The organism is Yokenella regensburgei, assembly GCF_051486985.1.
Taxonomy (GTDB): domain Bacteria; phylum Pseudomonadota; class Gammaproteobacteria; order Enterobacterales; family Enterobacteriaceae; genus CBFFRJ01.
Genome location: NZ_JAHVDV010000037.1, coordinates 1 through 47,625 on the forward strand (window position 1 = coordinate 1; position 47,625 = coordinate 47,625).

A 47,625-nucleotide genomic window follows, 5' to 3' on the forward strand; every position below is an offset into this window, starting at 1 on the left:
CGCGGGGATTGCAAAGGGGGCCGCGGTGGCCCCCTTTGCACGTTCACGGGTGACTGTTTCGGCATGTTCAGCAGGTCTGGAAGTGAACGTAACACACCTCAGAGCCGCCTGTTCCCCTCACCCCGACCCTCTCCCCAATGGGGCGAGGGGGAAAACCGTGCTCCCTGGCATGTTCAGCAGGTCTGGAGGTGAACGTAACACACCTCAGAGCCGCCCGTTGCCCCTCACCCCGACCCTCTCCCAAAGAGCGAGGGAGAAAAGCGTGCTCCCTGGCAGGTTCAGCAGGACTGGAGGTGAACGTAACACACCGCAGCGCCACCCTTTTCCCCTCACCCCGCCCCTCTCCCAAAAAGCGAGGGGGAAAACCGTGCCCCTTTACATGATCAAAGGGCGAGGGCGAAAAGCAAACCGCCATCCGGCGAACCATTAAACTGCTCACATCAATCGCGCAGATACACCTTGCCAATCAAATAGGTAGTAGCCTGACCGCCAATAAGCACCCTCTCCCCCCGCCACTCACAACGTAAATCCCCCCCACGCGCAGAGACCTGACGCGCCTGCATCAATGTCTTGCCCAGTCGGTTGCCCCAGTAAGGGATCAACATGCTGTGTGTGGAGCCGGTGACAGGGTCTTCCGGCACGGACTCGCCAGGGCAGAAGAAACGGCTGACGAAATCATCGGTATCGCCGGGGGCGGTGACACAAACCATTTTCCCCAGCGGGAGCATCCCGGTGATATCCGGCGTAATAGCCTCGACCTGCTGCTGATTCTCCAGCACAACAAGGTAATCACGTGCCACACGGACTTCGCTGGCGCTGTCGATACCCAGCGTCCTGAAAAGCTGTTCTGGCGGCGCGTCAACCACTTCGGTTTGCCACGCCGGGAAATCGAGTGTCAGCCAGTCGCCTTTACGGGTTACGGTCAGCGGCCCGACAAAGCGTGTCTCGAACTGGATTTGGGTATCAGGAAAGTCGAGATATTCAAAAATGACATGCGCGGCGGCCAGTGTCGCATGGCCGCACAGATTAATTTCATACTGCGTGGTGAACCACCGCAGTTCGTAACCGGAGTCATTACGCACAAAGAACGCGGTCTCTGACTGGTTATGCTGCTGCGCCATCTTCAGCAACAGTTCGTCCGGTAGCCACTCTGTCAGCGGGCAGACGGCGGCCGCGTTACCACCGAAGGTGCGGTCACTAAAGGCATCTACCATATAAAAGTCGATTGTGTGCATAGCGTTTCCTTTTGTTTTGCTTTTGTTTTCTCTTCCTTTCTAACACACTTCACCGGTATTTTTTAACCCCGAATAAAAGTGAGAGATTCATCACAAAAAGTTTGTGTTTTGCGCAGAAAAAGATCTAAGATCACCGCCTTACCTTCTCCTGCTACGAATGCCAACATGATGACAACACATACGGTTTCACGAAGAGTAGCGTGGCTACGCGTGGTGACGCTGGCCGTCGCTGCGTTCATTTTTAATACCACTGAGTTTGTGCCTGTAGGTCTGCTCTCGGATATTGCACAAAGCTTTAATATGGAAACGCCGCAGGTCGGCATCATGCTTACCATCTACGCCTGGGTCGTGGCCATGATGTCACTGCCCTTTATGCTGCTGACCAGCAAAGTAGAGCGCCGTAAACTGCTCATTGCCCTCTTCGTGCTCTTTATTGGGAGTCATGTGCTCTCTTTCCTCGCATGGAATTTCCAGGTTCTGGTGGTCAGCCGCATTGGGATTGCTTTCGCTCATGCCATTTTCTGGTCGATTACCGCGTCGCTGGCGATTCGTCTGGCACCGGCAGGTAAACGTGCGCAGGCGCTGAGTCTGATTGCGACCGGTACGGCACTGGCCATGGTTCTTGGCATTCCGATTGGTCGCATCGTCGGGCAATATTTTGGCTGGCGTACTACTTTCTTTGCCATCGGTTTTGGCGCGCTGGTGACGCTGCTCTGTCTCATCAAGCTGCTGCCGAAACTGCCCAGCGAACATTCCGGTTCGCTGCGCAGTCTGCCCGAACTGTTCCGTCGCCCGGCGCTTTTAAGCATCTATCTGCTGACGGTGGTTGTTGTGACCGCGCATTACACCGCGTATAGCTATATTGAGCCTTTCGTGCGTGATGTCGCGGGGTTCAGTGGTAATTTCGCGACGGTGCTGCTGCTGGTGTTAGGCGGGGCGGGAATTGCCGGTAGCATAATGTTTGGCAGGCTTGGCAACAAACACGCGTCTGCGCTTATCAGTGGCGCAATTGGCCTGCTGGTGCTCTCCCTGCTCTTCCTGCGTACCGCGGCTGGCAGCGAACAACATCTAGTGATCCTGAGTCTGTTCTGGGGCGTGGCCATTATGATTATTGGCCTTGGCATGCAGGTGAAAGTGCTGACGCTGGCCCCGGACGCGACCGACGTGGCGATGGCGCTGTTCTCCGGTATCTTTAATATCGGTATTGGCGCTGGTGCGCTGGTGGGTAATCAGATCAGTCTGCAGTGGTCGATGTCAGCGATTGGGTATGCCGGTGCTATCCCGGCTCTGGCCGCACTGGTCTGGTCGGTTATCATTTTCCGACGCTGGCCGGTTTCACTGGACGACAGTCAGCAGCCCCATCATATGTAAGAGGTTACAGGCCGAAGTCATAAGCTTCGGCCTTTTTATTCCCCCCGGTGGCCTGACACTACCGCTTTCATGACCTGTGTCTGCCAGTCGAACCAGGGATTCCACGTCAGTCGCGCGTGCACTTTATCTTTTTCCACCCGCCCCCAGTCGGAGTACCAGACCGCTTCCCCCTTCAGACAACGCTGCGTCGCTTCATCCGACTGACCGTTAGCGCACAACCGAACCTTGCCTTTGCGCCCGTAAAGCGGGTTACGCGGCGAAAAAAGCACGGACATGTGCGAGAACTGACTGATGCGCTCATCGGGCAGAAAATCAGGTTTAATCCGCACGCGGGAGACGTTCGCCGCTTCTTTTGGCGGTGAACCGTACCAGATAGCACGGCTGGCAGGATGGGTAAAAGTATTGTCGAAATGGTCAAGGATCCAGGCCGTATCCAGCACCGAGTCATGTTCGGTCAAAACCATCAGCACGGGTTTATCATATGGCCGTTGCGCTATCAGTTGGCGGGCCCGGGCGCTGGTACGGTAAAACTGCGCGAACCCGTTGGTCGGCACTCGCAGATAGCGGGTGGCAATTTGCTGCGGTACGAGCGTAGCAGGAGGCCGAAGCCAGTCGCGAAATATCGCCACTACCGGTGCCAGAAAGTCATATCTGGTGCTGGATTTAATCGCCGGGGAAAAGAGTAACAATCCCTGCACCTGCGGGTGCTGCATGGCATACTCCAGCGCCAGGTTACCGCCGGTTGAAAAGCCGCCAAGCCAGGCCTCATCCACCTCGCTCCCCAGAATGGCAGCCTGTTCACTCACCACCTGCCGCCACTGCTCAACGCTGACGTGAAGCATATCGGCGGGGCGCGTACCGTGGCCTGGTAACAAGACCGTGCGTACCAGAAAGCCCTGCCTGACCAGTTCCGGGGCGATATCAGAAAAGGATCCTGGGGCATCCCCCAGCCCGTGAATCAGCAGAATACCGCGAGACGCCTTGCCAGCAGGCTTCCACTCCTGCGGCGTATTCCATTGCAGTTCCGCAGGTTTATCCAGCGTCTGAAAAAAACGGTGGCTGGCCACCCAGTCGCGGGTTTGTTGCTGATAGCGGGCAAAGCTGTCCTGACCGAGCGGCGGCTCGCGGTTTTGCTGCTGGCACCCTGCCACTAACGCCATCAGGATGAGAATGATACCTCTCATTAATGCGTCGCCGGGAACTGCGTGATTATCTCCAGCACGCCATTAATGATGAACTGCACCCCCATGCAAACCAGTAAAAAGCCCATCAGACGAGAAATCGCTTCAATCCCACCCTTACCCACCAGCCGCATAATCGCCCCCGAACAGCGCAAACTCCCCCACAGGATCAGCGCAACGGCAGCAAAAATCAGCGGCGGTGCGACCCACACCACCCACTCGGGGAAGGTGGAGCCGTCGCGAACCGTGGCAGCGGAGCTGATGATCATCGCAATGGTTCCCGGCCCGGCGGTACTGGGCATTGCCAGGGGGACAAAAGCAATACTGGCACCAGGTTCATCTTCAAGCTCTTCCGATTTGGTTTTTACCTCCGGTACGTCATGGGTTTTTGGCGCCGGAAACAGCATCCGAAAACCGATGAACGCGACAATCAGCCCCCCTGCTATACGCAGACCCGGTATGGAGATGCCGAAGGTATTCATCACAACCTGACCGGCATACCAGGCCACCATCATGATGGCGAAAACATAAACAGAAGCCATTTTCGACTGCTGATTGCGCTGGGCGCTGTTCATGTTCCCGGCCAGACCCAGAAAGAGCGCAACCGTCGTTAATGGGTTTGCCAGTGGCAGTAACACCACCAGCCCCAGCCCTATTGCTTTTAGTAAATCCATCATATCCTTGATCACTCCTGCCGATTTCGTCGTACCGGGAAGTATATCTGCAACGGGATGGCGCGGGCATATCGCTTTACGATTCGTTACTTTTTGCAAGCAATTTCATGCACCTATCCTCTCCTTATCCTCCCTCTGATTCGGCTTTAGCATTTCGTGGCATCCGATTATTCATTCAGTTGACTTATACTTGCCTGAGCAATAATATCTGCCGTGATTAATCTACTTGCCGGGGCAACCATTGTGAAAAGCACAAGTGATCTGTTTAACGAAATCATCCCACTTGGTCGCTTGATCCATATGGTTAACCAGAAAAAAGACCGCCTGCTGAATGACTACCTGTCTCCGTTTGATATTACGGCAACGCAATTTAAGGTGCTTTGCTCTATCCGCTGTCAGGTCTGCATCACGCCGGTCGAATTAAAAAAAGTGCTGTCGGTCGATCTGGGCGCATTAACGCGCATGCTGGACAGGCTCGTGTGTAAAGGCTGGATCGAACGTCACCCGAACCCGCATGACAAGCGCGGCGTTCTGGTGCAACTCACCACCGAGGGCAAGGCGCTGATTGAGCAATGTCACCAATTAGTAGGGCAAGACCTGCATCAGGAATTAACAAAAAACTTAACGGCAGACGAAGTGGCAACGCTTGAATATTTACTCAAGAAAGTCCTGCCGTAAAACAAAGAGGTATGACGATGTCCAGACGCAATACTGACGCCATCACTATTCATAGCATTTTAGGCTGGATTGAAGAGAACCTGGAATCTCCTATGTCGCTTGAGCGTGTCTCTGAGCGTTCAGGTTATTCGAAATGGCACCTGCAACGGATGTTTAAAAAAGAAACCGGCCATTCGCTCGGTCAATACATCCGCAGCCGTAAGCTGACTGAAATCGCGCAAAAATTGAAAGAAAGTAATGAACCGATCCTCTATCTTGCGGAGCGCTATGGGTTTGAATCGCAGCAGACCCTGACCCGTACGTTTAAAAACTACTTTGACGTGCCGCCGCATAAGTATCGTGTGACTAACATTCCCGGAGAGAACCGGTATTTGTTCCCCATTAATAACTGTAGTTACTAATTCGCCTGTTTTAAGACGTATCGAGGAAATCATGAAACGTATTACCTGTGCCGCCATCACCCTTATGGTGCTGTTTTCTGGCCAGAGTTATGCGGAGCAATTCGCGCACCCCACGCAGGGTAAAAATCCCGGTGTGATGGTGATGCCCACTGCCCACGACCAGTCGCCATTCGACTTTAATCACATGGGTGCAGGCAGTGACAAATCCGACGAGTTAGGTGTGCCCTATTACAATTCGCGCACCTGATAATAGTTGCCCCGCCAGTGCGGGGCTTTTTTTCAGGGTTTGACGGCAACCTGACGACGTAAGCGAAAACCAAACACATTGATGTACAACCCCGCCATAACCAGCAGCGCACCGGCCAGTTGCAACAGCGTCATCGATTCATTCAGCAGCAGCGCCGCGCTCGCCAGCCCTACGACAGGCACCAGCAACGATAACGGCGCCACGCGCCAGGTTTCATAGCGCCCCATCAGCGCTCCCCAGATGCCGTACCCCACAAGGGTGGCTCCCAGCGACAGGTAGAGCAGCGACAGAATCGTCGTAAGATCAATGGCTATAAGGCTCTGTAGTATCAGCGCCGGTCCATCAAACAGCAGTGAGCCCACCATAAAGGGCACAATCGGGATTAACGCACTCCATACCACCAGAGACATCACTGCCGGGCGGGATGAGTGCTGCATGATCTTTTTATTGAAGATATTGCCGCAGGCCCAGCAAAAGGCTCCCGACAGCGTCAGGATAAAGCCCAGCAGCGGAACGTGCTGACCGTTAAGGCTGGATTCAATCAGTACCAACACGCCAATAACCGCAAGCGTAATGCCGGCGACCTGCTTAGCCTGTAACCGTTCGTGGAATACCCCGACACCAAGAATGATGGTAAAAAAGGCCTGTGCCTGTAAAACCAGCGATGCCAGGCCTGCCGGCATACCAAACTTAATAGCGGTAAAGAGAAAAGCGAACTGCCCGAAACTGATGGTCAGGCCGTAGCCCAGCAGTAAACTTAAGGGGACTTTAGGACGCGAAACAAACAGCAGCGCCGGAAACGCCACCAGCACGAAGCGTAGCCCTGCCAGCAACAGTGGCGGCATATTGTGCAACCCGACTTTAATGACCACAAAATTCAGGCCCCATACCACCACCACCAGCAGTGCCAGCAATCCATCTTTACGCGTCATTCGCCGCCTCTAAATTTGTTCAATTTTTGTAAAGAATTTACGTTAACGCAAAAAACAGTCCAGAGACAGATCATTAATATTGGCAGGTCAGATTGGGCACTTCTCAACAAAACAATCGTTGTGCATCACACTTTATGCATGTTATTGCTGTAAGACATCACAAAAAAATATAACAACGGGCCAGTCTCGGGCAGGAAAAATGATCTCATCACAACAGCGGTCCATCGCCACATTACTGGCGTCGTCTCTTCTTTTAACCATTGGTCGTGGTGCCACACTGCCTTTTATGACCATCTATCTTAATCGCCAGTACGATATGAGCGTAGAGCAGGTTGGCTATGCGCTGACGGTGGCGCTTACCATCGGCGTGGTGTTCAGTCTGGGATTTGGCATCCTGGCCGACAAGTTCGATAAAAAACGCTATATGCTGCTGGCGGTTTCCGCTTTTTTAATGGGGTTCGGCGCGATACCGGTGGTGGATCATGCGGGACTGGTGGTGCTCTTTTTTGCCATCATTAACTGCGCCTATTCCGTCTTTTCAACCGTTCTGAAGGCCTATTTTTCCGATACCCTGGGGGCGACGGCGAAAACGAAAATTTTCTCCCTCAACTACAGCGTCATTAACATTGGCTGGACCGTAGGTCCGCCGCTGGGCACATTACTGGTGATGTATAACCTGAACCTTCCTTTTCTGCTGGCCGCCACCTGCTCGGCGGTACCGGTGGTTATCATACAACTCTTTGTACAGCGTATTAGCCACGCTGTCAGTGAGGAGAACCGCGTTGCCTGGTCGCCCTCGGTGTTATTGAAGGACAGAGCGCTGCGCTGGTTTACCTTTTCCGGCTTTCTGGCCTCCTTTGTTGCAGGCTCTTTTGCCTCCTGTATTTCGCAGTACCTGATGTCGGTGGCGGATAATGCTTTCGCGGAGAAGGTCGTTGCCGTGGTCTTACCGGTAAATGCCGCCGTGGTGGTCACCTTACAATATGCGGTGGGCCGTCGGTTAACGGCCTCTAACCTGCGTCCACTGATGAGCGCCGGTACGGTCTGCTTTATTCTGGGGTTGGTAGGTTTTATGCTGTCAGGCGGCAATCTGTGGTACTGGGGATTATCGGCGGCGGTCTTCACCTTCGGGGAGATAATCTATGCGCCGGGCGAATACATGCTGATTGATAACATCGCGCCACCGGGCATGAAGGCGAGCTATTTTTCCGCGCAGGCGCTGGGGTGGTTAGGGGCGGCAATGAACCCGATGATGACCGGTATCATTCTCTCATCGATGCCCGGCTGGTCACTGTTTTCGATCCTCATTCTGGTGGTGTTCTTTGCCTGGCTCGCCATGATTCGCGGCATCCAGGCAAAGCCACTGGGACAGTTGACGATGAGCAAAAGCGAGCCGGTTTAACCCTGATCCCGCAGCTGAGGCTGGTTATCCATCAGGCGGATCGAGGGGGTCAGAGAGGTCAGCAGGGTCGCCAGCACGACAGCAAGTGCGCAGGCCAGAAGCACCACTGGACTACCAAACTGCAGTGCTAACGGCCCGGCGGCAATCTCACCTACCGGGATCGCCACAAACGACCCCATCGCATCCCAGGCATAGACCCGTGCCAGCGTGTGCGCGGGAATATGGGTTTGCAGCGACTGAGCCCAGACCACGCCAAACTGACCAAAGCCGAGACCGGCCATGAAGAACGCCGCCATCAGCAGGGGTGTGGAGGGGAACAACCCCAGAATCACCATCGGGACCGCACAGAGCGCCACCAGAATAACACCGACAAAAAGGTCACGCCGGGGGCGCCAGCGTAGTGCGGCCAGCGAACCAACGATAAGCCCAACGCTTTGAGCGGCGACGATAAAGCCCCATCCCGTCCGCCCGAACGAGCTATCCGCCACAATCGGCCCGAGCACCATCACCACGCCGCTGAATGCCGCATTGATGATAGTGAACTGCACGACTATCGCCCAGACCCAACTGCGGGCAATAAACTCCCTCCACCCCTCGCGCAGATCCTGCAGGATGTTGGACGTCGGGGCCGCGCTTTGTGTCGCCGTCACCCGTATACGATGATAAAGCGGGGCGGCAGCGGCGAAGCCTAAGGCATCAATTGCCAGTCCCCACCCCGGCCCGATGGCGCTGGTCAGTAAGCCCCCCATTGATGCGCCGATAACCGTTCCACCATAAACACCCAGTTGAATCAGCGCATTGGCTTCCCGCAGGTTTCGCACCGGCACCGTTTGCGGCACCAGGGCGGAAGAGGCAGGCAACGCGATCCCGGCGGCGGCTCCGTTCAGCGCACCCAGCACCGCCAGCAAAGGAATGGTGGCGAGGCCATCCAGCACCACCCATGCCACCACGCCCTGTGACAGCGCAGCGGCCAGTGAGGAGGAGACCATCACGCGGCTTCGTGAATACCTGTCCGCCAGCACGCCGCCAAGCAGTAAAAATGCGACGTTAAACAGTGAGCGCGCGGCGACCACCATGCCCAGGTCTGCGGCAGACCCACCGATATCCAGCACGGCAAATGCGAGTGCAATGGGGGCGATGCCGTTGCCGAGAACGGTCAGCAGACGAGCCGAAAACAGGTTGCGAAAAGAGGCTGAGTGAAGTGCACGCCGGGAACTCACTGCGCCCTCCCGGTCGTCGGTTGAGACATTTTCAATCAATAGGTCCTTATTCTGCTGAGGTGTCCGCCGTGACCAGGGAACGCAAAACGGACACGCGGGGTTTCCCCCGCCTGTCCGTTCATCATGGAATTCGCGCAGTGTGCCTGGTTTACCAGACCTGCTCTGCAATTTGGGTCACGAGGCGTACTTTATCCCATTGCTGCGCAGGTGTCAGGGAATTGCCCTCTTCTGTGGAGGCGAAGCCACACTGCGGGCTCAGGGAAATCTGGCTGAGATCGACATACTGCGCGGCCTCCTGCAGACGGGCTTTGATACCTTCCGGATTTTCAAGCTCCCCATGTTTGGTGGTGATCAACCCCAGCACAACCCGCTGTTTACCCGGACGCACAAAACGCAAGGGGGCAAAATCGCCGGAGCGATCGTTGTCATACTCGAGGAAAAACGCATCGACGTTAACCGTGCCAAACAGCACTTCTGCCACCGGCTCATAGCCGCCTTCGGCGATCCAGGTCGAACGGAAGTTACCCCGACAGACGTGCAGGCCGATGGTGAGATCTTCAGGTTTACCCTCCAGCGCCTTATTCAGGACGCGGGCATAAATGCGTGCCAGCTCATCGGCATCCTCGCCGCGTTCAGCAATCTGGCGGCGCTGTTCGTCTGAACAGAGATAAGCCCAGACGGTATCGTCGAGCTGCAGGTAACGGCACCCGGCATCGTAAAAGGCGTGGATAGCATCGCGCCAGGTCGTGGCCAGATCGTCAAAATAGCGATCCAGATCCGGGTAAACGGTCTCGTCAATCCCTTTGCGGCCACCGCGAAAATGGAGCACCGCCGGACTGGGAATGGTCATCTTCGGCTGCGCATTCCCGCTGATGCTTTTCAGATAACGGAAGTCTTCAAGCATCGGATGGTCGCCAAATCCCAGTTTGCCCGTCACGCGAACGCTATGAGCTTTGGTCTGGACGCCATTGAACTGTATCCCCTGCTCTGATTCATAACGTTCGACCCCCTGTAAGCCCTCGAAGAAATCGAAATGCCACCACGCGCGGCGAAATTCACCGTCGGTGACCACGTGCAAGCCGCATTCACACTGCGCCTGTACCACCTCCCTGATGGCTTCGTCTTCTACAGCACGCAGTTGCGCGGCGCTGATAGCGCCCTGCGCACACTGCTGGCGTGCCAGTTTGATGCTGTCCGGGCGTAAAAAACTGCCGACGATCTCTGCGCGATAGGGGGACGGGTGGCGTTGCATGCTCTTCTCCTTAGGCGCCGGGCGGAGTAGTTTCCCGGCGTGATTGTTCACTATTTGAATTTATAGCCATCTGGATGGCTAAATGTCCAAATACAATGGCATGTCCCTGTCCGTTGAACAAACGAGAAATTTTCACGCCACATGAATTTTTTTCACGATTGGGCAAAGGCAAAGCCTTCATCTTCCCATCCGGTCATCCCCCCGAGCATGATTTTCACCGCCAGCCCCATGCGGGCGAGCTTAAGCGCAGCGCGATCGGCCCCATTGCAGTGCGGGCCAGCGCAATAGACGACAAAAAGCGTCTCCCTCGGCCACTGCGCCATGCGTTCCGGCGTCATATACCGATGCGGCAGATGCAGAGCGTGGGGCAGATGGCGACGGGCAAAGGTCTCCGGGCTGCCCACCACATGCAATAACACAAAATCCTGCTCTTCATTACTCAGCGCCTCATGGACATCGGCACAATCCGTCTCGACGCTCAGTCGGCGCAAAAAGTGGGCGACGGCTTCTTCGGGGGACGCGGCTGGAAAATCAGTTACTGTACTCATCATGGTTTCTCCGTGTTAGTGTTAACACTACTGTAACGAATACCCCACTTTCTGACTGCGTGGCGTCATGACAGAAAACCGCAAAATAATGACAATTTCAGGATCCCTTCGCGCTCCCCATCATGTGGTTGTGCTTGCCTATGACGGTCTGTGTACCTTCGAGTTTGGCGTGGCAGTGGAAATTTTCGGCTTACCCAGACCGGAACTGGGGGAGAACTGGTATCGCTTTTCGGTGGCAGCGGTAGATGAAGGGCCCCTTCAGGCCACGGGCGGGATCCGCATCATGACGGAGGGCGGACTTGAACTACTGGATCAGGCCAACACCATTGTGGTGCCTGGTTGGCGCGGGGCGCAGGTGCCCGTACCAGAGGCCCTGTGTGAGGCGCTCCGGCAGGCGCACCAGCGCGGCTGTCGCCTTATCTCCATCTGTTCAGGTGTGTTTGTCCTTGCCGCCACCGGGCTACTCAACGGACGGAAAGCCACCACCCACTGGCGTTATACCGGCCAGTTGCGACAGCATTATCCGCTGATTGAGGTGCTGGAAGATGCGCTCTATTACGATGAGGGACGCGTGATGACCTCCGCGGGTAGCGCGGCTGGTATCGATTTATGTCTGCATGTGGTGCGCGAAGATTTTGGGCGTGAGATTGCCAATAATGTGGCGAGACGGTTAGTGGTACAGCCCCATCGTGACGGAACACAGACCCAGCAGTTGGTAGAGCCGGTAGCCCGCACACGGGAGAGCCAGTCTCTTGGGCAGTTATTTGATTATCTCCATCAGAATCTGGCCGGCGACCATACCGTTGCGTCTCTGGCCGCACGCGCCGGTATGAGCCCACGGACTTTTTTACGCCGCTTTCAGGAGTCCACTGGCACCACACCGGCGCGGTGGATATTACAGGAGCGTTTGAAACGCGCAAAAACGTTATTAACCCAGTCAACAATGCGCATCGATGCAATTGCGGGCCATGCCGGGTTTAATAATACGGCCTCGATGCGGCACCATTTTCAGCAATGCTTTGCCCTGACGCCAGGGCAATATCGACAAAAATTTACGCTCCCCGATAAGTAATTCACCTAATTCAGCGTTTGTTTAGATTCACCTGAGTAATATCTCTTCCATCGCAATAACCACCTGGAAAATGAGGCGAGTAGTCAATAACGGGAGAGAAATATGTCAGGAAATATGCACGTATTTTTAGCAGTACTGGGAATTATCTTATTTTCTGGTTTTCTGGCGGCTTATTTTAGCCATAAATGGGACGACTGATGAACGGCGATATTCCCCTGCCGGGAAGGCCCCTTACGTAATTGCATAAGGGGCCTTTTTCTTTGGTACTACTTTTTTCAGCCGAAAAAAAACCGCCAGTAGACTGGCGGTCAAATGCTTGCATGGATAGATTTATGTTTTGGTCTTATCGCCATCCCACTCTGGTGAGGAGATTCGCGGATCGGGACCACTCTACCCATCGCATGTTCAATGAATCCTCAACAACGAAAGGTTAACTGCTGCTGCACAGGGGCAGCACACTGAGATGTGACTGGCATCACTTCATGACGCGCCCGCTTCAGTGTGGCAGGCCCACACTGCTATCTCCCTTTCATTACCAGCAGCGCGGCTTCCATAAAAATTTCATCTTCAATACCGTCGCCCCGGTTTCTACCCTGACGCTCAATTTCTTTAATGATGTTGTCCCGGTTGATGATTTGGCCGGAAGAGACCAGCCCGATTACCGCCGCGCCAATGGCTAATCCAATGAGTCCCGTGCGCTCGTCATTGAATTTCATACGCACTCTTCTCCTCGTCTGTCACCCGACAAAAATTTAGCACAGCGTCCTGCAACGTCCAGCCTGCAGGATAAAAACCCGCATTTTTTAAAAGGAAAAGTGTAACCCTTTACGACGTGACCGTCCTGGAGCCATCATCACTGCAGCCTCACGACGCCGGAAATCTGAGTGCCTGACGGTGCGTCATATAATTCGCCTTGTCTTTATCAGCATCTCATATAAATAAACACGCGCTTATGACCCGTTATTACGCCATGCGCTGTCGGTTTAAACCATAATGCGCACGGACGACGCGCCGCAGTTCGTATCTGTCGACTGTAACGGCAGCACGCTCCTCCGGAATTGCCAGCCGGTATTCGCGACCGGGAATAAGCGTTGTCAGACGATACCATTTATTTTTATAAAGGATCCTTCTCATCACTTTATCCACCCTCTTCTCTTTTCATTTATTTTTTCGTCAGGAAGAGTGTAGTAGCGGTAAATTTTTGGAGAAGGACAAACATGCATAAAAGCCTTAATTAACGACCTCAGGCATTAAAACCCACCAATATTAAGGAGGACCTGAAAATATATTCCCCGCCATCTCTGTTAATAAAAAGTGGCAAAATGTTTAAAACGTTGTCGCTTTAAAGCGTTTTATTATGTCGCACTCTTGCAGGCCGAAACGACGTGAGTTCCGGGCAGAATCCATAATGCGCGCCCGACTACAGTCGATGGGTGTCCAGTCCTGCAGCCTTAAGCCTGTCAACAATTTTGAACATTTTCGCGACAACAGTACGGAATGACTGGTTAACGCCAATGCCATCGCAGATTTTTTCCCGGGGAAGGTGCTTAAGCTGATCGGCATATTTAATAAGCTGCAAATGCATTTCAGCCAGTTTGGTGCGCGGTGGGGCTTCGCTGAGCGCTTTTTTGATTGCGTCGTAAATCTGTTGCTCGCTGTTCATCAAAAATACCTTTATCTGGGGCGCGAGAGAGTTTGTAGCATATCGCCGTTTAAAATTTGTGATGAAAGTATCCACATTGTAAAAATATATCCTATTTTCAGATCCTGCCAGCAAAAAACCGGGCCTTAGCCCGGTCTGGTGCTGCAGAAAATCGATTATGCGCTCAAGCCGCGATTGACCAGCATCGGCTCTGGCAGGGGATCGTGCCCGCGCCACTGGCGATAAAGTTCAGCCAGATCGGCACTGTTACCACGGGACAAAATAGCATCCCGGAATCGCTGTCCATTTTCCCGGTTAAGCCCGCCCTGCTCCACAAACCACTGGTAGCCATCATCGGCCAGCATCTGCGTCCACAGGTAGGCGTAATAGCCCGCCGCGTAACCACCGCCGAAAATATGGGCAAAGTAACTGCTGCGGTAGCGCGGAGGAACCGCGTCAAGGTCGAGGGATTCACGGCGAATGGCTTCTGACTCAAACGCATCAACGTCCGCGACGCCTGCATCCGGGCGCAGGCTGTGCCAGTTCATATCCAGCAGCGCGGCGCTGAGCAGTTCGGTCATGTCATAACCTTTATTGAACTGCGTACTGCGAAGCATCTTCTCGCGTAGGGCCTCCGGCATCGGCTCACCACTTTGATAATGCCGCGCGTAGCGGGTGAATACCGCCGGATGGCTGGCCCAGTGCTCATTGATTTGCGACGGAAACTCGACAAAATCCCGCGGAGTATTGGTGCCAGAAAGCGTGGCATAACGCTGACGGGCGAACAGTCCGTGTAGCGTATGGCCGAACTCATGAAACAGTGTGACCACGTCATCCCAGGAGAGCAGTGCGGGCTGGCCTGCAGCGGGTTTCTGGTAGTTACAGACGTTGTAAATTACCGGCAGCGTTTGTGCCAATTGAGACTGCTCAACGAAGTTACCCATCCAGGCTCCGCCGCTTTTGGAATCACGGGCAAAGAAATCGCCATAGAAGAGTCCCATCCCTTCGCCGCTGTGGTCGAAAATTTCCCATACCCGCACATCCGGGTGATAGACCGGGATGTCGAAACGCTCTTCAAAGCGAATGCCGAACAAGCAGGTTGCGGTATAAAAGACCCCGTCAATCAGCGTGTTTTCCAGCGCAAAATAGGGGGCGATTTGCGCGTCGTCTACCTCATATTTTGCCAGACGCACCTGCTCGGCGTACCATCCCCAGTCCCAGGCTTCGGCGGTAAAACCGCCCTGCTGATCGTCAATAACGTTCTGAATATCAGCCAGTTCGCGCTCCGCTCTCGAGCGTGCAGCCGGAGCGATCCCGCGCATAAAATCAAATGCCGCCTGCGGCGTCCCGGCCATCTGATCGGCAATCTTCCAGCTGGCATAATCCGGGAAGCCAAGCAAGTGCGCCTGTTTTGCGCGCAGATCTGCAAGCCGCAATACAATATCCCGGGTATCACAGGCATCGCCTTTCGAGGCACGCTGCGTGCTGGCGCGGAATAAATTTTCACGCGTCTGGCGATCGCGCAGCGCGGCAAGAAGGGGCTGCTGGGTGGTGTTAAGCAGCGTCAGAAGCCACCTGTCATTGAGCCCTTTGTCCTTCGCCGCCAATGCCGCGGCGGTAATGGCCTCTTCGCTTAGCCCCTGGAGTTGATGGCGATATTCCACCACCACGCCTCCGGCTTTGTCGGCAGCCAGCAGCCGCTGGTTAAACTGACTGGTTAAAGCTGCGGCTTCGGTGTTGAGCGCTTTAAGGGCCTGTTTTTCATCGGTACTAAGCGTGGCGCCTGCCAGCGTAAATTTCTGCCAGACGATATCAACCAGGCGCAGGGATTCTGCGTCCAGTCTGGCAGAGTCGCGTGCCTGCCATACGGCATCTATTCGCCGGAAAAGCCTGTCGTTCAGATAGATATCGTTTGCAAGCTCTGCAAGCTCGGTGGAGAACGCCTCATCGAGCTGCTGTAAAAAATCATTGGTGTGGGCAGAGGTCATGGCGAAGAAAACCTGAGTGACACGCGTCAGGATTTCACCGCTACGTTCAAGCGCCACAATGGTGTTCTCAAAATTCGCAGGCGCCGGGTTACTCACGATAGCATCAATGTCGGCACGTTTTTGTGCTACCCCCTGGTCAAAAGCCGGGCGGTAATGCTCCTGACGAATCAGATCAAACGGCGGAGCCTGATACGGCAGCGTGCTGATGCCTGAAAAGGGCGTTGTTACTGACATATTTCACTCCTGAAGAGGTTTAATTCATTCAGCCTGGCCAGCCGAAAACTGTATCGCAACGATTTCACCAGGTTGTCGGAAAAGTGGGCCAGTTCTGTCGGCAGGCCATCTCACATCATAAGGAAAATCTTCAACTGCAACATATCAGGGCTAACCCTGTGTTGTCGCGCATGCTATGGTAATACTACACAAAAAGCGTTGAGGAACAGTGAGATGATTATGTTAGTTACCGGAGCCACAGCGGGTTTTGGCGAGAGCATAGCGCGTCGTTTCCTGAAAAACGGGCACCGAGTCATTGCTACGGGTCGCCGCCAGGAGCGTCTGCAGGAGCTGAAAGACGAACTGGGCGACAACCTTTATACCGCGCAGGTGGATGTGCGTAACCGCGCGGCCATTGAGGAGATGATGGCGAACCTTCCTGCTGAATGGCAGAACATTGACGTGCTGGTTAACAATGCAGGCCTGGCGCTCGGTCTGGAACCGGCGCACAAAGCCAGCATTGAAGACTGGGAAACGATGATCGATACCAATAATAAAGGCCTGGTGTACATGACCCGCGCGGTACTGCCGGGCATGGTTGAGCGCAACCGTGGTCACATCATTAATATTGGTTCTACGGCAGGCAGTTGGCCATATGCGGGCGGTAACGTCTATGGTGCTACAAAAGCGTTTGTGCGCCAGTTCAGCCTCAATCTGCGTACCGACCTGAACGGAACGGCGGTTCGCGTAACCAATCTTGAGCCTGGCCTTGTGGGTGGCACCGAGTTTTCTAACGTGCGTTTCAAAGGCGATGATGATAAAGCCGGAAAAACCTATGAGAACACTAACGCCCTCTCCCCGGAAGATATCACTGACGCTGTGTGGTGGGTGGCGACGCTGCCGAAACATGTCAACATCAATACGCTTGAGATGATGCCGGTGAGCCAGACCTATGCCGGTCTGAGCGTACATCGCGACGCCTGATTATCTCGTCCCGGCCTGCGGGCCGGGTATGGGAACGGCGATAAATAAGTGGTATGGTACACAGGTTAACCTTATAAAAAGTAAGCACGAATGACCGTTGAAACCCAACTCAATCCGACACAACCCGTAAACCAGCAAATCTACCGCATTCTGCGTCAGGATATTGTTCATTGCCTGATCCCACCGGGAACGCCATTATCGGAAAAAGAGGTGTCGGTGCGTTTTGACGTGTCACGTCAGCCGGTCCGCGAAGCCTTTATCAAACTCGCTGAAAACGGCCTGATTCAGATTCGCCCCCAGCGTGGCAGCTACGTCAATAAAATTTCACTGACTCAGGTCAGAAACGGATGCTTTGTTCGTCAGGCAATTGAGTGTGCTGTCGCCCGACGCGCCGCCGGCATGATAACCGACAGCCACTGCTACCAACTTGAGCAGAATCTCAACCAACAGCGTATTGCTATTGAGCGCAAACAGCTTGATGACTTCTTCCTGCTCGATGATGAGTTTCATCAGAAACTGGCGCTCATCGCCGATTGCCAGCTTGCCTGGGACACCATCGAAAATATTAAAGCCACCATTGACCGTGTGCGTTACATGAGCCTTGATCATGTTTCCCCGCCCGAAATGCTGCTGCGTCAGCATAATGATATTTTCGTGGCGCTGGAAAACCGCGATGCCGATGCCGTAGAAAGCGCAATGACCCACCATTTACAGGAAATCAGCGCCTCGGTGAAACTGATCAGTCAGGAAAATCGCGACTGGTTCAGCGAAGAGTAATTCGCCCCCCTGCGCTCTCCTTCTTCAACGTCATGCGGTTTGCATTCGTAAAAAAGTGTGACGTTGATCAAAAGCAAAAAATTCTTCTCTCAAAAGCGTATTTTTAGAGCGTCCGTTCCGGGGACGACGTCTGCCCCGGTATGTCTGGCGGATGTTAACAGGAGAAACTACCATGATGACTTATGATCGTAACCGTAATGCTATAACCACCGGCAGCCGCGTGATGATTAATGGCACGGGCCGCACCGGGAAAATTATTGCTATCCATGCAGAGGGTCTGGATGCGAGCCAGGTACGCCGCAGCAAAACGGTAGAAGTCGAAGGATGTGAAGGCCAGTTCGAACCCGTAGAGCTGATTCGCCTCGGCCTGCACTAAAAGTGAAAATGCCGCCGGATGGCGGCATTTATGCCTCAGTAGCTGGCAATATACTCCGCAACCGTGGCTTTCGCCCCTTTAGCCAGTAGCCCCTGATAGGCCGTCAGTATCGCGTCGACAAAGGTTGCCTCCCGCGGTAACTCATTACCAAAAATCGCCTCAATGCCTAATAACGCCTTCACTCGCGCTTCACCGTCAGCACTGCCCTTAACCGCTTGCTGAATAACCGCGAGCAGCGGGTCGCTTACGTCAATGGCTTGCCCCTGCTCATCCACACCGCCTACGTAGCGCATCCAGCCTGCAATACCCAGCGCCAGCAGACGGAACTCATGCTGATGGACCAGATGCCAGCGCACGGAGTCAAGCATACGCTGCGGCAATTTCTGGCTACCGTCCATAGCAATCTGCCAGGTGCGGTGACGCAGCGCGGTGTTACTGTAACGGGCGATCAGCAGGTCGGCATAGTGTGCCAGATCCACGCCCTTCACTTTCAACGTGGGCGCCTGCTCCGCCAGCATCAGCGTATGCGCTGCACGGCGATAGTTATCATCTTCCATGCACTCGTTGATATGTTGATAGCCAGCAAGATAGCCCAGATAGGCGAGGAAAGAGTGGCTGCCGTTAAGCATCCGCAGTTTCATCTCTTCGAATGGCACCACGTCCGCGACCAGCTCCGCACCGGCTTTTTCCCACGCCGGGCGACCAGCAACAAAGTTGTCCTCAATCACCCACTGGCGGAATGGCTCGCAGGCAACCCCTGCCGGGTCACGCACGCCGGTTAGCTGTTCAATTTTATCGAGCGTATCGGCCGTCACGGCAGGCACGATACGATCCACCATGGTTGACGGGAAGGTCACGTTCGCCTCGATCCAGTCAGCCAGCTCACCATTCACGGCACGGGCAAACGCGCAGATGACGTTGCGGGTGACATGGCCGTTTTCCGGCATATTGTCGCATGACATGACGGTGAAAGGTGCAAGCCCGGCGGCTTTGCGCCGTGCCAGCGCTTCGACGATGACCCCTGGCGCGGATTCAGGCTGATGAGGGTTTTGCAAATCAGCCGCGATAAAAGGCGTTTCAGGCACCAGCTTACCGGTTGCCGGTGAGTGACCGTAGCCTTTTTCAGTGATGGTCAGAGAAACAATAGCAACCTGAGGTTCGCACATCGCCGCCAGCACGCTTTCCAGACCATCAACCTTCGCATGAAGCGCACGCGTTGCCACGCCAACGACACGTGCCGTCCATGCGTCAGCGGACATCTCCGCTACGGTATAGAGGTTATCCTGCATTTTCAGGTCAGCGATTTGCTGCTCACCCCCTATCAGGTTGACTTCGCAATAGCCCCAGTCGCTGCCATGTTCTGAGGCCAGAATATCGGCATAAACGGACTGATGCGCGCGGTGAAACGCGCCGAAGCCCAGATGCACGATGCGGGGAACGAGTTTGCTACGATCGTATGAGGGTAACGTGGCATTTGCTGTTAACAGTCTGTTTTCCATGGAGTCACTCTGTTCGTGTTTTATGAGTTTTGTTACGTCTGAGGCAGTTATCGTGTCTACCATCCCACCAAATTGGTATGACATCTTTGATTCAGGTCAACTACCATACAAGAAGAGCGGTGTCAGTTTCCCACAGGGCATGTCAAAAGGAAGAATCACTCCGCAGGCGTGATGGTGACGCGTATATCAACAATAACCTGTTGTTTACGCGTCATATCAGTGGTTGCATGACGGCTCCTGTTGCGGTGACTTTACGCATCAGGATAACTACCATACAAGTATAACATCTAAAAAGAGCGCCTCAGCTCACATATTTTGTCGACTCAGTCAGCGCGTCCCCAGCCCGCGACAATAATTAACATGCCGCACAACGCGACAGCGGCACCCAGCCAGTCATACAGACTGAGTTTTACTCCGTCCACCACCCGCAACCAGAGCAGCGCGGTGCAGACATAGACGCCGCCGTAGGCCGCATACACCCGCCCGCTGGCGGCAGGATGAAGGGTTAACAGCCAGACAAAAAGCACCAGCGCGACGGCGGCAGGTAGTAGCAGGAGCGGTGTGGCTCCGCGTTTAAGCCACAGCCAGGGAAGGAAACAGCCCAGGATTTCGCACAATGCGGTCAGGAAAAAAAGCAGCGTCGTTTTTAGCATTTCCAGTATTTTTCAATAAGCCTTGACTGAACTATCTTAACGGAAAAGCCACTAATAATGGGACTTCCCGGCGGCTACCCTCGATCGGGCGAATCAAGTACACTTGATGTAGGGATGTTGCGTCACTCTTAATGAAGGAAACCATCATGAACATCACACTGAGCAAACGCCTTTGCCTGACGGCGATGCTGACGCTGGGTGCAATTTTGTACACGGCCAGTGCCACCGCGAAGACGGACAAACTGATCATTGAATCCGGCGACAGCGCGCAGTCCCGCCAGCAAGCGGCAATGGAAAAAGAGCAATGGGATGATACCCGTTCGTTGCGCCATAAGGTGAACAAACGCGTTGAAAAAGAGTGGGACAAAACCGATGTCGCCTTCGATGCGCAGGATAACTGCCATAAAAGCGCCAACGTTAACGCCTACTGGGAACCCAATACCCTGCGCTGCCTTGATCGTCGCACCGGTCGCCAGATAACCCCGTAATTTCTGCATTTCAGGGCGCTTTGCGGCGCCCTTCCTCCCGTTTCAGCAAAAGGATTTCCTCATGACCGACACCAGACAGGTCAAACTTCGTCCGCTTGAGCGCGAAGATCTCCGCTTTGTCCACCAGCTTGATAATAATGCGAGCGTCATGCGTTACTGGTTTGAAGAGCCTTACGAAGCCTTTGTGGAGCTTTCTGACCTCTATGACAAACATATTCATGACCAGAGTGAACGCCGCTTTGTTATTGAGTGTGATGATGAAAAAGCCGGCCTGGTTGAACTGGTTGAAATAAACCATGTCCATCGCCGTGCGGAATTTCAGATTATCATTTCGCCGGACTTTCAGGGTAAAGGGCTGGCGTCCAGAGCAGCGAAACTTGCGATGGACTACGGCTTTATGGTGCTTAACCTCTACAAGCTCTATCTGATTGTCGACAAGGAAAATGAAAAGGCTGTCCATATCTACCGCAAACTGGGTTTTATGGTGGAGGGAGAGTTAATTCATGAGTTCTTTATTAATGGTGAATACCGTAACACCATTCGGATGTGTATTTTCCAGCATCAGTATCTGGCCGACCACAAGCCGACGGGCACCACCTTACTCAAGCCCACCGCCCAGTAAGGCGGTGGGATGTCAGGTTAATAGTATTTGATAGTATTTTTAATGCTGTACTTGTGTTCTACGGCAGGGGTAACGCTTTCATCAATAATAACCAGCTGGCAGGCGACCGGGTTATCGTGGCTGTCATAGTCACAGGTTTGCTTCACATTGCTTAGCGGTTTGTCGTTGAGCACGCTGACTGCCGTGTAATCCAGTTTTTTACGCGCATCCCGTGAAGGTGTGGATGCCACGGAGAGGTGTGCCTCTTTCGAGAGCGTGGATTTGCCAAGCGGGTAGCCCTCGCTGTCATAACGATAGGTCACCTCAACGTCCTTGCCTCGTGCGACCGAAATGAAACCGCGATCGTCCGTGTCCCAGGTCAGCCCGGCGCTGGGATACTCAGCCAGCTGGCATTTTCCCTGCAAACGCAGACGCTTTTCCTGCGTTTCAGCATCAATGTAATAGTTGGCGTTCAGCACCAGTTCAACGCCCGTGTTGTTTTCCACATCATGCAGTTCGAGGGTATCGAAACATCCCTCTTTAGAGAGCGTGCCGCTGACGCGTTTGGACACTTCTCCCTTTTCATTAAGCAGCGTCTGACTGAAGTCTTTCACTGGCCCGCGCAGCGGATCGAAATCGAATTCGTTCGAAAAACTCGCCATCTCCGGCGTATAGGATACAGGTCCCTTCTTGTCATCACACCCCGCCGTCAGAGCGATAAGCGCGATGAGTATCATTTTGTTCTTCAATAGGTTCACCAGAATTTGCGATACGTTGCGCTTATATTAGCAAAACCTCTAACGTCTCTGGCAATGACAATTTCCTTCACATGAAAAGAATGTCGCGTAGCCCGCCCAGATTCCAGACTACCCCTCCTGCGGCAATCAGCAGTAAAACCAGGGCGGAGCCTGCGGAATAGCGTCTGCCCTGCCCGCTGGTGAGAAAGCGTTTTACGGCGAGGATATAACCGGTTAACACCACGAAATCAAACAGGATCCAGACCAGCGAGAGGGTAATAATGCTGGTGGTAAAATCGCGACTGATCCCCATAAACTGGGGAAAAAACGACACAAAAAACAGAATGTCTTTTGGGTTCGCGACACCGGTGACAAACCCCCTTAGAAATCCGCCCGATACGGCATCGGCAGAAGGCGCTTCCCCACCGCCGGTGTCTGGATGCCTGAGCGTGCGGATGGCGCTCCAGCCGATAAACAGCGAGCCTGCCATCCCTAACACACTAAGAAAACCAGCATGTAGCGTGACAACACCGCTTAACATCAGCATGGCGGCGGCAATCAGCACCAGCGAGGCGAGGTTTGTTCCAAGCGATGTCAGAAAAGCCCGTCCATACCCTGACACGGCTGCCGTGCCCGTCACCAGCAATACCACCGGGCCAGGAGTGAGTAAAAGGGTCAGTATCGACAAAACATAGGCGCCGAGGAGCGCAACATTCAGGGTGTGCATAAGGGGTTCCAGTGAAGTTCTCGTACGGTAAGTATGAAAAAACCCCGGCGGCCAGAAAAACGAGTTAAACTGATTTCAATTGTGATTAAAACTCAATATTGGATTTTTATAATGATAAAAAACCTTCCTCACCTTTACGCACTGCGGGCCTTTTCCGTTGCCGCGCAATACGGCTCGTTCAGCCAGGCTGCAGAATTACTCAATGTAACAGCGGGGGCGGTTAGCCGTCATGTTCGTACGCTTGAAGCCTGGTTTGACTGTCAGTTGTTTACGCGAAACGGCCCGAAAGTCAGTCTTACCGACGCCGGTAATATGCTGGCAAGTGATTTACAGCAGGGCTTTTCGCTACTCGAAGCGGCTTGCCATCACATGCGAAGCCACCATCAGCAGCTTCGCTTAAAAGCGCCCTCAACCCTGACCATGCGCTGGCTTCTTGACGTAATGGCGCGGTTTAATGAGCAATACACCACCCCTGAAATTAATATCTCCAGCGTATGGATGGACGTCGACAACGTTGACTTCACCAAAGAGGCCTTTGATTGCGCCATTCTGTTAGGCAGTGGTCAGTTTGGGCCAGGCACCCGCAGTCTGCATTTGTTTGATGAATGGCTGGTGCCTATCTGCGCGCCCGCCTTGCTGGAAAAGGCCCGGGAAAACCTTGCCGGTTGCGAATTGATTCACCCTTCACGCGATCGACGCGACTGGCGACGCTGGCTGGCCGGAACGGGGTTATTCCCCGGCCTGAACCTGACCGGCGGCAAGGTATTTGACACGCTTGAGCAGGGCATGATGGCGGCAATGGGGGGCCACGGTGTGGCGATTGGCGATCTGTTGTTAAGCCAGACCGTGCGGGAGCAGCACTTGCTGGTCATTCCTTTTCCCGAAAAGATCAAAACGGGTGATGGCTATTATCTGGTCTGGCCGGCGGATTCGAAGCGGCAAAATAATATCGACAAACTCGCCCGGTTTTTATGTCAGAACGCCCCTCGTTATATAGAATGATCTATAGCGAATTAAAGCAGCAACGCCTGCGATCGCTATTCGTCTGAGTTTTACCTTAACCTTACTTAACACCTGCTACGCTTGTGGCTGGCAGACAAAATAAGGAGTTTGATATGAAACATTCTCTCTGGTTAGGTGCCGTTATGTTCACGCTGTCCGCTTCGGCCTTCGCAGCGCCGGACTCCTGCGAGCGGGTAAAAAATGATATACAACAAAAGATTATCAACAATGGCGTTCCTGAATCCGGGTTCACGCTGACCGTAGAACCTAACGATCAGAGCAGCGCTTCCGATGCGCAGGTAGTCGGGCACTGTGCGAATGATGGCTGGAAGATCCTCTATACGCGTAGCGGAAATAATCAAACCCAAAGCGGCGAAATATCACAATCTGACACCGCCCAACCAGCGTCACAATAATTGAATTAATTTCAAAAAATAATGGGGAATCTGCTTCTTATTGATCCCCATTAATATTTGACTACTCCCGAATAAGTAGCATAAAGCCATAATTAGCCAAATAGTAGTTCCGGTGAGTTATTACTTTTTGATATTACTTATAGTGGAGTGAGCTATGTCCCACGATGAACACCACGCTGGCATCAGTCGGCGAACGCTCGTCAAGAGTACCGCGCTGGGTTCGCTTGCGCTGGCCGCGAGCAGTTTTTCCCTCCCCTTTGGCATGCGTTCAGCGGCAGCGGCAGTACAACAAGCGATGCATACAGCCGACGATACTGTGGTCTGGGGAGCCTGTTAGGTTAACTGCGGTAGCCGCTGTGCACTCCGCTTTCACGTGAGTGATGACAGCGTCACCTGGGTGGAAACGGACAATACCGGAGAGGATATCTACGGAGATCACCAGGTCCGTGCCTGCCTGCGCGGTCGATCTATTCGCCGCCGTATCAATCACCCGGATCGCCTCAATTACCCAATGAAACGGGTAGGCAAACGCGGCGAGGGGAAATTCGAGCGCATCACGTGGGATGAAGCCCTTGACACTATAGCCACCAGCCTCAAAAACACGGTGGCGAAATACGGCAATGAGGCGGTCTACATTAATTACTCCTCCGGTATCGTCGGGGGCAATATTACCCGTTCTTCCCCTTCCGCCTCGATCATTGCGCGCCTGATGAGCCTTTACGGTGGTTTCCTCGGCCAGTACGGCACTTACAGTACCGCCCAGATTGCCTACGCCATGCCCTACACCTATGGTTCAAACGAAGGCAACAGCACCTCTGATATCGAAAACAGTAAACTGGTCGTGATGTTTGGCAACAACCCCGCAGAAACCCGTATGAGCGGCGGCGGTATTACCTATTTCCTCGAACAGGCACGTGAACGTTCCAACGCGCGCATGATCGTTATTGACCCGCGTTATACCGACACCGCCGCCGGACGTGAAGATGAGTGGATCCCCATTCGCCCCGGCACCGATGCAGCCCTGGTGGCCGGGCTCGCCTGGGTGTTGATTAGTGAAAATCTGGTCGATCAGCCCTTCCTCGACAACTACTGCGTAGGTTATGACGAGAAAACCCTGCCCGCTGATGCACCGGCTAACGGCCACTATAAAGCCTATATTCTGGGCCAGGGCGCTGATGGCATCGCCAAAACGCCGCAGTGGGCCTCGGCGATAACCGGCATTCCGGCCGATCGCATTGTTAAACTGGCGCGTGAAATTGGCACCGCCAGACCGGCCTACATCTGCCAGGGCTGGGGACCGCAACGCCAGGCGAACGGTGAACAGACCGCCCGAGCTATTGCTATGCTGCCAATCCTGACGGGCAACGTAGGCATTAACGGCGGCAACAGCGGCGCGCGCGAGTCAACTTACACCATTACCATCGAACGCATGCCGATGCCGGAAAATCCGGTCAAAACCAAAATTTCCTGCTTCACCTGGACCGATGCCATTGCCCGCGGCCCGGAAATGACCGCCCTGCGCGATGGCGTACAGGGGAAAGATAAACTCGACGTGCCGGTGAAGTTCATCTGGAACTACGCGGGCAACACCATTACCAATCAGCACGGGGATATCAACCGCACCCATGACATTTTGCAGGACGACACCCAATGCGAAATGATTGTGGTCATTGAGAACTTTATGACCTCCTCGGCAAAATACGCCGATATCCTGCTGCCGGACCTGATGACCGTTGAGCAGGAAGATATCATTCCTAACGATTATGCCGGCAACATGGGCTACCTGATTTTCCTGCAACCCGTCACCACGCCAAAATTTGAGCGCAAACCGATTTACTGGATAACCAGCGAAATTGCCCGCCGCCTCGGGCCGGATATTTACCAGAAATTCACCGAAGGCCGCACCCAGGAGCAGTGGTTACAGTATCTGTACGCCAGGATGAAGGAAAAAGATCCGCAGTTGCCCTCTTACGACGAACTTAAAAAAATGGGCATCTACAAGCGCAAAGACCCCAACGGGCACTTTGTGGCCTATAAAAAATTTCGCGATGATCCTGTGGCCAACCCGCTGAAAACGCCCTCCGGTAAAATCGAAATTTACTCCAGCCGTCTGGCGAAAATAGCCAGTACGTGGGAGCTGCAAAAGGATGAAGTGATAAGCGCCCTCCCGGTTTATGCCTCCACCTTCGAAGGCTGGGATGACCCGGCGCGCAGCACTTACCCCCTGCAGATGTATGGTTTTCACTATAAATCACGTACCCACTCCAGTTACGGCAACATCGACGTGCTCGAAGCGGCTTGTCGCCAGGAAGTGTGGCTCAATCCGATTGATGCGCAAAAGCGTGGGATCGCCGATGGCGACAAGGTGCGAGTGTTTAACGGACGCGGTGAAGTACGTCTGGCCGCGAAGGTCACGCCACGCATCATGCCCGGCGTGAGCGCCATGGGCCAGGGCGCCTGGCACGATGCCAATATGACCGGAGATCGCATTGACCACGGTGGCTGTATGAACACCCTGACCACGCAACGCCCGTCACCGCTGGCAAAAGGCAACCCGCAGCACACCAATCTGGTTGAAATTGAGAAGGTTTAAGGAGTAGCCGATGACAACCCAATACGGATTTTTTATTGATTCCGCCCGCTGCACCGGCTGCAAAACCTGCGAGCTGGCGTGTAAGGATTACAAAGACCTGCCCCCGGAGGTCAGCTTCCGCCGTATTTATGAATACGCAGGTGGCGAATGGCAGGAAGATAACGGTGCCTGGCATCAGAACGTTTTTGCCTACTATCTCTCAATTGCCTGCAACCACTGCGAAGATCCGGCCTGCACCAAAGTCTGCCCCAGTGGCGCAATGCACAAGCGTGAGGATGGCTTTGTGGTGGTGGACGAAACCATCTGCATTGGCTGTCGTTACTGCCACATGGCATGCCCCTACGGAGCCCCCCAGTACAACGCTGCACGCGGTCACATGACCAAATGCGATGGTTGCTACAGCCGCGTGGCTGACGGGCACAAGCCGATCTGCGTCGAATCCTGCCCGCTGCGTGCCCTGGATTTTGGCCCCATCGACGAGCTGCGTAAAAAACATGGGGAGCTGTCGGCCGTTGCGCCACTGCCTGCTGCACGTTTCACAAAACCGTGCATAGTGATTAAACCTAACGCCAGCAGCCGCCCGACCGGGGACACTACCGGCTATCTGGCAAACCCGCGGGAGGTGTGAGATGGGAAATGGATGGCATGAATGGCCGTTGGTGTTATTTACCGTGCTGGGGCAGTGCGTGGCGGGTGGGTTAATTGTGATGGGCCTCGCCTGGATGGCCGCCAGAGATGACGCCGTCAGTCAGCAGCGCATTACCCGCAGTATGTTTTTTCTCTGGCTGCTGATGGGCATCGGGTTTATCGCCTCGATGATGCACCTGGGTTCACCGCTGCGCGCCTTCAACTCCCTTAACCGCATTGGCGCGTCGGCGCTGAGCAATGAGATTGCGGCGGGGTCGCTCTTTTTTGCGATCGGCGGTTTCTGGTGGCTGGTGGCAATGACGGGCAAAATGCCTGCCACCCTCGGTAAGATCTGGCTGAGTGTCAGCATGATCCTGGGAGTCGTGTTCGTCTGGGCGATGACTCGCGTTTACCAGATTGAGACCGTGCCCACCTGGCACACTGCCTATACCACCGCCGGTTTTTTCCTGACGATGTTGCTCGGTGGTCCGCTGCTGGCGGCGTTGCTGCTGCGCCTGGCAGGCACACCCTTTAACGGTGGAACCTTCGCCTCCCTGAGCGTCGCAGCCCTGCTGGCAAGCCTGGCGCTGGTGATGCTGCAGGGCATGAGCCTTGCCGCCGTGCACAGTTCGGTAGTGCAGGCGAATGCACTGGTACCATCGTATGGCAGCCTGCAGGTATGGCGGATGGTGCTGCTGGTCGCGGGTCTGGGATGCTGGCTGTGCCCGCTGGTGATGCGCAGGCAGCCACGCGCGCCGGCTCTGGTCGCCGGGGTTGCGCTGGTGGTGGCGGGTGAACTGATAGGCCGCGGGCTGTTTTATGGCCTGCATATGACAGTCGGCATGGCCGTTGCCGGTTAATGATTTTCAGGAGTGTGCATGTCAGAGACGTTGTATGGCGATGATTTCGCATTCAGCGCCAGAATTCTTGGCGCACTGTTTACGCTACCGCCCGATAATCCGCAGATTAAGCCGGTGGTTGATGCCTTTCTTAGTGGTGACTGGCAGTCGCAGTGGCCGCTGGCAGAGGAAAGCCTGACGCCGCTTGCCCAGGCCTTTATGCGACAGACCGATGAGCCAGTTGAAGCGGCCTGGCAGCGGTTGTTTATTGGCCCCTGGGCGTTGCCCGCCCCACCGTGGGGATCTGTCTGGCTGGATAAAGAGAGCGTGCTGTTCGGCGACTCCACACTGGCTTTACGCCAGTGGATGCGGGACAACCATATCGTATGGGAGACGCAGGAGAACGTACCGGAGGATCATTTTGGCACACTGCTGATGCTGGCCGCCTGGCTTGCAGAAAACCAGAATGAGCACGCCTGTAATGAACTCCTCGCCTGGCATATTCTGCCCTGGTCGGAGCGCTTTCTGGAGGTTTTTGTGCAGGAAGCGCACCATCCCTTCTGGCAATCACTGGGGATACTGGCTCAAAAAACGCTGGCCGACTGGCAATCAAAGCTTAGTGAGCCGGTTGCTCATAAAACCCTTTACCGCTGAGACTATTTAAGAGGCATAAAAGGGCTGTGCGTGACAGTGTCACTTTCAGCCCTTTTTTTTAAGACAATTCTCGCCCTCCGCGCCAGCCGTTACGCTTACTGGCATTCACGAAATCATCAGCAAAATCCGGATCTTAAAAGGCATCACCAAAACTGGAATCCTTCCCAACCGCTTGCTATAGCAAAGAGACCCTGCCGCACATGGCATAACAACAGGCAACGGGTCGTTGCAATAACGCATGCACTCAGGGAGACACACTGCAATGCACACATCCGCACTCACGCGCGCTCTGCTTTTCATCGTGGGGATCGCCGTCGTACTGGCACTTCTGGTATGGGGTATAGGGCTGGAGACAGTCAAAGCCCGCCAGGTTGATTTACTCTATCTCGGGCAACAGCACCTGATTCTGGTGTTCAGCTCAATGTTCTTTGCCCTACTCATAGGTATTCCCAGTGGTATTGGGTTAAGTCGCCCTGCTGCGCGCGGCGTGGCTGAATACGTAATGCAAATTTTTAACGTAGGCAATACCCTTCCCCCGCTGGCAGTCCTGGCTCTGGCGATGGTGGTCATTGGTATTGGAGATACACCGGCTATCATTGCCCTCTTCCTCGCCTCCTTATTGCCCATTGTTCGTAACACCTATGCCGGGCTGTGCTCTGTTCCCGCATCGCTGCTTGAGGCGGCCAATGGCATTGGCATGACCAAATGGCAGCGTCTGCGCCAGGTGGAACTGCCAAACGCGCTGCCGGTTATCCTCTCCGGTGTACGCATCGCCACGGCTATCAACGTGGGCACCGCGCCGCTGGCGTTTCTGATCGGTGCCAGCAGCTACGGCGAACTGATTTTCCCTGGTATTTACCTCAATGATTTCCCGACATTAATCCTCGGTGCCGCAGCCACCGCGCTATTTGCGCTTATTCTCGACACGCTACTGGCGGCGCTGGGCCGCTTCCTGAGCCCGCACACGGCCTGATAACAATAATAAGGAGACAATCATGGTCCTATTTTCCCGCCTGGTGGGTCTGATGACGGCCGCCCTCGTCGTTAGCGCGAGCGCGCAGGCAGCCCCGCTGATTCTGGCGACAAAAAGTTTTACCGAGCAGCACATATTGTCGGCCATGACGGTGCAATATCTGCAAAAAAAGGGCTTCCAGGTGCAGCCGCAAACCAATATCGCCACGGTCATCTCACGGAATGCCATGATCAACAAACAGGTTGATATGACATGGGAATACACCGGCACCTCCCTGATTATTTTCAACCACATCAAAGAGCGCATGACTCCTGAGCAGTCCTATGAAACGGTTAAACGTCTTGACGCCAAACATGGTCTGGTGTGGCTTAAACCGGCAGACATGAACAACACCTACGCTTTCGCCATGCAGCGCAAACGTGCAGAAGAAGAGCACATCAACACCATGTCCGAGCTGGTGGCGAAAATTGAACACATTCGCCAGACCGACCCGAAAAAGAACTGGATGCTGGGGCTGGATCTGGAGTTCTCCGGGCGCAGTGACGGCATGAAGCCGTTACAGCAGGCTTACAACCTGGAGCTGGACCGGCCGCAAATTCGTCAGATGGACCCCGGCCTTGTGTATAACGCCGTGCGGGATGGTTTTGTTGATGCCGGGCTTATCTATACCACCGACGGACGCATTAAAGGTTTCGACCTGAAAGTGCTGGAAGACGATAAAGGTTTCTTCCCCAGCTACGCCGTTACGCCGGTAGTGCGTAAGGATACGCTTGAGGCCAACCCGGGTCTTGAAGAGGCGCTCAATACGCTCTCCAGCCAGCTCAACAACGACGTCATTATTAACCTCAACGCAAAAGTCGACATCGACCATCAAACGCCGCAGCAGGTGGCGCGAGATTTTCTGCGCGATAAGAAACTGCTGTAAGGAGAATTCATGGATACGATCCACTACATGATGGACAACTGGAGCTATCTGGCGAGCCTGACCTTCCAGCACCTGTGGCTGGTACTGCTGGCCGTAGGACTGGCAATTGTAACGGGCGTGCCATTGGGGATTTTGATTGTGCGCCATAAATGGCTGGCCACGCCGGTGCTTGGACTGGCCACGCTGGTGCTGACCATTCCCTCTATCGCGCTGTTTGGCCTGATGATCCCGCTCTTTTCTCTGGTCGGCCAGGGGATTGGTGCCCTGCCCGCCATCACCGCTGTGTTCCTCTACTCGTTGCTGCCGATTGTGCGTAATACCCATACCGCCCTCGACAGCCTGCCGCCAGGCCTCAGGGAAGCCGGACGCGGGATCGGCATGACCTTCTGGCAACGCCTGCGCTGGGTGGAAATTCCAATGGCGCTACCGGTAATTTTTGGCGGCATTCGTACCGCGGTAGTAATGAATATCGGCGTGATGGCGATCGCCGCGGTTATTGGCGCGGGCGGCCTTGGGCTGCTGTTACTCAATGGCATCGGCGGCAGTGATATTCGTATGTTAATTGCCGGTGCGCTGATGATCTGTTTGCTGGCCATCGTACTTGACTGGCTCCTGCACCGTTTACAGGTGGTTCTGACACCGAAGGGGATTCGATAATGATAAAACTGGAAAATCTGACCAAGCAATTTCAGCAAAAAAACGGCCAGACAATGAAAGCGGTCGACAACGTCAACCTTAACGTGCCGGAAGGCGAAATGTGTGTTCTGCTGGGGCCGTCCGGCTGCGGTAAAACCACTACGCTTAAGATGATCAACCGCTTGATCATGCCAAGCAGCGGCAAGATTCTGATTAACGACAAAGACACCAGCGAGATGGATATTGTCACCCTGCGTCGCAACATTGGTTATGTGATTCAGCAGATAGGTCTGTTTCCCAATATGACCATTGAGGAGAACATTACCGTTGTGCCGCGAATGCTGGGGTGGGACAAAGCCCGTTGCAAAAGCCGTGCGCAGGAGTTGATGGAGATGGTGGCGCTGGATTCGAAAAAGTTCCTGCATCGTTATCCACGTGAAATGTCCGGCGGTCAGCAGCAGCGCATCGGCGTTATTCGCGCCCTGGCAGCGGATCCGCCGGTTCTGCTGATGGATGAGCCTTTCGGTGCCGTCGACCCGATCAACCGTGAAGTGATTCAGAACCAGTTTCTGGAGATGCAACGCGCCCTGAAGAAAACCGTGATGCTGGTCAGTCATGATATTGACGAAGCGCTTAAGCTTGGCGATCGCATCGCGGTGTTCCGCCAGGGACGGATTGTCCAGTGCGCAAGCCCCGATGAGCTGTTAGCTAAGCCAGCGAATGAATTTGTGGGCTCATTTGTCGGTCAGGACCGCACCCTCAAACGGCTGCTGTTGGTCAGCGCAGGTGACGTAACGGATAAACAACCGACGCTCACCGTACGGGAAACCACCCCAGCCGCTGAAGCCTTCGCGCTGATGGATGACAATGATGTCCGCGCCATTACGGTGGTGGATGGTGAGGGTAAACCCTTAGGTTTTGTGAAGCGTCGTGAAGCTCGTGGGGCGCAAAATTTTTGCGCTGATCTGCTCCACCCGTTCCGCATTACCGGCAAGGCGGAAGACAATCTGCGCATCGTGCTTTCACGTTTATATGAGAGCAACACCAGCTGGATGCCGATTGTCGACGAAGGGGGGCGTTATAACGGTGAAATTTCCCAGGATTACATTGCAGAATACTTAAGCTCAGGCCGCACGCGCCGCGAGCTCAATATTCATACCGAGGTGTAATCTGCTTCCGACAGTCCCTCGTTGCAGGGAGAGGGACTGTCTGGAGGGCAAACCCGGTGGGTTACGCCAGAATGCGCTCCGCCACCAGCATCCCTTTTGCCATCGGCAGATTAATATAGTGCGCCAGATCTCGTTGTTCCGCGCGGGGTAAATAGGGTAACTCACCTACCAGAGGCGCAGGTAACTTGCGGCTCAGTACATTAATGATTTCCGCATAGTGCGCCAGACCCGGATTAATGCGGTTTGCCACCCAGCCGATCAATGGCAGTCCGTCGCCGGCAATCGCCTGCGCGGTTAATAAAGCATGGTTAATACACCCTTCCTGGATGCCAACCACCATCACCACCGCCATCTGTTCCTGCACAACCCATTCCGAAAGGGGCCGCAGATCGTTCATCAGACTACGCCAGCCGCCGGTGCCCTCAACGACCACGTGGTCCACGCTATCACACAGATGAGAAAGCCCACTGGAGAGAAGGCTGTAATTGATAGGTAAACTATGCGCCACACTGCTTTCATCCTCACTCAGGGCAATGGGATTGACCGCCGAGTAAGGCAGCGCAATGGAGGAGACGCTTTGCAGCACCATAGCGTCTTTATTACGCAGGCCTTCCGGTGTCTCTTTACTCCCTTTAGCGACGGGCTTGTAACCCGCGACGGTTCTGCCACTCGCCGCCAGCGCCTGAAGCAGTGCGCGGGACACTACTGTCTTCCCGACAGAGGTATCAGTACCCGTTACAAAGAAACGCTTAAGCATCGCTAACTCCACCGTTTTGCTACGAAAATATACATCAGGAAAATGATTCAGTGGCGGAAGTCTACGCCAGGCATCTGTAGCCCGGCTTGAGATAGCGCAATCTTTGTCACGACAGTTAAAAAATGTTAACCCTGTAACAAACGGATAAGGAGTGAACCGTTATACATCGCATCTTTTACCAGCGCGGCCCCGGCCATTGTGCCCTGGTTAGTGAACTGCGTGCTTTCAACGGCAATGTGTTTGCTGTATGCCGGAAGCGACTGCTGCCGGATGCAGTCAGCAATCGCGGGGAAAAGGATGTCAGCGGCTTTGCTCAGCGGCGAACCAATAAGGATTTTTTGCGGATTGAATAAATTCACCATGATGGCGAGAATGCGCCCCACGTTAGCACCAACACCGGTAATGATATCTTTAGCCAACAGATCACCCTGACGGGCGGCATCACACAGCGACTCAACCGTCAGCGGCTGCTGATGCAGCATCGAACTCATCGACTGACTCATGCGAAGCTGTGCCAGTTCAAGTACGCTTTCCACGCTGGCGATAGTTTCAAGGCAGCCGTGGTTACCGCAGTAACACCGCTTGCCATAGGGATCCACCTGCGTATGACCAATCTCGACCAGGCTGCTGCTACCAGCATGCAGCAGACGGCCATCGGTGATGACCCCCGCCCCCACGTTATGGTCGATAACCACCTGAATCACATCACGCGCGCCGCGTGACGCGCCAAACAGCGCCTCTGCCATCGTCCAGGCACTGATATCGTGCTGCACATACACTGGCACGCCGGTGTGCTTTTCCAGCGCCTCCCCAAGAGGCATATCTTTCACGTCCTCGTAAAACGGCATCCGGTGCACGATGCCATTTTCGGTATCAATAATACCGGGCAGCGTAATGGCGATAGCGGTCAGTCTTTCCAGTCTTTGCGTATGGCGGGTGAAGAACGTATCAATGTGATTGATAATACGGTGCAGTAAAGGGGTGTCATCGTCCGGAGCAAGCGCAAGCTGTTCTTCAACCACCAGCTTACTGCTGAGATCGCGCAGGGAGAGAAAAATTTCACCGCGACTGATGCGCAATGAAAGGTAGTGCCAGGCTTCAGTTTCGACCATCAACCCGACGGCCGGGCGACCACGGCTTCCCGGCTCCTGAATTTCAGTCTCCTGAACCAGATGTGCTTCCAGCATTTCGCGCACAATCTTGGTAATACTGGCCGGCGCTAACTGAGCCAGACGTGAAAGATCGATGCGCGACACCGGGCCAAGCTGATCAATAAGGCGATATACCGCCCCCGCGTTGGTTTGCTTAATTTGATCAATATGACCAGGCTGACTATCAGCAACCACCTCTGACTCCCTTTATTTTTGAGCTCGAAATAAACTTTTTGATATGGTGAAACACTTCATGAGTCGCCGTCAAATATTTACGTAGCCTTGTGATTTACAGCACATTTTACAGGGTCTTGCTGTGTGTTTTTTACCCATTCACCGCAGAAATGAGTTTTTCTTTGAAACGCTGTGCCGCATTTCCTTGTTCACGGTGTTTTGCCCATACCAGCCACATTTCAGAAATTGCATCCTCTTCCAGGATAGGAACCCAGCGAATCTCATTGAGCTGAATCCGACGAAATGAGGCAGGCAGAATCGACACCCCAAGACCCGCGGCGACCAGTCCGACAATGGTCATCGCTTCTCCAACCTCCTGCGTGATGGTTGGGGTGAGTTGGTAGCGGCGCAACAACCCGAGAATATCGTCATAAAGCCCGGTCCCCACGTGAGGGTCGAAAAAAACAAAAGGTTCTCGTGCCAGCTCCACCAGTGACACGCCGGGCCTCATCGCCAGGGGATGATCCCGGTGAATCATCGCCAGAAGGGGTTCCCGCAGAATAACCTCCCAGGCCAGCGTCTCCGGCAGCTGCGTATTGCGCATCAGACCCAGATCCAGCTCACCTTCGTTCAGGGGGGTAAACTGCGCACGGGTGTTAATTTCTCGCGTCTGGATATGCACATCCGGGTAGCGCTGGCGAAAGGTAGAGAGGGTATCTGAGACCGCTTTGATAAAGGGCGCAGAGGAGGTAAACCCTATGCGTAACTCGCCGGTCTCCCCATGATGCAGACGTGCAGCCCGGGCCGCTGCCTCATCCACCTGACCCAGAATTTGCCGACAGTCAGCCAGAAACTGACGTCCCGCCGGGGTGAGGGTCACGCTGCGATTCGTGCGGGCCAGAAGTCGTGCGCCAATCTGCTGTTCCAGGATCTGAATCTGCTGGCTAAGCGGCGGTTGCGAGATGTTTAAGCGTGCCGCTGCATGACCAAAATGAAGCTCTTCGGCGACCGCCACGAAATAACGTAAATGACGCAGTTCGATATTCATACTTTAAACATATCATTTGAGATTATTAATATATTAGACAGAATATTTCTTCTTTCATATCCTTACCGTTATCCCCGTCTTGTCGGGATACCTGTAAGGACAAAAAGTGAGCCGTATATCTACCGTCGATGCGCTTCCTGCACAAACCGTCGACGACACCCTACCCGTTTCACCGCCTCCTTTTATTAAACGTGGCACGCCGCAGTTTATGCGCGTCACCCTGGCCCTCTTTTCAGCCGGCCTTGCAACCTTTGCCCTGCTCTACTGCGTGCAGCCCGTTCTCCCGGTGCTCTCGGTAGAGTTTGGCGTTTCGCCTGCCAGCAGCAGCATATCATTGTCGGTTTCCACGGCGATGCTGGCCACCGGCCTGCTCTTCACTGGCCCGCTTTCTGACGCCATCGGACGCAAAAAAGTCATGGTGACGGCGCTGCTATTGGCCTCCTGCTGTACGTTGCTCTCGACCGTGATGACGAGCTGGCACGGTATTCTGTTGATGCGCGCCCTGCTGGGGCTATCGCTGAGCGGCGTGGCGGCCGTCGGCATGACCTACCTGAGTGAAGAGATCCACCCGAGTTTTGTGGCCTTCTCAATGGGGCTTTATATCAGCGGCAACTCGATAGGCGGGATGAGCGGCCGTCTGCTGAGCGGCGTCCTCACCGATTTCTTTAACTGGCGAGTCGCGCTGGCGGCGATAGGCTGCTTCGCCCTCGCCTCGGCGCTGATGTTCTGGCGTATTCTCCCGGAATCTCGGCACTTTCGCCCGACTCCGCTGCGCCCACGCACGATGTTGATCAATTTCCGTCTCCACTGGCGTGATCGTGGTTTACCTCTCTTATTCCTCGAAGGTTTCCTGCTGATGGGATCCTTTGTGACCCTGTTCAACTACATTGGTTACCGGCTGATGGCGGCGCCGTGGATGCTCAGTCAGGCGATTGTCGGCCTGTTATCGCTGGCCTATCTGACCGGAACCTGGAGCTCGCCGAAAGCCGGGGCAATGACGGCAAAGTATGGACGCGGCCCGGTGATGATAGGCTCAATAGCCATAATGTTGAGCGGGGTTCTGTTAACGCTGGCCTCGTCGCTGGCGGTCATTTTCGCCGGTATGCTGCTGTTTACGGCGGGTTTCTTCGCCTCACACTCGGTCGCCAGTAGCTGGATTGGCCCGCGCGCGCGACGTGCCAAAGGCCAGGCGTCCTCCCTTTATCTTTTCAGCTACTACCTTGGTTCAAGTATCGCCGGTACGCTCGGCGGGGTGTTCTGGCATCACTACGGCTGGCACGGCGTCGGCGGCTTTATCGCGTTGATGCTGGTAGTGGCACTGTTGGTCGGCAGGCACCTTCACCGCCGTTTGCGCAAGGCGCCTCATGGCAGGTTACCCGCGGCAGGGGTTTCCCCGCCTCTCTAACCGCCTCTCTCCCCCGGTTTGAGCCAGCCTTTGCTGCGCAACTGCTACACTCAGTGGCGTATATCAAACGGGGGATACATGAAATTAGGGTTTGCGTGTAAGTTTCTGGATGCGGAGTTCAAACAGCCTTTTCCTTTTAAATCAACCACCCGAACGCGATTTTTGGGTTCAGACAGTGAGACCAGGGCCAGGCTACTGCATACGCTGTCAACCACCAATCTCCGCCACCTGTTACTGACTTTCGAACAGCTCGCCAGCCAGCCTCCGGCGCTTCGGATGATGCGTATCGGAAGCGACCTGCTGCCACTTTATACCGTGCCGGAAGCCACCTTACTCTATCAGGAACTGTTGCCCGATCTGCTGCCGCTTTTCAGCCGCTGCGGCGAGTGTGCACGGGCCAATGGGATCCGTCTCTCCTTCCATCCTGGTCAGTATTCCGTGCTGGCATCAGAGAATCCGTTAGTGGTTGAACGTGCCCGGGAGGATGTGGAATACCACGCACTGTGTGCGTCGCTGATGGGGTATGGCAGGACGTTTGGGGATTTTAAAATCAATATTCACATGAATGGCAAAGCGGGATTCAGTGGATTTAAAACCGCCTTTGGCAGCCTCAGCCCTGAAGCAAGGCGTATGCTGACGGTTGAAAATGATGAGATCTCCTGCTCGCTGGATGACGTGTTACAGGCGCAGGATTTATGCCCGATCGTGCTCGATATTCACCATCACTGGGTGAAAGAGAACGCCTTTATTCAGCCTGACGATCCGCGTATCGCCCGCATTATGGCCTCCTGGCGCGGCGTGCGTCCGGTTCTGCACTACTCGATTTCACAGGAAGGATTGATTCCTGAACACGGTTTTCCCGATCAGCAAGCGCTCGGCGTGCCAAAGACAAAACTGCGCGCCCACTCTGATTTTTACTTTAATCCGACCCTCAATGACTGGGCGCTCTCATTCACAGATTTTGACATCATGTGTGAAGTCAAAATGAAAAACCTGGCGCGTGACGCGCTCTGGCTGCAAGCCACCTCAGCAAAAGGCGATGCTCAGTAATGTTTAATCATGCACATTTATGCTTTATTTGCGCCGGAATAGCTTGCCTTGATGCTCGGTTGTGATAGTTTTGAACCTCTCAGCGCACTCGTTATCAGGAATGAGCATGAACACAAATCCGGTCGGCGATATTATTCTGACGCAAGAGGCCATCGCCCGCGGTGTGAGCGATGTCGCCGCCGCCCTCAATCAACATTTTACCGAAGCCGTGGTGATTACCGTTGTACCTGGCGGAACACTGTTCACCGCCGACCTGACCCGTCAACTGACATTCGATATAGAGATGGATTATCTCTCCTGCCCGCACACGCCCGGCGACAGAGATAATCAGTCTGACATCGTTTATCACCAGAACATTCCGCTACAAGGTAAGCACGTCATTATTATTGATGATGCTATTGAATCTGGCGGCACCATGAAGCGTCTGGTGGAATACCTCTCTGAACACTTCGCCCCGGCTTCGCTATCCGTTGCCGTGCTGTTTGTTAAACCAGGGCGGGTAGCTATTCCGGTGAAACAGTATTATGCGCGGGAGATGGAAAACGATGATTTGCTGATTGGTTATGGTTTGCCCTGGGAGGGAAAATATCGCAATCTGCCGTTTATCGCCCGCCTGATAAAGCCCTGACTCCGCCTCTACCTTTTTATTCGTTTTCGGTGGTGCGCTTATTTGCGCACTACCGAGCTGCTGTGCAGTAGGCTGGCGCAACGGGTCACTTTTCCGGACAGGTTTGTCGGTGGCTGAAGCGGCGTTAACTGCCAGCACTTTTTTGCTATTCTTTTGCCTCGCGCTTTACTCCACTTTTCAAACCTAAGCTGGTACGCATGAAAAACAATGAAAACTATCTCTCCCTTACCCGCACATTCAGTCGTTTAAGCAAATTCTCCCACCTCTCCGCCATCGCCGGATGGGACATGTTCACCATGATGCCACCCGGCGGTAGCACCGCGCGCGGTGAGGCGCTTGCGGAACTTGGCGTGTTACAACACCAGATCCTCACTGACAAACGCGTCGCCGGGTGGCTGCATAATGCCCTGTCAGAAGATCTAAATGACGTGGAACAAGCCAACCTGCGCGAGATGACCCGTCATTATGAGCAGGCGGCACTGCTGCCGGAAAGCCTTGTCGAGGCCAAATCACTGGCGGGCAGCCAGTGTGAACATGCATGGCGTAGCCAGCGACCGGCAAACGACTGGGTGGGTTTTAGCGCCAACCTGAAAGAGGTGGTGAAACTGAGCCGCCAGGAAGCGCACCTGCGGGCGCAAGCCAAAGGCTGTTCGCCTTACGATGCCCTTCTGGACATCTACGAGCCGGATATGACCAGCGCCCGTCTGGACGTGCTCTTTGCCGACCTGAAATCCTGGCTGCCGGATCTGCTGGCAAAGGTCGTTGATAAGCAGTCTCGTGAAAACCTGATCGCGCCGCAGGGCCCGTTCCCGACCGCCACTCAGCGCGAACTGGGGCTGGAAGCCATGAACCTTCTGGGCTTTGACTTTAACGCCGGGCGACTGGACGTCAGCGCCCATCCGTTCTGTGGCGGCGTGCCGGAAGATGTGCGCATTACCACCCGCTATGATGAAAACGAACTCCTCAGCGCCCTGTTTGGGGTGGTTCACGAAACCGGGCACGCCCGTTACGAGCAAAACCTGCCGCAACAGTGGCGGGGTCAGCCGGTATCGCTTGCCCGTTCAACGGCAATCCACGAATCCCAGAGCCTCTTTTTTGAAATGCAGCTGGGCCGCAGTGAGCCATTCCTGAAGCGGCTGCTTCCCGCTATCGTCCAGCGTTTCGGCGCACAGCCTGCCTTTGAGGAGGGTAACTTCATCGCGTGGAACCAGCGCGTGAAACCCGGCTTTATCAGGGTGGACGCCGACGAAGTCAGTTACCCGGCGCATGTGATCCTGCGCTATGAAATTGAACGTGCGCTGATAGATGGCGACATCGAAGTGGACGACATTCCGGGTTTGTGGAATGAAAAAATGCAGGCCTGGCTGGGCCTGTCCACGGAAGGCAACTACCGTAACGGTTGTATGCAGGATATTCACTGGACCGACGGCGGCTTTGGCTATTTTCCCTCTTACACTCTGGGCGCCATGTATGCCGCGCAACTGTTCAGCGCCGCCAGAACCGCACTACCGGGGCTGGATAATGCCATCGCCAGCGGCGATTTTTCCGCCCTTTTCGACTGGCTGCGCCAGAATATCTGGCAGCACGGCAGCCGCTTCTCCACAACACAGCTGATTGAGCAGGCCACCGGGGAAGCCCTGAACAGCCATTATTTCCGCGATCATTTAACCGCGCGCTATCTGGGCTAAGCGGGCGCCTCCTGCACTCTTCCCGGGAAGGGCTGAGGAATCCCCAGTACTATGACGTTTTGCAGCGATATCACGGCGAAATGAGAATAAAACCGTCACCGCGATGACTGGGTCCGGCTGGAAATCGATGAGGCATTGACGGCTGACCGGGGCCGCCCGCAGGGAAGCGGGCGGAGGGGATAGCCTACAAGGATCCAGGCGGGTCCCCGACCCGATAGTCAGACGACATAAGCATCATGGACCGCGAAGGGGCGATTTTCCTGACCGGGAGCCCGGGTCGCCAGGGTGACGGCGGTGAACCACCCTGGCACGTTCCCGGATTCTGGCGTGACAGAAAAGCAAGGAACATAAGGTGAACGGGATGACCACAAGCGCCGCAGGTTTCCCCTCACCCTGGTCCTCTCCCCAAAGAGGCGAGGGAACTTTCCGTGCTCGTATTATTTTGTGGGGATTCCTCGGCATGAAGGGGGCTGGAGGCGGAGAAACCTGCTGCGTTCCCCTCTCTGCTACCCCTGCCTTCCTCTGGCCTCGCCTTTGTACATAAGGTTACACGCCGATACCAATGACTCACGGAAGCCTCGCAATTACAGGGATATAGTGTTTTCAACGGCCCCGCGTGGGGTTAAATGAAAACCAAATTTGAGGATATCAGCATGAAAAAAGTATTAGCCCTGGTTGTTGCTGCTGCAATGGGTCTCTCTTCTGTTGCTTTCGCTGCTGATGCTGCCACCACAACAGCGGCACCTGCTGCGACCACTACCACCGCAGCACCGGCTGCTAAAGCGCCAGTGAAAAAAGTTCACAAACACAAGAAAGCCGCTGTGCAGAAAGCCCAGGCTGCCAAAACCACTAAGCATCATAAAAAACACGTAAAACACGTGGCAAAACCGGCCGTTGAGCAACAAGCCCAGGCAGCCAAAACCACTAAACACCATAAAAAACACGTGAAACACGTGGCAAAACCGGCCGTTGAGCAACAAGCACAGGCCGCTAAAACCACTAAACACCATAAAAAACACGTGAAACACACGGCAACTCAACCGGCGGCTCAGCCAGCGGCATAAGTTGCAATGTGATTCCGGCCTGCCGTAAAGGCAGAGTCTGGCACCGGCGCTGAACCTGTGGGTGAAGCGCCGTTTTTTTCCGAGGGGTCTATGCTGCGACGTTACCGTTTTGAAGTGATTCTGCTGATGCTGATCCTCTGCGCGCTCATCGCCTTCCGGTTTTATCTTTCCTGATGTAGCACGCTGATTTTATTCCCGCTTTTCATCCGTCCCGTCTATAGTTAATTACCAGGGTTTACTTAAAAAATCATAATTACCCCTTTCAGAGTGAGATATGCGAAAAACCGCTGTGCTATTACTGGGATCGATTTTTCTTTTCTCTGCCTCCGGTCATGCTGATGAAGACCTCATCAGTGCCCGCGATGTGAAAACCCTCTTTTTCGGGCAGGATGACAGGGTTCCCGTCGCGTCCCCGACGCGCGCGCCCTGGGATGCTATCGGCCAACTTGAAACGGCGAGCGGCAATCTGTGCACGGCCACCCTCATCTCTCCCCATCTGGCGCTCACTGCGGGTCATTGCCTGTTAACGCCACCAGGCGGTAAAACGGACAAAGCCATTGCCCTGCGTTTCGTGTCGCAAAAAGGGAGCTGGCGTTATGAGATCCACGGCATTGAAGGGCGCGTGGATGCGTCACTCGGTAAACGACTGAAGGCGGACGGAGATGGCTGGATTGTTCCCTCCTCAGCCGCCCCCTGGGATTTTGGCTTGATTATTTTACGTAATCCGCCCTCGGGCATTACGCCATTACCGATTTTTGTCGGCGACAAAGCGGCGCTGACGGAAGCACTCAAAGTGGCCGGGCGTAAAGTCACCCAGTCAGGCTATCCGGTCGATCACCTGGACAGGCTCTACACCCACCATGACTGCGTGGTGACCGGATGGGCGCAAAACAGTGTGTTATCGCACCAGTGCGACACGCTGCCCGGCGACAGCGGCTCACCGCTCATGCTTAATACGCCGGAAGGCTGGCAGCTTATCGCAGTTCAGAGCTCGGCACCGGCGGCAAAAGATCGCTGGCGGGCAGACAATCGCGCCATTGCAGTGACCGGTTTTCGTGACAAACTCGACGCCCTGGCCCACTAGCCCTGTCCCTGCTTTTGCTGCTGGCGCAGAGTTAACATATGCGCCAGCGGCAGGGGTTCACTAAAATAGTAGCCCTGCAGCTGGTCGCAACCGGCAAGCCGTAGCAGTTTCATCTGTTTTTCGTTCTCAACCCCTTCGGCCACCACCAGCATCCCCAGCGCACTGGCGATGCGAATAGTGCCACTGACCAGCGCGGAGGCCTGTTCATCATCATCCACCAGCCCTGCCAGAGATTTATCAATTTTGATGGTTTCGAAATGAAAGCGGCGTAAATAACCGATGCTGGAATAGCCGGTGCCAAAATCATCCAGCGCGACCGCAGTACCCAGTGCTTTTAGATTGGTGATTGCCGAATGCGCACGTTCCGGGTTCTCCAGCACATAGGTTTCGGTCACTTCCAGCTGAAGTCGGCCGGCCGGGAAACCGGTGGTTTGCAGGGCGCTCGCCACTTTGTCTTCAAAGTCCGGGTCGCGAAACTGCGCCGGGGAGATATTTACGGACAGTTTCAGGTCGCCGAAGGGTTGCAGATCGCTGCAGGCGCGACGCAGAACAAACTGCCCGAGGGCATAAATTAAGCCGCTGGTTTCGGCAATAGAGATAAAGTCATCCGGTCTGAGTTCACCTGCCGGACGGCGCGGCCAACGGACCAGCGCCTCCACGCCCGTCATCACCAGGGTGCGGGCATCGACAATCGGTTGATACCAGACGTCAAATTCGTCCCGTTCCAGGCCACTACGAATATCGTTCTCAATCAGCAGTTGCCGCTCCCGCGCGCTGTTAAGCTCGGCGTCATAATGGGTGACGCGCCCTTTACCGGTATTTTTAGAATGGTACATGGCGATATCCGCGCGGCGGAAAAGCTCGGAACTGGAGCTGGTCATCAGAGTGCCGCTGGCGATACCAATGCTCGCGCCTATATGAATGGTCCGTTTGCTGACCTTTATCGGGGCATTCAACGCATTCAGTGCGTTTGCTGCAAACTCATTCGCTTTCTCTTCTGCCCAGGGGCCGCTGATGGTCATGGCGAACTCATCTCCGCCCATGCGCACCAGCGTCCCGTCGGTCGGGACTTTTTCCTGCAGGATCTGCGCGATGGTGATAATTAACCGATCGCCCACATCATGGCCATAAATGTCATTGACGTCCTTAAAGCCATCCAGATCGATAAACACCACGCTGATGCGATTGGTGTCGCCCATCATGCTGAGGTGATCCAGTTTTTCAATTAATGCGCGGCGGTTAGGCAGTCGGCTGAGCCAGTCGGTAAGCGCAATACGGCGGGCGATTTTTTCCCCTTTCGCCAGTTTGTACAACCCGGCGCTGCTCAGAACGATAAACAGCAGAATCAACCCTGAAGCAAGCATGGCTATCTGACGGATGTTGTCCGCAGCAGCTTTTGCCGCTTCGGCTCCCGGCAGTCGTGGATCCCAGTTCAGCCAGCCCAGCACTTCCCCCGCTGCACTTTCAAGCGGAACGCTGGAGAGCTCCCCCTTCTGTTTACTGAGCGTTAAATCCGCTATCTGGAAGGTGTCTCCCAATTCGTGCAGAATTTCGCTATTGAGATGGCGGGTAATGACCAGATAACGGCGCGCTGAACCCACATTCTCTAAGTGCCCGTTTACAGGTCGAATTAAGCTGATACCTACAAAGGCCACCCCCGCGCGCGTACGTGTAATACCAGCATAAATGTCATTCTGAACGTGAGGGCTGGCGAAATTATTGCGAATCAGGGCCTGCATGCCACTGCCAAAAAAATCCAGGGACGTTTCATTAAAACGCGTGCGACGAAACGATCCCCACAGTACGTTGAAATTTTCATCAAGCACAAAGGCGCCGTCATAAAGCGAATTGATTTTGAGCCCTGTGCCCCAGGTATTGTAGAGCCAGCCGGTATCGAGTTGCGGTCGGTAGGTTTCGTGAACGGCGTCATCCCAGACCGCATTATCAATCACCAGTGATTTCATCCGGTTTACCGATGTCTGAATTGCTCCCTGCACGGAGAGCGCCGTGCGGTGTTCGTCAATTTCATTGGCTTTGGTGCTGATGAGGTGAAGGGAGAGATACAACAAGGCGACGATAGATATTATCAGTCCAATTCCTGCCAGAAAGACCATGACAAACAGGGTTTTTGCCTGAGGAATATTACGCCAGCTAAACGGGTTAAACATTCACACCTCATCTCCTGGGCGAAGAAACATTCATTATTGTTGTAGGTAAGCTTAAGCGTAATACAGTGCAGGAAATTCGCTGCCCTACTTCGGGCAGCGAGAGTATCAGGCAAGTTTAATCAAAATCATCCCCAAAATTAAGAGAATAACGCCCGCCCAGCCTCTTTTATTCAGACGCTGGCCAAACAGGATCCAGCCTGCTGCCAGGGTGGCGGCAATACCAAAACCGCCCCAGAGCGCATAGGCGACCGACAGATCGATGCCTTTGACAGCTTGCGATAACGCGCTGAAGGCGGCCAGTACCGCTGCAAGGGAGCCAATACCGAACAACTTATGGCGAAAACCGGCGGATAATTTCAGAAATATATTGCCGACAATCTCAAGGATGATAGCCAGTGCCAGCCAGGCGGCGTGAATCCATTCAAACTCTTGCATCATGATGCTCCCGGTTAAGGGATTTACCACTGCGGGTTCCTGATTTTATCAGGACAATACCGCACACCAGCGTTGCAAGCCCGGCGACTTTCAGTGTGGTGAGGGTTTCACCAAAAATCACCACACTGCATAGGGTAATCAGTAAAATACCGATACCTTCCCACAGGGCATAGGCTACCCCCAGCGCGATTTTCTTTACTGCAAAGGAAAGTAAAATATAGGAAACGGCGATCATTATCAGCATCAAAATAAAACCGGCGTTGCCGCCAGACTCTGTTGCCCATTTCATAGACAATGTGCCAGTAATTTCAGCCAAAATGGCCAGAGCTAATAATATCCAGTAAAACATGACGCTTCTCCTGCTTGAGAATAAAACAGCAAGACTTACCCGCACGGGAAGTCAGAACTAAATAAAAAATCAGGCAGAGAGAAGAGAACTACAGCGCGCTGCGCCAGTGTTGTTCACCGCACAGTGGGCAGATAAGAAAAAGAGGAAGGGAACGAGCAGAAATAAACACCCTGAACAGATTATCCATAAAATTACACTTTCCGCGCATTGCTTCTCATCGTGGCGGAACGATTGTCCTCAGTAGTCAAACACGCCATACATTTAACATGAAAGCGAAATGACTCACAAGTGATTTTCAATTCTTTACGTGTAGCACTGTGGCGGTTGGGGGTATTTTTCAGCGTCCCTCAGCATCTGAAGGACGCGTTGAAAATTATATCAGATCATTGCCCGTTTTTTTCTTCGAGCGTTTTATCCTCGGCCAGTAGATTCCAGGACGAGATAAACAGGCCCGCAATCATAGGTCCAAGTACAAAACCGTTAATACCAAAGAACTCTAACCCGCCAAGCGTAGTGAGTAATATTAAATAATCCGGCATTCGTGTGTCTTTACCCACCAGCAGGGGACGCAGAATATTGTCAGCAAGCCCGACAACAATCACAAAATAGAGCGTCATCGCAATAGCGGTTCCCGTTTCACCGGTTGAGAAAAGAAAAATCACTGCCGGGATCCAGATGATTGCCGTCCCGACCGCCGGTATCAGGGACATAAAGGCCATCAGCGCCGCCCACAACAGGCTGCCGTTAAAGCCCGCAAACCAGAAGGCTAACCCACCGAGCCCGCCCTGAACAATCGCCACCACCAGCGTGCCCTTCACCGTTGCCCGTGAGACACCGGCAAATTTATGAAACAGACGACGTTTAATTTTGTCCCTCAGTGGAATGGCATCAAATATTTTACGTACCAGTTTTGCGCCGTCTTTAAGTAAAAAGAACAGCAGGTAAACCATCATACAAAAACCGATGGTCAGTCCGAGGGTATTCTTACCAATAATAACCGCGCTCCCTGCCAGGTAACGTCCGGCCCCGAGTGCCGCACCGGAGATTTTTTCCCGAATCGCGCTTACCGAGTCAAAATCATTATCCTGCAGGTAACCTTTTGCCCATCCCGGTAAATAACTGATGCCATCGCTCAGTAATTGCGGCAAATCGGTGGTGTTGCTTTGCAGACGCTGATAGAGGGCATTAAGTTCAACAATCAGCGATGAAATCACAATCATCAGAGGAATAAAAACAAGAACGCATATCAGCAGTACGGTGAGTAATGAAGCAATGCCGTCTCGTCCACGCAACAGAGCACTGAGTTTAATACGTAGCGGGTAAAAAATTAGCGCCAGAATCACGGCCCAGATAATGGCAGAATAATAAGGCTTGATCAGCGTAAAAAACGCCACGCTTACCAGCAGTAACAGCACAATAAAAAAGAAATTATTCACTTTCAACGTCGTCATCTTCGCCATCCATTGGTTAAACTGTTGTTAAGTGTAGTTCCTATCTTATTGATTGTAAAAAGCATGATCGTGGTGCTGGCAATGATTGAGGGATTAAATGGGGTACTACATTGTTACTCCGAGTGTGCTTCCCCCCTCACCCCAACCCTCTCCCTCAGGGAGAGGGAGCCATCCGTGCCCGTAATTTAATGTAGGGATCACTCAACACTCAGAGCCGTTCGCGCCTGGCGCGTTTTTCTCCCTTTCCCTCTGCCTCAGAGATCCCCAAAAAAAATTGCGAGCACTATCGGTCCCCTCGCCCCTTTGGGGAGAGATACCGTCTTGCGGTTCAGGCCGCAAGCGGTATCTCAGCGTCGAATATGCGACCCGATTTCACTACGCCATAAGCCAGTTGCAACAGCTTTCTCATTCCCGCGCAGACCTGCTCTTTCCCTGATTTTC

At 54.2% G+C, this 47,625-nt stretch carries 49 protein-coding genes and 1 pseudogene; 28 read left to right on the forward strand and 22 right to left on the reverse strand.

What is annotated here, in order from left to right:
* Nucleotides 1-440: 440 nt before the first annotated feature.
* The gene (locus KXR87_RS20330) at nt 441-1,235 is read right to left on the reverse strand and encodes a PhzF family phenazine biosynthesis protein (RefSeq protein WP_437434027.1); all 795 of its coding nucleotides are present in this window, start codon (nt 1,233-1,235) and stop codon (nt 441-443) included.
* A gap of 168 nt (nt 1,236-1,403) precedes the next feature.
* On the opposite strand from KXR87_RS20330, the gene KXR87_RS20335 reads away from it, so the two are divergent.
* A complete protein-coding gene (locus KXR87_RS20335) occupies nt 1,404-2,606 on the forward strand; it encodes a sugar transporter (RefSeq protein ID WP_437434071.1) in 1,203 nt (400 codons plus the stop codon).
* Between the two features lie 35 nt (nt 2,607-2,641).
* Here KXR87_RS20335 and KXR87_RS20340 read toward each other — a convergent pair whose 3' ends face one another.
* Complete coding sequence (locus KXR87_RS20340; RefSeq protein WP_437434028.1) at nt 2,642-3,790, reverse strand: alpha/beta hydrolase; 1,149 nt, start codon at nt 3,788-3,790, stop codon at nt 2,642-2,644.
* Complete coding sequence (locus KXR87_RS20345; RefSeq protein WP_437434029.1) at nt 3,790-4,464, reverse strand: MarC family NAAT transporter; 675 nt, start codon at nt 4,462-4,464, stop codon at nt 3,790-3,792. The genes KXR87_RS20340 and KXR87_RS20345 overlap by 1 nt, the downstream gene beginning before the upstream one ends.
* A gap of 240 nt (nt 4,465-4,704) precedes the next feature.
* Here KXR87_RS20345 and marR point away from each other — a divergent pair, with 240 nt between their 5' ends.
* Genes marR through marB form a run of 3 tightly spaced genes read left to right on the forward strand, consistent with a single transcriptional unit; the run spans nt 4,705 to nt 5,787 of the window.
* On the forward strand, nt 4,705-5,139 hold the full coding sequence (gene marR / locus KXR87_RS20350) for a multiple antibiotic resistance transcriptional regulator MarR (RefSeq protein ID WP_437434030.1): 435 nt from the start codon (nt 4,705-4,707) through the stop codon (nt 5,137-5,139).
* 17 nt (nt 5,140-5,156) lie between these two features.
* Nucleotides 5,157-5,540: an MDR efflux pump AcrAB transcriptional activator MarA gene (gene marA / locus KXR87_RS20355; RefSeq protein WP_437434031.1), complete on the forward strand. Its 384-nt coding sequence runs from the start codon at nt 5,157-5,159 to the stop codon at nt 5,538-5,540.
* A 31-nt stretch (nt 5,541-5,571) separates the two neighbouring features.
* Entirely contained in the window at nt 5,572-5,787 is a 216-nt protein-coding gene (gene marB / locus KXR87_RS20360) for a multiple antibiotic resistance protein MarB (RefSeq protein WP_437434032.1), read from the forward strand.
* Nucleotides 5,788-5,819: 32 nt separating this feature from the next.
* Here marB and eamA read toward each other — a convergent pair whose 3' ends face one another.
* Nucleotides 5,820-6,719, reverse strand: a complete 900-nt coding sequence (gene eamA / locus KXR87_RS20365) for an O-acetylserine/cysteine exporter (protein WP_437434033.1) — start codon at nt 6,717-6,719, stop codon at nt 5,820-5,822.
* A 199-nt stretch (nt 6,720-6,918) separates the two neighbouring features.
* On the opposite strand from eamA, the gene ydeE reads away from it, so the two are divergent.
* A complete protein-coding gene (ydeE, locus tag KXR87_RS20370; protein ID WP_437434034.1) occupies nt 6,919-8,121 on the forward strand; it encodes an efflux MFS transporter YdeE in 1,203 nt (400 codons plus the stop codon).
* On the opposite strand, the gene KXR87_RS20375 is transcribed toward ydeE, so the two are convergent.
* The 3 genes from KXR87_RS20375 to KXR87_RS20385 form a co-directional block, all read right to left on the reverse strand.
* Complete coding sequence (locus KXR87_RS20375; protein WP_437434035.1) at nt 8,118-9,341, reverse strand: MFS transporter; 1,224 nt, start codon at nt 9,339-9,341, stop codon at nt 8,118-8,120. The genes ydeE and KXR87_RS20375 overlap by 4 nt on opposite strands.
* 148 nt (nt 9,342-9,489) lie before the next feature.
* Entirely contained in the window at nt 9,490-10,593 is a 1,104-nt protein-coding gene (locus KXR87_RS20380) for a cobalamin-independent methionine synthase II family protein (protein ID WP_437434036.1), read from the reverse strand.
* 152 nt (nt 10,594-10,745) lie between these two features.
* Nucleotides 10,746-11,141 (reverse strand): rhodanese-like domain-containing protein, encoded by a 396-nt coding sequence (locus tag KXR87_RS20385; protein WP_437434072.1) that lies wholly within the window; start codon nt 11,139-11,141, stop codon nt 10,746-10,748.
* 67 nt (nt 11,142-11,208) lie between these two features.
* Here KXR87_RS20385 and ftrA point away from each other — a divergent pair, with 67 nt between their 5' ends.
* Complete coding sequence (gene ftrA / locus KXR87_RS20390) at nt 11,209-12,213, forward strand: transcriptional regulator FtrA (RefSeq protein ID WP_437434037.1); 1,005 nt, start codon at nt 11,209-11,211, stop codon at nt 12,211-12,213.
* 102 nt (nt 12,214-12,315) lie between these two features.
* Nucleotides 12,316-12,411 carry a protein MgtS gene (gene mgtS / locus KXR87_RS20395; RefSeq protein WP_437434038.1) on the forward strand — a complete coding sequence of 32 codons (96 nt, stop codon included), beginning with the start codon at nt 12,316-12,318 and terminating at the stop codon, nt 12,409-12,411.
* Between the two features lie 320 nt (nt 12,412-12,731).
* Here mgtS and KXR87_RS20400 read toward each other — a convergent pair whose 3' ends face one another.
* The 4 genes from KXR87_RS20400 to dcp all read right to left on the reverse strand — a co-directional run bounded on the left by KXR87_RS20400 (nt 12,732) and on the right by dcp (nt 16,077).
* Nucleotides 12,732-12,929 carry a hypothetical protein gene (locus tag KXR87_RS20400; RefSeq protein ID WP_437434039.1) on the reverse strand — a complete coding sequence of 66 codons (198 nt, stop codon included), beginning with the start codon at nt 12,927-12,929 and terminating at the stop codon, nt 12,732-12,734.
* A 247-nt stretch (nt 12,930-13,176) separates the two neighbouring features.
* Entirely contained in the window at nt 13,177-13,347 is a 171-nt protein-coding gene (locus KXR87_RS20405) for a hypothetical protein (protein ID WP_437434040.1), read from the reverse strand.
* A 286-nt stretch (nt 13,348-13,633) separates the two neighbouring features.
* Nucleotides 13,634-13,876 (reverse strand): HTH-like domain-containing protein, encoded by a 243-nt coding sequence (locus KXR87_RS20410; protein ID WP_437434041.1) that lies wholly within the window; start codon nt 13,874-13,876, stop codon nt 13,634-13,636.
* A 155-nt stretch (nt 13,877-14,031) separates the two neighbouring features.
* A complete protein-coding gene (gene dcp, locus KXR87_RS20415; RefSeq protein ID WP_437434042.1) occupies nt 14,032-16,077 on the reverse strand; it encodes a peptidyl-dipeptidase Dcp in 2,046 nt (681 codons plus the stop codon).
* 213 nt (nt 16,078-16,290) lie between these two features.
* On the opposite strand from dcp, the gene ydfG reads away from it, so the two are divergent.
* The 3 genes from ydfG to ydfZ all read left to right on the forward strand — a co-directional run bounded on the left by ydfG (nt 16,291) and on the right by ydfZ (nt 18,193).
* Nucleotides 16,291-17,040 carry a bifunctional NADP-dependent 3-hydroxy acid dehydrogenase/3-hydroxypropionate dehydrogenase YdfG gene (gene ydfG, locus KXR87_RS20420; protein ID WP_437434043.1) on the forward strand — a complete coding sequence of 250 codons (750 nt, stop codon included), beginning with the start codon at nt 16,291-16,293 and terminating at the stop codon, nt 17,038-17,040.
* Between the two features lie 90 nt (nt 17,041-17,130).
* On the forward strand, nt 17,131-17,817 hold the full coding sequence (locus KXR87_RS20425; protein ID WP_437434044.1) for a GntR family transcriptional regulator: 687 nt from the start codon (nt 17,131-17,133) through the stop codon (nt 17,815-17,817).
* Nucleotides 17,818-17,989: 172 nt separating this feature from the next.
* Entirely contained in the window at nt 17,990-18,193 is a 204-nt protein-coding gene (gene ydfZ, locus KXR87_RS20430) for a putative selenium delivery protein YdfZ (protein WP_437434045.1), read from the forward strand.
* A gap of 35 nt (nt 18,194-18,228) precedes the next feature.
* Here ydfZ and KXR87_RS20435 read toward each other — a convergent pair whose 3' ends face one another.
* Nucleotides 18,229-19,692, reverse strand: a complete 1,464-nt coding sequence (locus KXR87_RS20435; RefSeq protein WP_437434046.1) for a mannitol dehydrogenase family protein — start codon at nt 19,690-19,692, stop codon at nt 18,229-18,231.
* 323 nt (nt 19,693-20,015) lie between these two features.
* Nucleotides 20,016-20,345, reverse strand: coding sequence for a YnfA family protein (locus tag KXR87_RS20440; protein ID WP_437434047.1), 330 nt, complete (start codon nt 20,343-20,345; stop codon nt 20,016-20,018).
* A 146-nt stretch (nt 20,346-20,491) separates the two neighbouring features.
* On the opposite strand from KXR87_RS20440, the gene KXR87_RS20445 reads away from it, so the two are divergent.
* Both KXR87_RS20445 and speG read left to right on the forward strand, forming a co-directional pair.
* On the forward strand, nt 20,492-20,833 hold the full coding sequence (locus tag KXR87_RS20445) for a DUF1283 family protein (RefSeq protein ID WP_437434048.1): 342 nt from the start codon (nt 20,492-20,494) through the stop codon (nt 20,831-20,833).
* A 61-nt stretch (nt 20,834-20,894) separates the two neighbouring features.
* Entirely contained in the window at nt 20,895-21,455 is a 561-nt protein-coding gene (gene speG / locus KXR87_RS20450; protein ID WP_437434049.1) for a spermidine N1-acetyltransferase, read from the forward strand.
* Nucleotides 21,456-21,472: 17 nt separating this feature from the next.
* On the opposite strand, the gene KXR87_RS20455 is transcribed toward speG, so the two are convergent.
* Nucleotides 21,473-22,171 carry a YnfC family lipoprotein gene (locus KXR87_RS20455; protein ID WP_437434073.1) on the reverse strand — a complete coding sequence of 233 codons (699 nt, stop codon included), beginning with the start codon at nt 22,169-22,171 and terminating at the stop codon, nt 21,473-21,475.
* An 88-nt stretch (nt 22,172-22,259) separates the two neighbouring features.
* Nucleotides 22,260-22,889: a LysE family translocator gene (locus KXR87_RS20460; protein ID WP_437434074.1), complete on the reverse strand. Its 630-nt coding sequence runs from the start codon at nt 22,887-22,889 to the stop codon at nt 22,260-22,262.
* A 120-nt stretch (nt 22,890-23,009) separates the two neighbouring features.
* On the opposite strand from KXR87_RS20460, the gene KXR87_RS20465 reads away from it, so the two are divergent.
* The 10 genes and pseudogenes from KXR87_RS20465 to osmV all read left to right on the forward strand — a co-directional run bounded on the left by KXR87_RS20465 (nt 23,010) and on the right by osmV (nt 32,732).
* Nucleotides 23,010-23,900 (forward strand): LysR substrate-binding domain-containing protein, encoded by an 891-nt coding sequence (locus KXR87_RS20465; protein ID WP_437434050.1) that lies wholly within the window; start codon nt 23,010-23,012, stop codon nt 23,898-23,900.
* 113 nt (nt 23,901-24,013) lie between these two features.
* Nucleotides 24,014-24,316: a DUF1161 domain-containing protein gene (locus KXR87_RS20470; RefSeq protein ID WP_437434051.1), complete on the forward strand. Its 303-nt coding sequence runs from the start codon at nt 24,014-24,016 to the stop codon at nt 24,314-24,316.
* 154 nt (nt 24,317-24,470) lie between these two features.
* Nucleotides 24,471-26,909, forward strand: a pseudogene (gene ynfE / locus KXR87_RS20475) (selenate/tellurate reductase subunit YnfE).
* 10 nt (nt 26,910-26,919) lie between these two features.
* Nucleotides 26,920-27,537 carry a DMSO/selenate family reductase complex B subunit gene (locus KXR87_RS20480; RefSeq protein ID WP_437434052.1) on the forward strand — a complete coding sequence of 206 codons (618 nt, stop codon included), beginning with the start codon at nt 26,920-26,922 and terminating at the stop codon, nt 27,535-27,537.
* A 1-nt stretch (nt 27,538) separates the two neighbouring features.
* Nucleotides 27,539-28,396, forward strand: coding sequence for a dimethyl sulfoxide reductase anchor subunit family protein (locus tag KXR87_RS20485; protein ID WP_437434053.1), 858 nt, complete (start codon nt 27,539-27,541; stop codon nt 28,394-28,396).
* 18 nt (nt 28,397-28,414) lie between these two features.
* Nucleotides 28,415-29,029, forward strand: a complete 615-nt coding sequence (dmsD, locus tag KXR87_RS20490) for a Tat proofreading chaperone DmsD (RefSeq protein WP_437434054.1) — start codon at nt 28,415-28,417, stop codon at nt 29,027-29,029.
* Nucleotides 29,030-29,291: 262 nt separating this feature from the next.
* Nucleotides 29,292-30,002, forward strand: a complete 711-nt coding sequence (osmY, locus tag KXR87_RS20495; RefSeq protein ID WP_437434055.1) for an osmoprotectant ABC transporter permease OsmY — start codon at nt 29,292-29,294, stop codon at nt 30,000-30,002.
* A gap of 22 nt (nt 30,003-30,024) precedes the next feature.
* Nucleotides 30,025-30,927 (forward strand): osmoprotectant ABC transporter substrate-binding protein OsmX, encoded by a 903-nt coding sequence (osmX, locus tag KXR87_RS20500; RefSeq protein WP_437434056.1) that lies wholly within the window; start codon nt 30,025-30,027, stop codon nt 30,925-30,927.
* A 9-nt stretch (nt 30,928-30,936) separates the two neighbouring features.
* Nucleotides 30,937-31,584: an osmoprotectant ABC transporter permease OsmW gene (gene osmW, locus KXR87_RS20505; RefSeq protein ID WP_437434057.1), complete on the forward strand. Its 648-nt coding sequence runs from the start codon at nt 30,937-30,939 to the stop codon at nt 31,582-31,584.
* A complete protein-coding gene (gene osmV, locus KXR87_RS20510; RefSeq protein ID WP_437434058.1) occupies nt 31,584-32,732 on the forward strand; it encodes an osmoprotectant ABC transporter ATP-binding protein OsmV in 1,149 nt (382 codons plus the stop codon). The genes osmW and osmV overlap by 1 nt, the downstream gene beginning before the upstream one ends.
* Before the next feature lie 61 nt (nt 32,733-32,793).
* On the opposite strand, the gene bioD is transcribed toward osmV, so the two are convergent.
* From bioD to KXR87_RS20525, 3 genes are all read right to left on the reverse strand, one after another.
* Nucleotides 32,794-33,489, reverse strand: a complete 696-nt coding sequence (gene bioD / locus KXR87_RS20515; protein ID WP_437434059.1) for a dethiobiotin synthase — start codon at nt 33,487-33,489, stop codon at nt 32,794-32,796.
* Between the two features lie 125 nt (nt 33,490-33,614).
* Entirely contained in the window at nt 33,615-34,835 is a 1,221-nt protein-coding gene (mlc, locus tag KXR87_RS20520) for a sugar metabolism global transcriptional regulator Mlc (RefSeq protein WP_437434060.1), read from the reverse strand.
* Nucleotides 34,836-34,965: 130 nt separating this feature from the next.
* On the reverse strand, nt 34,966-35,862 hold the full coding sequence (locus tag KXR87_RS20525) for a LysR substrate-binding domain-containing protein (protein WP_437434061.1): 897 nt from the start codon (nt 35,860-35,862) through the stop codon (nt 34,966-34,968).
* Nucleotides 35,863-35,968: 106 nt separating this feature from the next.
* On the opposite strand from KXR87_RS20525, the gene KXR87_RS20530 reads away from it, so the two are divergent.
* The 6 genes from KXR87_RS20530 (at nt 35,969) to KXR87_RS20555 (ending at nt 42,781) form a co-directional block, all read left to right on the forward strand.
* Nucleotides 35,969-37,267: an MFS transporter gene (locus tag KXR87_RS20530; RefSeq protein WP_437434062.1), complete on the forward strand. Its 1,299-nt coding sequence runs from the start codon at nt 35,969-35,971 to the stop codon at nt 37,265-37,267.
* A 78-nt stretch (nt 37,268-37,345) separates the two neighbouring features.
* Complete coding sequence (locus tag KXR87_RS20535; protein WP_437434063.1) at nt 37,346-38,317, forward strand: UV damage endonuclease UvsE; 972 nt, start codon at nt 37,346-37,348, stop codon at nt 38,315-38,317.
* A gap of 106 nt (nt 38,318-38,423) precedes the next feature.
* Nucleotides 38,424-38,945 carry a phosphoribosyltransferase gene (locus KXR87_RS20540; protein ID WP_437434064.1) on the forward strand — a complete coding sequence of 174 codons (522 nt, stop codon included), beginning with the start codon at nt 38,424-38,426 and terminating at the stop codon, nt 38,943-38,945.
* Nucleotides 38,946-39,142: 197 nt separating this feature from the next.
* Nucleotides 39,143-40,633, forward strand: a complete 1,491-nt coding sequence (locus KXR87_RS20545) for a carboxypeptidase M32 (protein WP_437434065.1) — start codon at nt 39,143-39,145, stop codon at nt 40,631-40,633.
* Between the two features lie 653 nt (nt 40,634-41,286).
* Nucleotides 41,287-41,697, forward strand: coding sequence for an acid resistance repetitive basic protein Asr (gene asr, locus KXR87_RS20550; protein ID WP_437434066.1), 411 nt, complete (start codon nt 41,287-41,289; stop codon nt 41,695-41,697).
* Nucleotides 41,698-41,971: 274 nt separating this feature from the next.
* The gene (locus KXR87_RS20555; protein ID WP_437434067.1) at nt 41,972-42,781 is read left to right on the forward strand and encodes a trypsin-like serine peptidase; all 810 of its coding nucleotides are present in this window, start codon (nt 41,972-41,974) and stop codon (nt 42,779-42,781) included.
* On the opposite strand, the gene KXR87_RS20560 is transcribed toward KXR87_RS20555, so the two are convergent.
* From KXR87_RS20560 to KXR87_RS20575, 4 genes are all read right to left on the reverse strand, one after another.
* Nucleotides 42,778-44,949: a bifunctional diguanylate cyclase/phosphodiesterase gene (locus tag KXR87_RS20560; protein WP_437434068.1), complete on the reverse strand. Its 2,172-nt coding sequence runs from the start codon at nt 44,947-44,949 to the stop codon at nt 42,778-42,780. The two genes, KXR87_RS20555 and KXR87_RS20560, sit on opposite strands and share 4 nt — an antisense overlap.
* A 105-nt stretch (nt 44,950-45,054) precedes the next feature.
* Nucleotides 45,055-45,384, reverse strand: a complete 330-nt coding sequence (gene mdtI / locus KXR87_RS20565) for a multidrug/spermidine efflux SMR transporter subunit MdtI (protein ID WP_437434075.1) — start codon at nt 45,382-45,384, stop codon at nt 45,055-45,057.
* The gene (mdtJ, locus tag KXR87_RS20570; protein ID WP_437434069.1) at nt 45,371-45,733 is read right to left on the reverse strand and encodes a multidrug/spermidine efflux SMR transporter subunit MdtJ; all 363 of its coding nucleotides are present in this window, start codon (nt 45,731-45,733) and stop codon (nt 45,371-45,373) included. Before mdtJ ends, mdtI begins: the two co-directional genes overlap by 14 nt.
* Nucleotides 45,734-46,116: 383 nt before the next feature.
* Nucleotides 46,117-47,184, reverse strand: a complete 1,068-nt coding sequence (locus tag KXR87_RS20575; protein WP_437434070.1) for an AI-2E family transporter — start codon at nt 47,182-47,184, stop codon at nt 46,117-46,119.
* Nucleotides 47,185-47,625 lie beyond the last annotated feature (441 nt).

What these genes read in the sequence shown, in the direction of transcription:
- asr (WP_437434066.1), top strand. Translation starts at nt 41,287, where the DNA reads ATGAAAAAAGTATTAGCCCTGGTTGTTGCTGCTGCAATGGGTCTCTCT.
- KXR87_RS20540 (WP_437434064.1), top strand. Translation starts at nt 38,424, where the DNA reads ATGAACACAAATCCGGTCGGCGATATTATTCTGACGCAAGAGGCCATC.
- osmV (WP_437434058.1), top strand. Translation starts at nt 31,584, where the DNA reads ATGATAAAACTGGAAAATCTGACCAAGCAATTTCAGCAAAAAAACGGC.
- KXR87_RS20525 (WP_437434061.1), bottom strand. Translation starts at nt 35,862, where the DNA reads ATGAATATCGAACTGCGTCATTTACGTTATTTCGTGGCGGTCGCCGAA.
- KXR87_RS20330 (WP_437434027.1), bottom strand. Translation starts at nt 1,235, where the DNA reads ATGCACACAATCGACTTTTATATGGTAGATGCCTTTAGTGACCGCACC.
- dcp (WP_437434042.1), bottom strand. Translation starts at nt 16,077, where the DNA reads ATGTCAGTAACAACGCCCTTTTCAGGCATCAGCACGCTGCCGTATCAG.
- KXR87_RS20575 (WP_437434070.1), bottom strand. Translation starts at nt 47,184, where the DNA reads ATGACGACGTTGAAAGTGAATAATTTCTTTTTTATTGTGCTGTTACTG.
- ydfG (WP_437434043.1), top strand. Translation starts at nt 16,291, where the DNA reads ATGATTATGTTAGTTACCGGAGCCACAGCGGGTTTTGGCGAGAGCATA.
- KXR87_RS20425 (WP_437434044.1), top strand. Translation starts at nt 17,131, where the DNA reads ATGACCGTTGAAACCCAACTCAATCCGACACAACCCGTAAACCAGCAA.
- marA (WP_437434031.1), top strand. Translation starts at nt 5,157, where the DNA reads ATGTCCAGACGCAATACTGACGCCATCACTATTCATAGCATTTTAGGC.
- KXR87_RS20410 (WP_437434041.1), bottom strand. Translation starts at nt 13,876, where the DNA reads ATGAACAGCGAGCAACAGATTTACGACGCAATCAAAAAAGCGCTCAGC.
- KXR87_RS20400 (WP_437434039.1), bottom strand. Translation starts at nt 12,929, where the DNA reads ATGAAATTCAATGACGAGCGCACGGGACTCATTGGATTAGCCATTGGC.
- KXR87_RS20435 (WP_437434046.1), bottom strand. Translation starts at nt 19,692, where the DNA reads ATGGAAAACAGACTGTTAACAGCAAATGCCACGTTACCCTCATACGAT.
- KXR87_RS20560 (WP_437434068.1), bottom strand. Translation starts at nt 44,949, where the DNA reads ATGTTTAACCCGTTTAGCTGGCGTAATATTCCTCAGGCAAAAACCCTG.
- KXR87_RS20445 (WP_437434048.1), top strand. Translation starts at nt 20,492, where the DNA reads ATGAACATCACACTGAGCAAACGCCTTTGCCTGACGGCGATGCTGACG.
- dmsD (WP_437434054.1), top strand. Translation starts at nt 28,415, where the DNA reads ATGTCAGAGACGTTGTATGGCGATGATTTCGCATTCAGCGCCAGAATT.
- osmW (WP_437434057.1), top strand. Translation starts at nt 30,937, where the DNA reads ATGGATACGATCCACTACATGATGGACAACTGGAGCTATCTGGCGAGC.
- KXR87_RS20485 (WP_437434053.1), top strand. Translation starts at nt 27,539, where the DNA reads ATGGGAAATGGATGGCATGAATGGCCGTTGGTGTTATTTACCGTGCTG.
- osmY (WP_437434055.1), top strand. Translation starts at nt 29,292, where the DNA reads ATGCACACATCCGCACTCACGCGCGCTCTGCTTTTCATCGTGGGGATC.
- KXR87_RS20440 (WP_437434047.1), bottom strand. Translation starts at nt 20,345, where the DNA reads ATGCTAAAAACGACGCTGCTTTTTTTCCTGACCGCATTGTGCGAAATC.
- KXR87_RS20535 (WP_437434063.1), top strand. Translation starts at nt 37,346, where the DNA reads ATGAAATTAGGGTTTGCGTGTAAGTTTCTGGATGCGGAGTTCAAACAG.
- bioD (WP_437434059.1), bottom strand. Translation starts at nt 33,489, where the DNA reads ATGCTTAAGCGTTTCTTTGTAACGGGTACTGATACCTCTGTCGGGAAG.
- mgtS (WP_437434038.1), top strand. Translation starts at nt 12,316, where the DNA reads ATGTCAGGAAATATGCACGTATTTTTAGCAGTACTGGGAATTATCTTA.
- KXR87_RS20470 (WP_437434051.1), top strand. Translation starts at nt 24,014, where the DNA reads ATGAAACATTCTCTCTGGTTAGGTGCCGTTATGTTCACGCTGTCCGCT.
- KXR87_RS20555 (WP_437434067.1), top strand. Translation starts at nt 41,972, where the DNA reads ATGCGAAAAACCGCTGTGCTATTACTGGGATCGATTTTTCTTTTCTCT.
- KXR87_RS20545 (WP_437434065.1), top strand. Translation starts at nt 39,143, where the DNA reads ATGAAAAACAATGAAAACTATCTCTCCCTTACCCGCACATTCAGTCGT.
- mdtI (WP_437434075.1), bottom strand. Translation starts at nt 45,384, where the DNA reads ATGCAAGAGTTTGAATGGATTCACGCCGCCTGGCTGGCACTGGCTATC.
- ftrA (WP_437434037.1), top strand. Translation starts at nt 11,209, where the DNA reads ATGACAGAAAACCGCAAAATAATGACAATTTCAGGATCCCTTCGCGCT.
- mdtJ (WP_437434069.1), bottom strand. Translation starts at nt 45,733, where the DNA reads ATGTTTTACTGGATATTATTAGCTCTGGCCATTTTGGCTGAAATTACT.
- KXR87_RS20380 (WP_437434036.1), bottom strand. Translation starts at nt 10,593, where the DNA reads ATGCAACGCCACCCGTCCCCCTATCGCGCAGAGATCGTCGGCAGTTTT.
- ydfZ (WP_437434045.1), top strand. Translation starts at nt 17,990, where the DNA reads ATGATGACTTATGATCGTAACCGTAATGCTATAACCACCGGCAGCCGC.
- speG (WP_437434049.1), top strand. Translation starts at nt 20,895, where the DNA reads ATGACCGACACCAGACAGGTCAAACTTCGTCCGCTTGAGCGCGAAGAT.
- KXR87_RS20335 (WP_437434071.1), top strand. Translation starts at nt 1,404, where the DNA reads ATGACAACACATACGGTTTCACGAAGAGTAGCGTGGCTACGCGTGGTG.
- KXR87_RS20345 (WP_437434029.1), bottom strand. Translation starts at nt 4,464, where the DNA reads ATGATGGATTTACTAAAAGCAATAGGGCTGGGGCTGGTGGTGTTACTG.
- KXR87_RS20465 (WP_437434050.1), top strand. Translation starts at nt 23,010, where the DNA reads ATGATAAAAAACCTTCCTCACCTTTACGCACTGCGGGCCTTTTCCGTT.
- KXR87_RS20455 (WP_437434073.1), bottom strand. Translation starts at nt 22,171, where the DNA reads ATGATACTCATCGCGCTTATCGCTCTGACGGCGGGGTGTGATGACAAG.
- osmX (WP_437434056.1), top strand. Translation starts at nt 30,025, where the DNA reads ATGGTCCTATTTTCCCGCCTGGTGGGTCTGATGACGGCCGCCCTCGTC.
- ydeE (WP_437434034.1), top strand. Translation starts at nt 6,919, where the DNA reads ATGATCTCATCACAACAGCGGTCCATCGCCACATTACTGGCGTCGTCT.
- eamA (WP_437434033.1), bottom strand. Translation starts at nt 6,719, where the DNA reads ATGACGCGTAAAGATGGATTGCTGGCACTGCTGGTGGTGGTGGTATGG.
- KXR87_RS20385 (WP_437434072.1), bottom strand. Translation starts at nt 11,141, where the DNA reads ATGAGTACAGTAACTGATTTTCCAGCCGCGTCCCCCGAAGAAGCCGTC.
- KXR87_RS20405 (WP_437434040.1), bottom strand. Translation starts at nt 13,347, where the DNA reads ATGAGAAGGATCCTTTATAAAAATAAATGGTATCGTCTGACAACGCTT.
- KXR87_RS20480 (WP_437434052.1), top strand. Translation starts at nt 26,920, where the DNA reads ATGACAACCCAATACGGATTTTTTATTGATTCCGCCCGCTGCACCGGC.
- KXR87_RS20340 (WP_437434028.1), bottom strand. Translation starts at nt 3,790, where the DNA reads ATGAGAGGTATCATTCTCATCCTGATGGCGTTAGTGGCAGGGTGCCAG.
- marB (WP_437434032.1), top strand. Translation starts at nt 5,572, where the DNA reads ATGAAACGTATTACCTGTGCCGCCATCACCCTTATGGTGCTGTTTTCT.